Source organism: Hominimerdicola alba, assembly GCF_900112155.1.
GTDB lineage: Bacteria > Bacillota > Clostridia > Oscillospirales > Ruminococcaceae > Hominimerdicola > Hominimerdicola alba_D.
Genome location: NZ_FOKQ01000006.1, coordinates 57,672 through 115,342 on the forward strand (window position 1 = coordinate 57,672; position 57,671 = coordinate 115,342).

Genomic DNA, 57,671 nt, shown 5'->3' on the forward strand with positions numbered 1-57,671 from the left:
ACTTGCTTTCCGTTCTGATCTGCTTACGCTCAAATTTCAGCTCACGCTTTGTCTGCTTATATGCCTGCAATCGGCGTTTGTTCATCGCCTTGCGGAGCTTGTTGCCGTGTGCTGGCTTTATCTTCGCCCTATACTCAGCTTTCGCTTTTCTCAGGTCAGCCTTAGTCGCAGCCATTTTCGGCTTCTGCGTTTTAGCCTTATATAGCTTGTTATCGGCTTTCTTTAGCTGTAACTTCGCTTTTTCGAGCTTGTACTGCTTCTTTGTTTTCAGGTGATTGTGCGTACCCTTGACGGCATCGACCGCCGTGCGGCCCATGAGAAACACACCACGGTGATAATCGTCCACCGCTTCACGGGTGTATTTCTGTTTGAGCTTGTTGCGTACTTCACGCTGGGCGGTATCGGCGGTTTTGATACCGCCTGTTTCCGCTGCGAGAGCTGTATCGACTGCCGTCTGAGCTACATCATGTAACGCAAAATTCACAGCACGGGCGTTTGCCTTGAACAGCTTGCCCTTGAATGTCTTAGGCTGCCATGATTTTATCGTTCGGGTGACGGACGGTTTATCGCCAGTAATGCGGTATTTGGCATTAGCAAACTTGTGAATGATACCCCGACCGCCGTGGTGCATTTTCTCACCACGGACAATATGGGGACGGGTATGAAAGCGACCTCTGCTGTTTGCTTCACGGCGGAAGTCTATCTGAAACTGTTTCGACCGTCTGCTGACTCTATCGAAACGTGCCTGCGCTCTGCGGAGGTTATTCTCTTTTCTTTGTAAGCTCATAAATCCTCCAATCTACGCAGTTTACGCACTCTCAGTGGGCTTCGTGGTCATAAGTTTATACATTTCTGTATCAGTGGGAAAACGGTCAGTAAAGGGCAGTAAGACCTTATCATAGCGGATAAGCCCTTCGCCCGGACCGCTGTTCGTGACATACTTCATCTGTTCCTTTGAGATATGGAGTTTCTCAGCAAGAATGTCTCTGTCTCCGGCAGCCTGATTGAGCATATACACGAAGTCTGAGTTATCAAAGATGTTCTCGACCTCCTGAGAAGAAAGCAAGTCCTTGACATTTTGGGTGATACCTGTCGGCACACCGCCCCATTTACGGAAACGCTTCCAGATCTCAGCGGAATACTTCGCTGTCTGTTCTTCTTTCAGCAGAAGGTGGAACTCGTCGATATAGTAGCGAGTGATCTTTTTCTTCTCACGGTTCGCAGAAACTCTGTTCCACACGGTATCCTGCACGATCAGCATACCGACCTTTTTGAGCTGATTGCCAAGCTCCTTAATATCGAAGCAGATGATACGGTTTGTCATATCAATGTTGGTGCGGTGATTAAAGAGGTTCTGGCTGCCGTTTACGAACATTTCAAGGGAATTTGCCACACGCAGAGCGACTTCGCCTTCATTATGAAGCTCCTGCTGTAAATCGGAGAGAAGCGGCATCTTCTCAGGTGTCGGCTCATTCTCGATAAAATGCTTGTAGATACGCTGAACACACTTATCAATGACCGAGCGCTCCTCAGCGGAAAGACCGTAGCGACCGCCGACAATGATCTCACAAAGGGAAATCAGGAAGTCGGACTTATTCGCAATGACTTCCATAGGATTGCTGAACATATAGTCATCAATGGTAATGTCCATAGGGTTGATGTGCTGTTCAGAGTTGCTTGCAATTCGGATAAGCTGTCCGTGCAGAGCTGAAACAAGCGGAAAATACTCGCCTTCGGGATCACAGATGATAATATCGTCTACGGTAGTCAGAAAGCAGTCGAGAATCTCACGCTTAACGCTGAAGGATTTGCCCGCACCCGGTGTTCCGAGGATAAGTCCGTTCGGGTTCTTCAATCGGGAGCGATTAGCCCTAATCATGTTGCCCGAAAGCGTATTGATACCGTAGTAGGTAGCCTGTCCGTCCTGAAAAAGCTCCTTTGTGGTAAACGGCACGAAAATCGCAATGCCCGAAGTGTGCATTTCACGGCGGACGGGAATCTCGTTATATCCAAGCGGAAGTGTAGAAACGAGTGTCTGTTCCTGCCGATAGTCATAGGGGAACATAATGCAGTTATTCTTCTGGCACGTTCTTTTCAGCATCTCAGAAAGAAGTTTCAGCTCTTTCTTTGATTTTGCGTATGCCCTCAGCGAAATGCTGATATGGAAAAGTCGCTCATTCTTGCTGTTCAGGTCACCGAGGAGCTTTTCAATATCCTCGATATACATCTTGATCGCAGGCGGAAGAATGTCGGGATCATAACCGGACTGCGAAGCCTTTTTCTGTTCGTCGATCTTCATCTGCTCCACATTGGTGAGCTTTTTCTTGACGAATTTCAGGGCATCTATCTGGTCCAGCGGATCAACGTGGATATTCACGCAGAAAAGGTTCTGCATTTCAAGGAAGTCCTTGAGAATCTCATCGGGCAGCTCTCCGGCAAGGATATTCATACCCCATACAGCACCGTAGGCGTTGCCGATCTCAAAGTCAGCCTTATTGAATTTCAACGAGGACGGACATATAAAATCCTTTGTGTCCATTCCTGCATGAAGCATACTGTCCCAATCAAAGATGAATGGGGAATTTCTGTAAGGGTTCAGGGCATAATAGAGAGCTTCAAGGCGCTGTCTGCCGTCAAGCAGTTCAGCTTCGACTCCAAAGGCTTTGAAACCCTTGATTACGTCATTTTTAATGCTCATCAGCTTTGCCCTTGCTGCCTTATATGATGTGGATTCGATACCGAATGTAAGGAATTTTCTTGCCGACTGACCGTTAGAGCCTTTCATGAGCTTGTCAGTAAGCATTTCGCTGTACTCCTTACGGAGCGTATTGAAATCATCTTCCTGTTCGGGTATCTGCACAGTTTTTACGAGCTTTTCCTTTGACCTGTTCTGATTTTCAAAGGTAAGCTGGAATTTGATCGTATTGTCAAAGAGATTGATAACATCGCAATACTTAGAGAAGATATTGTTCTGTTCATCAAACTCAGAAATGGAGTAGTTGGCATCGAAAAACTGCACCGTCAGGGAAAAGAAGTTCTCGCTAACCTGACACACGCCGTCCTTATACATACACAGGAACGGGAGCGTGTTCTGCACAGTCGATTTGCCGCCGTTTGCACTCCTGATCTCCGCCATTCTTGCGGATAGTATCTTTTTCTCCTCTTTTGATAACTGAGAGGCAGGCTTGCCCATGATAACCTTTGCTTTGCTGCGGTTATCACTTTTCCTGGCATCTTTCTTTCTAAAGCCCATAGTGACCTCCGTTTATATTCCAAAGCGGAGACACCGAAAGTTACACTATTATATATGTGAAGCTGTTACTTCCTTTCGGCATCTCTCAGCTTCTTCTTGATTCTGTTATACTCGATCTGTCTCTCAACAGCATCGAAAATATTGGTTGACTTGTAATATCGCTTTCGTGGTCTTGTGAAGTATTCACGCATGAACTTCACCTGTTTCTCCAAGAACACGCCGTTTTTCTTGTAAATACCGCAGAGTATCGCAGGTGCAGCGACCGCACCCATAGCGAAGATAGCTCCCGACATTCCGATAGACGCTCTTGTGAGAAAGTACACAGGCGCACCAAGAACAAGACCGATACCGAAGCATATTACTTGTCTCTTTGTGAATCCCATGATGAACTTTTCCTTGATGTCGTTCAAATCTTTCGGGATCGGTACATAATGTGCCAAATAATAACCTCCGATCTTGTTCTCAGTGAGCGTTGAACACTGATTTGCTGATAGCTCCGGTACGGAGAATCGTGAAGATAAGTGCTGCGGTATAGCCGAGAAGCAGTCCCATTTGCAGGATCACGCCGTCTGTACTTGCGTTCAGGGCGACGATTGCATTGCTGAACAAAGTCTTGAAAATACCGAGTGCCACTACGATAAAGAACCCCTGGAAAGAAAGAGCGAGAAGCTGTTTGATCCAGTTCTTACCGATAGAAGCCCATTCACCGCTGTCCATCATGGTTGCCATAGGGATAGGTGCGATTGATAAGTACATGAACACCTCAATGATTCTTGAAGCGAGTGTAATAACAATAGCCACTATCAGTATCAGCACTCCAAGATGAACAATAAGGGATATAAACCACACCGTCATCAGTTCACCCAAGCTCAGACCGCTGAGTGCAGACGGATTGATCGAGAGCGTGGAGGATAGATAATCTCCGGTCCCGAATAGCGTGGCAAGTCCGTTGGAGCATACCGTTGTGCCAAACGAAAATAGTGCTGAAGCGATGTAATAAGTGTTGGCGACAAGTATTACACCGCATAAGGCTTTGATGATCCATTTAATGAAGATCGAATCATCGAAGTCCTTGAAATTGTTTCCCCGAAGCACCATCTGACATAGTTCATTCAGAAGAATGATAGTCAGTATGAAGCCACCGATAGGGACAACTACGTTATTGCATAGCGTTTCGATAGTTGACCAGATCGTAGTTCCGCCACTTCCGCCACCGGTAAAAGCGGACGGGTGCTGCGTTACGAAGTCATTGACAAGCCCACCGCTTCCGCCTGAACCCGTTGTTTGTGAAAACGTATCGGTCAGAAGGTCTGAAATGCCGTCAAACTGAGATTGAATGCCGTCCTTGAACAAGTCTTTACACCAATCTTCCAGTGCATCTATCGCATCGCTGATTACTCCCATTTATTCATCACCCCCATTTCAGGAGTTACTGAGATGATCGCTCATATACCCACCGCTGCCCACCGCATGAGCGACCTTTCACAATTCTATTGAATCGGCGTGATTTATATAGCGTTCAGCCGAGGTTTACGCTTGTCTCTTTCCTTGAATCTTCGTGTGTCAGATTACACTGCACCTGTCATCATGGTTTCGAGGACAGGAACGAGGATAACTGCAAGCAGGATCAGACCAAGACCAGCCATAAGCTGCTTCATGCCCTGAGACTTCGCACCGGGGTTATCATTACCGTAACCTTCAAGGAGGTTTACGACACCCCAAAGCGAAACACCGCCGCCGATCAGGCAGATAACGGACTTGAGAACGGTGCAGGCAGTAGTGATGAAGGACGAGGTATCGACCACGCCCGTACCTGCTGCGAATGCCTGAGTAGTACAGGTTGTTGCCATAACGCCTGCAATAGTGCAGAACATGGTTGCCTTCTTTGCACCACGGGTGAGCTTAGAAAGCCACTTGTGCTTCGGTGCAGAGGTGGTGGTTGCTGTCTCCATTGCGGTTGCATCGACCGCAGAAATATTCAGTTCGTTCATAGGTAAAAAGTCTCCCTCAAAAAATAAAGTAAAGATTGTCCGCAGCTTCAACCGATTCTCTTTTTATTCGGTTTCTTCGCTGTCTGAGTTAAAAGCCGACATATATCTCTTTTTCTTCGGTTTCCTCAGATATTACAGCATCAGCGTTATCTGTTTCTTTTGCTGGTGCCGTTGCAACTTCCTGTCCGGCGTTGGTCATATCAACACCAAATGCCGAAAAACTTTCTCCTTTGCGCAGTCTCAAACGCATCTCTTTTTGGTCACTCACATAGGTTTCGATGTTGAACTCCTGCGCAGGATTATCGTCTAACAGCATAGGGTACTGCTTATGACGGGTAATATCAAACTTGTCCGAGAAGAACGGACGCACTCCTCGCACTTGCAAGATACATTTACCGCCGTCCATGACCGCCAGTTCGTCCTGAGATTTCAGCTCTTTTCCGAGCTTCTGATAGTTCATTCCGTAGCTTTCCGATTGTCCACGATTGGTAGAGGTATTGAAACTGTCGATAGTTTCCTTACCGAGACTTTCGGATATTTCTTTCAGCGTGGACTTCTCCTTACCGCCCAAAAACAGCATCGTATCACAGTTGCCCTCAATCGTATCTGCATTATCTTTATAAATAGCCTTTAGCTGGCTCTTAGCTTGCAAGATGATCGACGCACTGATTTCACGGCTTCGGATAGTCGCTATGAGTTTCTCAAACTGCGGAATTTCGCCAATATTCGCAAACTCATCTAACAAACAGCGTACATGATAGGTTAGCTTTCCACCTGGGGAATTATCTGCTTTTGTGCAGAGCAGATTGAAAAGCTGAGAATACATGATAGCCACAAGGAAGTTAAATGTGGCATCTGTATCGGAGATGATTATGAAAAGCGCACTCAGCTCGTCACCGAGCTTGTCAAGGTGCAGCTCATCGTAGGAGGTGATCTCCAAGACCTCATCTATTGCAAAAGGCGCGAGTCGTGTCGAACAGCTAATTAAGATAGACTTAGCCGTTTTTCCGGCAGCGAGTTTATACGCCTTGAATTGTTTGAGTGCAAAAGCACCCAAGCGCCTTTGATCGGCATCGGGTTCAGCTTCAAAGACATCACCGTAATCAGCCATAACATCAGGATCATCGTGCTTTGTGCCGTTCAGCCAGCATTCTACGATCTCGAATTCAAGGTCAATACAGTTCTTGAACTCCTCATCGTCCTCACGGCATTCTGAATTGTTTATCATGTCGATCAGCGTTTCAAAATTCCACTGATCTTTGGGGTACATCGCAAAGATAAGGGCAATATACGCAGTATAAAGCAATTTCTCCGCTTTCACCCAAAAGTCATCGCCGGACGGCTGCTGAGAGGAAGAAGTGTTCTTGATTAGCACTTCCACGAATTTCAGTATGTCTTTTTCACGGTTCTTCTTGCTGATGTATGCAAACGGGTTATAGTGCATCGACTTCGCAAAATCTATGGTATTGAACACCTTGATTTTGTAAGGCTCATAGACAGGGATATATTTACCCTTTTCGTCCTTGATTAAATAGCCTTTATCGTCCTTGCGGTACACAATTTTCCCGTCTTTGTCACGTTTCAGGCGGCCCCGTTCAAGCATCTTTCCGCACTCCACAAGCACCGTGCCTTTCGGATCGGTGACTACATAGGAGGAGTGCATCTGCATCAGGTTCGGCTTTACGAAAAAACGTGTTTTACCGGAACCTGAGCCACCGATAACGAGAATGTTCTTGTTACGGGCGAATTTCGGTGCAGAGGGCTTACCCATTGTCAGAGATTCCGTCTTTGTGAGGATCACATTGTTTTCGGGGCAGGATAAGTCCATATACGGCTCAATATCCTTTTGCGTCCCCCATACGGCAGAGCCATACTCCTCACCCTGGCGAAATTTCTTCCTGTTTTTCGACTTGACATAGAGGACGAGCCTCATTACACCCGCAAGAACCAAGCCGAAAAGAAGATCAAACGGGTGTAAACTGGGAAAGATTCTTGCAAATGCCACACCGAGATTACTCATGAAGGGCAGGAGCTTTTCCTGAAAGCCGTTGCCCTCAGCGGTTCGGTACGCAAAGCCGATCAGGTTACCCACATAAGAGAAAGCTACATAGGGGATAGCCTTGATGATCAGCTTTTTGAGTTTTCTCGTGTCGATCTGCAATGTGCAGACCTTTCCTTTCTGTTGGTATCGGCATCAAAAACCGCCGTAAAAACATCATCGCCCCTTGCCCGTGGAACGGGTGCAGGCATGAAATAGCCGTAGATCATCGTCTTTGCTCCCTTGTTTTCTCTCTCTGTTTCTGTTTGCGAGGTTTGCTCCTGAGCTTCTGAGCCTGCTGCTGCATCTGCTCACGGGTGAACTCACCACGCTTCTTCGATTTGCCCTGTCCCTTGCCGACATACTCTGAAAACGCTCTCTTGAAATCCTCTGTTTTGGCAGCGGAAAAGAAAACATGATAGGTAGGCGGAGTGGTGCTTTTATCTCTTTTCAGGGCAAAATCCACATCATACTTCCTTGCGGTTTTCAGAAAATCTCCGATATTCCTGTCCGAAACCTCAATGCTGTCGAGCTTGGACGGTGACTTAGCCTGCAACTGCTTGTAGGTCATTCGCCCTTTTTTCTCTGCCTTGCCCGACATAAACTCCTGCAATGCTGATTTCAGCACATCAGCGGTCATTTTCTCCGCCTTGATCGAAATGTCGATAGTTTTCTTCGCACCGTTCTCATAGTCCGACGGCATTACGCATCACCGCCGGACTTGACCTCATAGACCGCATAGGCTTCCATTGCCAGCCAGTCATGAAGGTCTTTGAGTGCAGCTTCGGCTTCTTCAGGTGTCTTATAGTTGCCCATAGGAATCTGATTGCCGGAGGTATCCGTTCCGATCATCTCATAATCGGGAGTGATAATACCGTCCTCGTCCGGCTCGGCATCGTCCCAATTCATTTCGATACCGATCTTGACGAGATTATCGTAGTTCAGAAACTCGCCATACTGCGTAGCGATAGTCTTAGCCATGATCTTCACCTTCCTTTCCAAAAAGCTCATTTGCCGAATTTCAAGCGGTTGCGTCCGATTTCTTCACCGCACCCATAGCCACCACCTCCTCTCAGGACAATCAGCCACCATAACCGCCAAAATCTCTCTTGACAGCATACTCAGCCCATCGTCCCTCAGCATTTTCCTTGAAACGCTTTCCGTTGGCTTCGTTGAACAGAGTGCTGATAAGATAACTCTCATAGTTCCGCACATTGTCTGTACGCTTCATCTGCTCTATAGCGTTTTCAAGAACGTTTATATCAACCTTGAGCATAGCGGACTTAACAACCTCCCTGGGGAAGTCCTGTCCGCAGATACGCTCTGTTTTCTTTCGGGAGCATATCCGCCGAACGATCATCTGAACGATCTCCTCAGCTTCTTCCTCATCACCGAGCCATTCTGCAAAGTAAGGAAATTCGATGTTGGTTTTCACCACATCGGTATAAACTTCTTTTTCGCTGATATATCCGTCAATCAGTCCATCTGTCTGACTTTCAACATTTTCAACAGCTTTTTCGCTGTCGGAGGGGGATTGATTGATAGATACTTGATCACTCAGTATTTGATTTTTCTTTATTTTCTTCTTAGTATTTATTTGCCCCTGATTATCTACCGCTTGAATTTCTATGGGTAGAATTTCAAGGGGTAGATTTTCTATGCCTTGTTTTTCTGCCCCTTGCGGAGATTTTTTTACGGAGATTGTTGAAACATCTCCGTCCTCATCGTATGTATCATCATCGTTCTGGTCGGCATCAGGCGTATCCTTTTCGGAATACTCATAGAAGTCGTAGACATACTCGATTCGACCGCTGTTTGTTTCATTCGGCATCAGCTTCGTGACAACAAGATAGCCCCAATGCTTCAGCTCGTCCAATGCTGCCTTGATCGCTGTTTCTTTCTCTTTGCAGATAGCCGTCAGACCTGAGATTGAGTAATCCCAATTCTCCGGCAGAGAAAGAACCTTACTCAGAAGCCCGATTGCTTTCAGGCTGAGGTTCGTTGACCGCAGATGATAGTTGCTCATTACGGTATAGTTGGCGTTTTTATTGACACGGCACACCGATGAAGCTGTTGTTTTGTTCTTTTTCGATTTTTTAGCAGACATATCCATTTTCCTCCTGTTTGCAGCTCAGGCGAGCTTCATTTGCGTGATCCTAACCTTGTTGACGGCATAGGTGTTGCCGATACGCAGGAGGTAACCTTTGTCGGTCAGTTCACTTAAAGCCTTTTTGATTGTCCTCAGCGAGTCATTCTCACATACAGCACAGAGGTCAACTGCCTTGACATAATCCGTATCAGGATTATTGAGCATCTTGGAAAGAACTCCATTAGCTTCGAGAGAAAGCTCATTGTCATTCGGTTCAATCCTCAGATTTCGGGACATAGAAAATTCCTCCTTGTTTTGTTTGTTTTTTTACAATTTGCTTGACAACGTTTGTTTGCCATGATATAATGGTAGAAAGGTCAAATATGTCATTTGATCTTATTGTGAAACTAAATATTTTTTTCAGCTTAGAGGTTTGAAGATTATGCTGAGTGGCGATTATGTGCCTTGCGCATAGTGATTTTCTGATTTATAGGCAAAAAAATAGCGTCCCTCATTTCTGAGGAACGCTTAACACAGTATTCAGTTTTAGGCATAAAAATAGCGTATAGCGCTCCTGACATTCATCATAGAGCGATATACGCTGAGATGTTGATTTCCATTTTTCTACCGTGGTGAACCTCGTTTGATTTCTACCACGTTTCTACCAACCTTTTCTTTCTACCAGCCTTGATTCCATTACTTTCTACCACGCTTCTACCAAATCAACCATTTTTCCATTTTTCCTATTTTCCCGATTTTTCGTATGTTTGTATTCTGAGTGTTAGAAAAGCCCCGAAAACAGGGAATAATCTGCCGTAAACTGCAATGCTTTGCAACGATTTGCAAAGTTGCCTACAATTCTCAAAATCTGCCGGTAGCAATACCGTACCGGTTCAAGTCCGGTCAGCGGCATATAAAGAAAAAAACAGACCTTTTCGCGGGTCTGTTTTTTTGTTATATAGTAAAATGCGTCAAGATATTCCGTAACAGGGGATACATTTACGTGCGAATAAATTCAAAAAACGGCTGTACGAATTTACCAGTACAGCCGTTCTGTGATTATAAATAATTATAATGCGATGAATCTGAATGCTCTTTCATTGAGCTTGCTTATTTCCCACTTGCCGTTGACCTTTGCGCATATAACAAGCTTATATTCCGTGTCAGATTTGAGCTGTGGAGTGGTGATAGTGGTAGTATCGGCATCTGTGTAGCCCTGTACCTTCCACTTGCCGTTTATAAACACAGCAACGCCGTATTTCTCAGCACCGGGAACGCCCTCCCAGTCGATCTTTGCCTTATGAGTTTTACTGTTTATGTTAATATTACTTACCTTGGGATAAACAACGATCGGAGGATTCGGCGTAACGATGATTGATTTTGAATAATCCTCGAACCAATAATCGCCGAACATGGCAATTACTGCAACCTCATATTTCTTGCCTGCTGTAAGCCCTCTTACAGTGTAAGAGGTGTCGGTCGTCTCGTTGAACTTTGTCCATTCGCCGTTCACATTACCGTATACGGCGTACTTCTCAGCGCCGATAACTGCGTTCCATTCGAGGTTCGCACAGCCATTGCCGGGAGTGTAAGTGACATCTGGATTAACCGGATTCAATTCACATATGAATCCATGTCCATCAAGATTGTAAAAGGAACCAGCGTATCCTGCACCGCCGTCGGCTGCGTCATTCCAGGTACCTATAGGCTTATTACCATTGAACACATGAATGTAGATCTCGTTATTATTTCCGTAGTTATTTGGTTCGTTATATGCCCAATTATTATACTCAAAGTTTTCTCCGGTAACCCATTTCCAGGGTTCCCCAACAGCATCACGATATCCGCCTATCCAGTAATTGTTGCAGACTTTATCAAGATGTTCTTTTATTGCGGTTTGTTCATCTGCAGAAGTGATAGTAGCAAGATGTCCGCCCAGCTTCTCACACGCTTCCTTTGCTTCAGTCCATGTAAGACCACCGCTGTACAGCTGATATACATGACCGCCGAATGTGAAAGTATCGATAAGTACTTCTTTAGATTCAGTTTCTTCTGTCGCGCTTGCCGCATTATCTGCAGCACTTCCGATGATCGAGCCGCCGCATGAGAACGCAAGTGTAAGTGCAGCTATTCCGCACAAAGTATTTTTTAATAACATAATACCATTCCTTTCATTTTTATGTTAAAAATATTATACAATAAAAGCTGTACACGGTCAATGGCTAAATAATCCAAAGTGATATATAAGTATTAATATATTTATATATATATCAAATAAATAAATCGGCAAATAAATTTGCATAACGGAGCTCTTGTTTAGTATCTACGGAGCGTGGATTGACTTTTCGGCTGCTGTGAGTTAAAATATAGGCAGAGGTGAGGATAATGGATCAGATAAAAACAGGCGCACTGATAAGGCAGCTCAGGCTGGATGCGGGGCTTACCCAGAAGCAGTTGGCAGAAAAAGTTAACGTTAGCGATAAGGCGGTATCAAAATGGGAATGCGGCAACGGCGCGCCCGATGTATCTCTGCTTACCGCCCTTGCAGAGGTCTTCGGTACAGATGTGAACACATTGCTTTCGGGCAGTAAAGATATCAATGAAAGTGAGAAAGGCGATATGAAAAAAATAAGATTCTATGTTTGCAAGGATTGCGGCGGCATAATGACCTCCACCTCGGAGGCTGCTGTCAGCTGCTGCGGAAACAGACTCTCTCCGCTGGTGCCTAAAAAGGCTGAGGGCGAGGAACTATTAAAGACAGAAGTCATCGACGGTGAACTCTTCGTGACTTCAGACCATGAGATGACCAAGCAGCATTATATCTCATTTGCGGCATATGTTTGCGACAATACTATGATGATGTTCAGGCAGTATCCCGAATGGAAAATGCAGGCAAGGCTCCCACTTGTCCGCATGGGCAGGCTGATATGGTACTGCACCGAACACGGCGCGTTCTATCAGGATATACGATAACAGAACGACCCGCTCCCACGTAAGGGAACGGGTCTGTATTTTTATTTTACATATGAATATGCACCGACATCCCATTCGGGGCAGTCGTCTACAGATTGTGGAGGATAGGGGTATTTGCCGACGATATTGCTGTCTTCGCTTTCGCGCCAGAACACTTCAAACTGGGGATATTCATGATAAAGATCAGTGATCGTCACTCCGATAATACCGCTTATTTCGTAATCTTTGAGCATAGCTGCGGCTACATCGGCAGCCGACTGCTCGGTGACTTCTGAGAGTTCTCCCTTGGTTTCCATATCGCCAATATATACTTCTACTGCGCTATAAGCTTTTTTAGCATTTGTGATTGCGGTTTTCAGTTCAGGGTCAATTTTAGTGTGTTTTTCAGTTTCTTTTTTTGAGTTCTTCATTCGTGGTTTTCCCGAACACTTATACTCCGCGTCAACGTCCCATTCGGGGCATTCCTCCACAGATTGGGGAGGTTCGGGATATCTGCCGACGATTTCCGGATTTTTATCTGAATGCCAGAACACTTGAAAATTACATTCGTTCAGATCAATTAATTTTACTCCGACTATTCCACTATAACCATCGGAAGACAATTCTTCAGCTGCTTTTTTAGCAGCCTCGTCTGCGCTTGCTTCTGAAAGTTTTTCCATAAATTCCATATCGGCAAGATATTCAGCTACCGCATTATAAGCTGATTTAGCATTTCCATTTGCGGATTTCAGTTTTGTTTCCGCCACATAATCCTTAAATTCAGAAAGTGTTAAGCCATTAACTTTGCATGAAATATCGGTCTTTTCTGACCACTCGGGCATATCATCTAAGCTTTGAGCAGGGTCTGGGTACTGCCCGATAACAGAACTGTCTTCGTCGGCACGAAACTGCACCGTGAAACTGAACTCCTCATTATTATCGAAGCAAATGCCCACCGTACCGCCGGGGAATACGCGTTCGTAGTAGGTAAAAACCAATGCTAAATTCTCAGCTGCTTCCTGTTTAGTCTCCTCGGAAAGATTTTCCATCGATTCCATATCGGCAAGATATTCTGATGTCAAATTATATCCCATCTCTGCCGCTAGATTAACTTCTTTAAGAAGATCTTCCCGGGAAGTTTCACTGTTTTCATCCTGTGATTCAGCCACCGAAGATATGCTTTCCTGTTCATTTGTAGGTGATTTTTCCTTATCTATGCAGGCTGTTATGCTCAAAGCCATAATTACCGCAGCTGCAAATGCTGTGATCTTCTTCATTTTTGTTCCCTCCGTGATAGTTTTTATCAGTTCTGCGGATCATTGCCGCTCACATCATATATACGTTTCGGAGGGGGAGATTTTTCAGTGTGAATTTTCACAAATATGTGGAGCGTTATATGTGTGTGATGCACAAAAGTTCCAAGCAGAGGGCTTACAAAAACATTATCCGATGGTTGCGCGGTGTTGCTTTAAGTTCTAAACTCTGACTAACGGATCTATTATTCTGCCGTGTATGAAGCTTCGGCATTAGCTGCCCACGCAGGGATATCATCTACGCTTTGTGCAGGTTCGGGGTACTGCCCGATAACAGTGCTGTCCTCATCGGCACGGAACTGCACTGTGAAGTTGAGAAAGCCATAATCATCCGATCCATCGAACCTTACGCCGACCGTACCGCTGATGTTTCCGTTTGAACCTAGTTCCTTTATCGCAAAGTCGGCAGCTTCCTGTTCGGTCGCTTCGGAGATCCTGCCCTGTGTTTCCATATCTGCAAGATATTCTGCAACAGCGGTATAGCCTAACTTTGCATTGTTGTTAGCCGCTTTCAGCAGGTCTTCACGAACCTCTTCGCTGATACTGTTATCGCTGTTTTCATCATTTGCCGCCGCCGATTTGCTCGCCTGCTCCTTTTCGGCTGACTTTTCAGTGTCTCCGCAGGCTGTCATGCCTAAAGCCATAATTGCCGCAATTGTGAATGCTGTGATCTTTTTCATTGTAGTACCTCCAAAATAGAAAAATAATTATCAAACCTTAATGCCCTCTCTGCTGCCGTCCTCGTAAACAAGCTCGATCTCCTCTGCGCTTATCTGCCGTGCGGAATCGATCCATTCTGAGGATATCTCCCGCACAGCACCGTCTGCCGTATAGCAGACAACAGCTCCGCATCCGTAAACTACTGCGAAGCGTTCGTCATTGTCTATCAGAGCGCCCTCGGGGTCGCCGTACATCTCGCAGATCGGGGATTTTGTGCCCGCCGCTTTATCGACGAGCACAGCTCTTTCGTAACAGCCCCTTATCTCGAAATTCGGGCTCTCCGCCAGCAGAAAGTCTTCATGGGAAGACATATCCTATATCTCCTCAACGCTCAGACCTGTACCCTCAGCGGATTTGATCTTTTTGAAAACTATCTTGTCCATGTCAAGTCCGCCAAGACCGAAATGCAGTCTGAATATAGTATAGCGGGAGAACAGGGGCATTTCTTCCACTGCGAAGGTCACGGGCTTTCCGCCTGTGCCGTTCCATGTGAATGTGCCCCATGCAGTACCCATGCTGAATACCGTCACAGGCATCTGAGCCAGCTCGCTCTGTTCCGAACTTGCAGTCATTTCCATGCGGTACTGACCCAGCTGTGCCACATCCACAGTGAAGCTGAAATCGAGATTTCTCTCGGTTTTGACACTGCTCATATCTATGGTAAGTTCGCCGTCCAGCAGGAAAACTCTTTCGCCTGCGCCGTCATCAACTGTTTCGGCGGGTTTGTTGATAACTTCAACTGCCTCGTCCTCGCCCAGCTTTCTCGCCATAGCGTGAGTATCCATCATAAAGGCAAGAACATTTTTTGCCGACCTCTGAAGTTCGCCGCGGGTAAGTCTGCCGTCACCCAGCGCCGCTATAACATTGTCATTACCGCTGCCGCCGTCAGCGCATACCATATACACATCGTTCTGCGCACGTACCATCGCCGCGAAATTATTCTTGTCGGGGGCTTCGCCGCGGTCGTTGATGTTAGCCCACCAGTCTGTCATGGTGAAGCCGTCAAAGCCCCACTGCTTGCGGAGTATCATGGTGTTGAGGTCGAAGCTTCCCGCAGTCCACAGGTCATTAACCTTGCCGTAGGTGGTCATGACAGACCTTGCACCGCCATCCTTGACAGCCGTTTCAAAGCCGCGGAGATATATCTCCCTCAGGGCTCTTTCGCTCACAGCCGAATCAAGGAAATGTCTGTTGGTCTCCTGATTGTTTCCGCAGAAATGCTTGACAGTGCCTTCTACTACCTGGGAATGCAGACCTTTCAGCTCGGCAGCCGCCATATCTCCCGTGAGGACGGGGTCTTCGGAGAAATACTCGAAGTTTCTGCCATTTAGCGGGTGACGGTGAATGTTCATGCCTGGTCCCAGCAGACAATCTACCTTGTTAGCCCTCATCTCCAAGCCCAGATATGTGAAAAGCTCGGTGATAAGGGGCTTGTTGAATGTTGCCGCGATAAGAGTACCGTTAGGCAGGCTGAAAGCCTTTGTGCCCACATCAAGTCTCATGCCCGAAGGACCATCAGAACAGCAGCCCGCAGGTATGCCAAGTTCTTCAAGATGCTTTGCCACACCGCCGAAAGCCGCCGCAGTACCGGGAGTTACCTTAGGCGAGCACATACCCTCGCCGCGCACAAGGCAGTTCAGGTCATTGTCGTCAAGCTGTGCTATGAATTCATCAAGGGTGTTCCTGCCGTGGAAAACATCGGCGGTGCGTATGCCCTTGTCACCTGTGAAAGCTATCTCTTCGGGGAGATATTCAAGCCTGCGTGCGGCTTCATCCACCTTTGAAAGGGGAGTATCCTCATAGGAGAGCCCCTCGGCGGTGCGTACCATTCTCTTGAAAGGCATAACAGGGGCAAGAGCCTGCTCAAGCTGTTCTATGACCCTGGTATCATCCTGCACGAAGGAGAAGCACTCAGCTGCACTGCGCACATCACTGCCCGCATAGAACTTGTACTCGCCCGCTTCCGTTACCCACGCATAAGCGTGACCTGTAACTCCGCTGTCATCGTATGAAGCTATATCGCGGTCGCTGACTTCTATGGTCAGTATCTGCTCTTCGTTGGGGGCAAGGAGTTTTGTCTTTTCAAATCCGCAGAGAACTCTTGCAGCCTTGCCGAGTTTGCCGTTTGGGGCTTCAGCATAGACCTGAACTACTTCCTTGCCTGCGGTATTTCCAACATTCTTCACCTTAGCGGTGATAACTGCACCGCTGTCCGTTTTTTTACCCTCTGCGCTTATCTCGAACTGAGTATAGCTCATGCCGAAGCCAAAGGGGAATCTGACTTTGTCCTTGGCAAAGGTCTCAAAATATCTGTAGCCTACGTATATATCTTCAACATAGAAATTCCTGTCCCTGTTATGGAAATACTTGTCCGAGGGGTAGTCGGATATATCATATGCGATAGTATCGGGCAGTTTGCCACAGGGAGAAACCTCGCCCAGCAGTACCTCAGCCGAGCCTGTACCGCCTGTCATTCCGCCCTGCCATACGTACATCACCGCATCGGGGGAGAATTCGTCGATAAAGCCCATGTCGATAATATTGCCCACATTAAGCAGTACGACCATCTTCTTGAAATTGTCCCTGACCTTGCGGAGCATAGCCTTTTCACCGTCGGTCAGCAGATAAGAACCCGCCTTTACGCCGTTGTCCTGCTCTTCGCCCGCAGTACGTCCGATGATGCATACCGCCGTATCGGAGGTCTCAGCCGCCTTTTTAACCAGAGCGTCATCAAGTGGCATTTCTTCCTGACACCAGGGCTCACCGCCCCAGCCCTCGCCGTAGTCGTAGGGGTGTTCAGCCACATAGTCCCTGTAAGTTTTCAGCACTTCTTCGTTTAGCTTTGCACCCGCTTCAAGCAGACCGTCAACAATGCCTGTGACCTTGTCAACATTCACCATGCCCCCCGAGCCTGTGCCGCTTTTGTAATAATCCAGCTGTATACGTCCGAAAACAGCCGTTTCCGAGTTCTTGTCCAGCGGGAGAGCGCCATTGTTCACCAGCAGTACAGCGCCCTCTGCATTGACTTCTGCCGCTTTTGCAAGATATTCGTTCCAGTTTAGTGTAGCCATAGCCTACCTCCGTAAAGTATGTTTTATCGTTATTCCACCGATTTAAGGCTTTCCGCCATATTAATCTTTTCAAGCTTGTTTTCCATCACAAGGTTCACCGCGAGATTGAATACTATCGTCAGCCCGATGCTGTACAGATAGCTCTTCATGAGTATCCTTTCCTTGAAGCATACCATGTCCACCACTATGTAGGACATTACAAAGTGCAGCAGCAGATTGCCCAGCACAAGTCCTATGACGATGCCAAGTCCCGTAAGGAAAAGGTTCTCTCTCAGCACATAAGCCGAGGTCTCTTTCTTGAAGAATCCCAGCACCTTGATCGTTGCTATCTCGCGCTCTCTTTCGGTGATGTTGATGTTCGTGAGATTGTAAAGCACGATGAATGCCAGTGATGCCGCACAGATTATGATTAGCAGTACCACATAGTCAAGGCTAGCCATGGAATCTGTCAGACGCTTTTTAAGGTCTTCAAACAGGGTCAGGTTCTTCACGCATTTCAGCTTTGCAATGTCCGTCTGAGCTTTGTAAACGTCTGTATTTTTGGGGAAATTCACATAAGCCTCATTCAGTCCGACTTTCTCGCCAAGCTGTCTTTCAAGAGCCTCATATGGAATGAAAACATAGTTGTAAACGTGATTGCTGAACACAGCTTTCACCGTGAATTCCATCACACGCATATTCTCATCGCGGAGAGTTATCTTGTCGCCCTCTTTCACGCCGTACCTGTTCATCAGGCTGACGCTGACAAGGGCTTCATCGCCTGTGGGCATTTCAATTGCACTGCCGTCGGTCTTTGTGAAGTTCATACTGCCTTTAAGCTCACTGAAATCAACAGGAGCCATAAGGCTTATGCTCTTCACCGCGTCCTTGGTCACCAAGTCCCATGAGCCTGCATACAGGCAGGCGTGAGTGGCTCCCGTGTCGGCAAGTTTTTCTTCGAGTTCTTTGGGCATATTGCCGTTATCATCCGAAGAATAAGTGACCGAAGCATCCGCTGTGACTATCTCTTCATACTGCACTACCGCGAAATCTCCCACAGAATCGGACATTCCGAAGCCCGTCAGCAGAAGTGCCGTACAGCCGCTTATGCCCACTACCATCATGAAGAAACGCTTTTTGTATCTGAAAATATTACGTATAGATACCTTGTGCAGGAATTTCATTCTGTTCCATATGGAGGGGAAGTATTCCAGCAGAACTCTCTTGCCTGCCTTAGGCGATTTCGGACGCATTAGCTCAGCCGCTGTTTCGCTCAGCTCATATCTGCATGAGAGCCATGCCGCTCCCACGGAGCAGAGCAGAGATACCAGACCTGCCAGCAGAGCCAGTTTCCAGTCAAACAGGTATTTAACTTCCAGTTCAAGGTACATCAGCTTGTAGTTTACCCATATGACCTTAGGGAAGATGTAAGTGCCCAGCGCATATCCTATGGACCAGCCCAGCAGAGCCGCACTGCCCGCGTATATGGTGAACTTGCTCATTATCGACCACTCGGAGTAACCAAGGGCTTTCAGGGTGCCTATCTGTGTTCTGCGCTCTTCAACCATTCGGCTCATGGTAGTTATGCACACCAGTGCTGCCACAAGTATAAAAAACACAGGGAAGACTTTAGCTACTTTGCCGACTATTGAAGAATCGTTCTCAAAGCAGGCATAGCCGATGTTGGTATCTCTGTCCAGCAGGAAAACATCAGGCTTTTTCAGGTCGCGGAGCTCTTTTTCGCCGTCAGCAATCTCCTGCTCAGCCTTTGCTATCTCTTCATCAAATGAGGTCAGACCGTCTTCGTATTCAGCTTCGCCGTCCTCATACTCTTTCAGACCGTCTTCGTATTCGGCTTTTCCGTCCTCGTATTCTTTCTTGCCCTTTTCAAGGTCTTTTTTGCCGTCTTCAAGCTTTTTTACGCCGTCGTTGTACTCGTATCTGCCGCTGTCAAGCTTCGCCTTGCCCGACTGATATTCCGCCCAGGAAGCATTGTACTGCGCATATCCCTGAGCGTACTGTGCCTTGCCCGCTTCAAGCTGTTTTCTGCCCTCTGCGAGAGCTGCTTTCTGCACGTCCAGTTCAGCCTGTCCTGCCGAAAGCTCTTCCTGCTTCAAAAGAAGTTCGCTTTTAGCCGCGTCAAGCTGTGCAAAACCCGCATCTATCTGAGCCTTTGCCGCCGTCATCTGCTCTGCCTGCTCAGGTGGGAGCATATCCTCCATGCCTATGTACTGACCGAAGTTTTCCATAAACTGTTGGTTCTGCTCGTTCAGCGCCGCATACTGTGCTTCTATCTCTGCAAGACCCGCATTTATCTGCGCCGTACCCTCATCTATCTGAGCCTGTGCAGCCGCAAGTTCTTTTTCGCCGTCCGTGAGCTTTTTCTCGTTTGCATCTATCTCAGCCTTGCTTGCCATAAGCTTTGACCAGGCGCTGTCAAGCTGATATTTGCCGTTAGCAAGCTGTCGCTCGCTGTCGTCAAGGGTGATCTTCGCGTCTTTCAGCTTTTTCTCGTTATCCGCGATCTCTTTTTCGCCGTCAGCTATCTCTTTTTCCGCATCGCTGAGTTCCTTCGCCGCTTTTTCAAGCTCGGTCTTGGCATCATCGAGCTCCGCACGGGCATCATTAAGTTTCTGCTGACCTTCTTCGCGGGCATCTTCAAGCTTTTGCCTGCCCTCTGCAAGTTCGTCCTCTGCATCGGATACTATGCGGTCATATCTGTCATCAGCCGCATCCTCAGCCGCCTTTTCCCAGCTGTCTTCGCGCTTTGCCATGTAGTCTTCGTATTCGTCCGAATACACTTCAAGCTCGTGGTCGAGTTTGATATACAGCTCGGAATAGGCTTCCATATCGAAAGCGCCCTTGTTCATGTATATGAATCCGTTTATCGTGCCGTTCCCGAGGGTTGTAGTGCCTCGCTCAAAATGCACGTATGCAGGGGAATACACCAGTCCCACCACGGTAACTTCCCGGGGCTTGAACTTTTCAAGGGTGTCTTCCTCGTTCTCGCTATTCACATACAGCACATCGCCCACTTTGTAGGAGGTCTTGCCGTCCATGACACACTCGCTGTCATTTTCGGGGAGCCTGCCCTCCAGTATTTCGGGCACATTGACGTTCTCAGTCAGCGAATGTACTTTCATAACAGGGGCGTTGCCGTAATCGTCCTTGAACATTATGTCCAGAGAATACGCACCCTCCGCCGCACGGACATCATCCCGTCCGCGGAGAGTTTCCACATCTTTTTCTTCCCAGCCAAGTGTGGATACTATCCTGTAATCGAAAAGCTCATGGTCTTCCATAAAGCCGCCCAGAGTACGTATCATGGCAGGGGTGGTTATCCTGACACCCGAGAAAAATCCCACACCCAGCGCGATTATGGCAAGTATCGCAGCAAAACGTCCGAATGTGCTCTTTATGTCCCTTAACGTTGAAACTCTCAGTTTTGACTTCATGAGCATCACCACTCGATGTTTTCTACATCTACTATCTCCGTGTTAAGTCTCATACTTTCAACAGTGCCGCTCTTTACCGTGATTATTCTGTCAGCCATAGCCGCCAGCGCCGAGTTATGGGTGATGACCACAACCGTCATACCGCTTTTGCGGCAGGTATCCTGCAATAATTTCAGCACAGCCTTGCCCGTGTTGTAGTCCAGCGCACCGGTGGGCTCATCGCAAAGCAGAAGCTTCGGGTTCTTCGCCAGAGCCCTTGCGATTGCCACTCTCTGCTGTTCACCGCCCGAAAGCTGAGCAGGGAAGTTCTTCATTCTCTCGCTGAGCCCCACCTGTTTCAGCACTTCTTCAGCGTCAAGAGGGTCTTTGCATATCTGAGCCGCAAGCTCAACATTTTCCTTGGCTGTCAGGTTCTGCACCAGATTGTAGAACTGGAAAACAAAGCCGATATCGTACCGCCTGTAGGCTGTCAGCTCCTTTTTACCGAACTTCGATATCTCGCGACCGTCCAAAGTTACGCTGCCCGAGGTCAGGGTATCCATTCCACCGAGTATATTCAGTATCGTGGTCTTGCCTGCACCCGAAGCACCGACTATAACGCAGAATTCTCCTTTTTCGATCTCAAAGGTAGCATCCTTCAGCGCCTGTATCTCGACTTCGCCTGTTTTATAGGTCTTTTTTACGTTTTTGAATTCAACAAAAGCACTCATTCACATTCACCCTTATTGTAAGTTTTACACGAAAATAACTTTGTTTGATTATATCATATTTTTTGGAAAAAGTAAAGTCACGAAAGACCGCGAAATCGTTTTATACATAAAACTACAAAGTAAAGTTTTCACTGCGGTAAAAGACAAAAATTTCCATAGGCTGCCATGCAGGCAAAGCACCTACAGTGTAGGATTTGTCTTCCCGAGGACATAAAAACTCCCCTGTCAGATGACAGGGGAGAATAGTATACTTATTGCTGCTGTTCAAACTTCAGACAGTCTTCCAGATTGAGCTCATACATATTGTTATATGTAGGTGCAACAGCAGGCTGACCCAGCAGTCTGTAGAACTCGTCAGAACCGTACTTCTTGATGAAGTCAGTGGTGTGGCAGTTTACAGTCAGCTCTTCAAGAAGCTTCTTCATAACAGGGCTTTCAGCGCCGTAAGCAGCTTCCATGAATACGAACATATTCTTCAGACCTGACATGGACTGGCTGGTAACGTTCTTGGCACCGTTAAGCAGGTTGGTGAACGCATTCTGAATGATGATGGTACATCTCTGCTTGTTGTCACGGCCCTCGTTTGTACACTTATCCATGTAAGCCTCAAGGTTGTGGATTATCCAGTGCTGGATCTTCTTGTTGGAAGGCGAGATGATACGCGCCTTAACAGCCATATCCAGATTCTTTCTTGTAGTCATGATGTGCTCTGCGATGATCTGACGGCAGGAAAGACCCTCGTTGATCTTGATGAGTATATCTTCAAGCTTGGGGTGTATCTGTCTGATCATCTTCTCCATCTGGATAGTCGTTCTCATAGTGTAAGTAACGCCGTCCATCAGAAGGTTCATCAGAGCTACAGCTTCCTCAATGTCAGCCTTAGCAGCTCTGTCAACAGCAGCCTGAGTGATGTTGCCGTCCAGCAGATCATCAGGATCATATACCTCACGCAGCTCGTTGAATTTGCAGTAGAACTCGTAGAACATAGGAGCAACGTCGTGATCCTGCAGGTACTGACCTACAAGCTCCAGAGTAACTGCCATGCCTGCGCTCTCGTACAGCTGGATCATCTCGGAGAGATCCTCCCACGCACGTGCGGTGATGATCTTGTAGTTGTGTCTGTCGGTAGCGTCTATCTCATAGAACAGAGTGGGGTGGAGTTCGAGGAAAGCGATTATGCTGGGGTGAACACCGCCGTAGTAAGCGTATTCCTTCCAGCAGAGGAATTCAGCGTCGATCTCGACCTTCTTGAATCTGTCCCATGTAACTATATCGAATTCGTTAACGGACTTGTTGAACTGAGGGGGGTTACCTGCGGTAACGATTACCCATCCGGGAGGGATCTGGTGCAGACCGAAGATCTTGTACTGCAGGAACTGCAGCATGATAGGTGCAAGAGATTCGGATACGCAGTTGATCTCATCGAGGAACAGTATGCCCTCACGGATGTGAGTCTGCTCCATAGTATAATAAATGTTTGCAATGATCTCCGACATCGTGTACTCGGAAACCTTAACGTCAGCACCGACGAAGTTTCTCTCAACGATAACAGGCAGACCCATTGCAGATTCTCTGGTCTGGTGAGCCATCGAGTAGGATATCAGGTTAACACCTGTCTCCTGAGCTATCTGGTCCATGATAGCGGTCTTGCCGATACCGGGAGGTCCGAGCAGGAAGCAGGGTCTCTGATGCTCGATGCTTATCTTGTACTCACCAAACTCATCTTTTTCCAGATAAGCCTTGATAGAATCGAGCACTTGCTGTTTTGCGTCTTTTATGGTCATAAGCAAAAACTCCTTCTTGCACAGAATAGTCAAAAACTATTCCAAAAATTTTCACCTAATATTATACACTATCTCCAAATCGCTGTCAATAGGAAAAATAAATTTCGGAAATGTGACTTATTTTGTTTAATTAAATATATGCAATTTGGCAAGGTGGATATTTTTACCCTCGAAAAAAGGGGCATATGTGAAAAATAACGATAGGGCTCACGAATTAAATATTAACTAAAATCAAATAAAATTATCCGTATATTACAAAAATACCCATGACGCGGGGTGCGGTTTTAAAAAAAGTTCATATAAACATATTAAGAATATTAAAAAACGAAATCATCTGCTGTTGTGTAAGTAGAAAAACTCTGTGATATTTTGTGTAATATTTCCATAAGAATCGGCTTGAAAAATAACCGATATTGTGTTATTATATACATATAAAATTGACCGCCATGAGGGAAACATATAAAATAATGTATGGCGGGTATGTAAAACCGGGAAGAATGGTGAAGAAGCAATGAGAAAATATCAGGGTAATCCGACAGCTGACGATTTTGTGAAGAGCCTTGATAGAGGTATGCGCAAAAAGCGTATAACTCTGCTTATATTGCTGGGAATACTGGCTGTCGTAATAGTCGCAGTGGCTGTTGTCCTGACGAGCATCAGCCGAAGCAACAGGATAAATATAGCCAAAAATGCAATTTCACAGCTGGATATCCAGAGTACATATAAAGATCCCGAATTTCCCGAAAACGGTGACTGGGACGAGGACGGACTCGTTAATATATCGGAGACACAAGAGGGCACCAGTGTGCAGAGCAGCGATACCGACGGCGATGGGATCTCCGACGGCGATGAGATGAAGCTCGGCACAGACCCTCTCGATCGCGATACCGACGGCGACGATATGCTGGACGGCTATGAGGTGATCTCAGGTACCAGCCCCAGACTGGATATCACCGACGGTGTCACTCCTGACAAAAACAGAGTTGTGGTTGTCGAAAAGGAACTGGACGGCTGTAAGCTACACCTCAGCGGCAATCCGAATATAGCGGGTGCTTCTGTGGAAAAACTGGATCTTTTCGGTATATCATCGAATCCCAGTGTGGTCTCGGCGGCGTATGACTATTATTCCGAGTACCCCTGCATTGAAGCCACCATTAAAATAGACGTTGATAAAAACAGGATGAAAAAACTCGGATGTGATTACGGTGATCTGAAAGTGCTCCACTTTGATGTGGACAAACAGGAATATATCCCCATAGAATCCAAACCCGACAGCAAGAAAGGCTATGTTCAGGCGACCATCACTGATCCCGGCACCTATGTGGTGGGGTGTGATAAGTCAGTGAACGAGCCTGCGATAACAAGAGTTGCATTTCTTATCGATAACTCGGGCTCCATGTATCCCAAGGAGCTCTGTCCCACTTCTTCCGAGAACGACGTGGATTTCAAACGACTTGACTTTACCGAGTCGCTGATAGATAAGTTTGACAGCGATTTCCATATAGGCATAAGCAAGTTCACGGGAACATATACCAAGATGTGCGGTTTTACTGACGACAGATCAGAACTTTATGATGTCATCAGAAGGATAAGAACTGAAGATGAGGTCTTCGACGGTACTTTCAACCAGACGGCTCTGAAAAAGTGTATAAACGAATTTACTGCAACCGGTGACGGTAAGTATGTCAATATAATCGTTATGCTTTCCGACGGCGAATCCGATGAAGTCGGCGCCGAAACCATCGAGAGCCTTTCAAAGCTTGCAAATGAGAAATCGGTAATAGTGCTGACAGTTGGTCTCGGCAGAGATATCGACCGTGCTTGGCTTCAGGAAGTCGCTTATTCCACAGGCGGAAAGTACTACTCCGCATCTGACGCTTCCGCACTCGATGACGTTTATAAGCAGATAGTCACGACCCTCAACTACGATATAGTAACATATACCGATTCCAGCGACGAAATAACAGGCTATTCGCTTTACAACACAGGCTTTGACCCTGCAAGGAACGGATTCTCTTTCAAGAATTTCAGAACTACCACCAGCGCAAGTGTTGACTTCGGCATGGCGGTTATGGCAAGAGACTGGTATCTCGGAAATGTGCAGATGTCTCTGGGCGATATCTCGCCAGCAGACCCCTCTTCACAGAAGAACGATGCCGCAGGCTATGACCTCAATGATACGGTCACAGGCAAGGCTTATGAGGAAAGAAAGACCCTCAGCGCGGTCACAACTGATATATTCAGGCATCATTATTCCAAGGTCACGGAGTATATCGATTACAGATCAAAGGGCGATACCTTAATGGTAATGGATGAATACCGCAATGACTCAGAAAAAATGGGCTGGAAAATTGTCAAGCGCAAGATAGAAGCAGGCAATCTGCCATGGTCAAAGGTCGAGCTTTTATCGCTAGATGTGGCAGAGGGCGTGGATAAGATAGCCAAAGGCTATAACTCGGACGATGCACAGCTCTGTGCGGCACTGTACAGGCTCAATGCCCTCAGGTGGGATGATGAAGCCGATGAATATAACCTTACCAGCGGTGATGAAGGCTTTGATACCCTTTGCAGACAGCTGAGCCTGGGCGTGCCCGTGGTTACTACCATAGACGATACCCACACCGTCAATACCATAGGTCTGATAAGGGATTCAAACTGCCACAGAAAGTATATCCTCAGGATCTACGATAATAACTATCCCGAAAAGATCAAGGAGCTCTATCTCGAAAAGAGACCTATCGCAAGTCTCGATATAGATGTTGAGGGCAATGTTAAAGTCATGGATCAAAGCTTCGCATACGTTGCAACGTATGAAGGCAAGACCGTCGGCGTTTCTTTCTCAGGCGTTGCAGAACACTGATAAATACATATCGGCGCGGGCATTCCTGTGCCGATATTTTTTGGTTTAATGGAGCTTCAATAGTTTCTGTAAACGATTTCCATGCATATTGCACAAATACATTGTGAAAACTTTGTGATAGATTCTGTAACCGTTTTGAGATTTTTTGTTCTAAAATACTTGACAATCTTTATAAAAGTTGCTATACTGAACACTAGGAACCAAGTATTTCAGGATTCCTGAATAAAAATAACGAAATTTGGAGGAGATCATAATGAAAATTTCCAAGATTCTTGCAGGTATGTCCGCACTGGCTATCGCAGCTGCTACAGCTATCCCTGCATTCGCAGAGAAGACATTTATTGATGAGGTTGGTCTCGATTATGTTACTGCTGACGGTAATATGGTCAAGGTAAGCCTGGGTGCAAGCCCTTATGATCCTACAACTGTAACCGCAGTTAAGCTGACTTTCAATGTTGATGATACTGAAGGCTTCGGTGGCGGAATCATGCTCAACAGCAATAAGAGCGGTTGGGATCAGAGAGACGGCGAATGGGATTGGGGCGATCCTAATTCTGAAAAGAACTTCCTTGCTGAGGGTTCTGACGGCAGCTACACTTTGATATTCACTTTCGATGCAAAGGACGCAGAGTACTGGGGTACACCTTCTGATGAACAGTATTGGGCTGAGGTATGCTTCCAGTCATGGTGGGGCGCAGATATCACCTTAACAGGTGTTGAGATTACCGGCGATGAGAAGTCTGAAGATGCTTCTTCTGCTGCTGACGTAGAGTCTTCTGCTGCTGATACTGAGTCCAGCAAGGCTGAAGAGTCCAGCAATTCTGAGGCTTCCAGCACAGCTGACAGCTCTTCTTCTTCCAAGGCTGCTACAACAAACAATAACAACACCAAGAATACTACAACAGGTACAACTGCTGCATCTTCCGCAGCTGCTGCATCTGACAACACCAACCAGGCTACAGGTGCTACCGCAGGTCTGGCACTGGCAGGTCTTGCACTGGCAGGCGCTGTTGCTGTAGTTTCCAAGAGAAAGTAATTTTCTTAAAATATGAAACTATCATTGACCCTCGCTTAAAGCGGGGGTCTTTTTTTGTTCACACTGTAATCGTTATCAGTGCAAAAATACTGTAAAAGCCTTTGAATATTGTGAAAAACTCATATTGCAAAGCTTCGTGAAAAGTGATATAATAAAAATGTAATTTGTGAGACCCGGGCAAAGTTCACGGGTATATGATATGGAGGGTATTAAAAAATGAAAAAGATACTTGCAATGACTCTTGCACTTACTATGACAGCGCTGATGTTTGCTTCGTGCGGTGATAAGAGTGAGAAGAGCGAGTCCAAGGCAGAGACTACCACTACCGCTGCTGAGACTGAGGCTCCCGCTGAGGAGACCACTCCTACTGAGGACGAAACTCCTGCTGAAACAACTCCCGAGGAGGACACAGCTAACGAAGTTGATAATTCCAACTGGAAGCCACTGGCCGCTATTGCAGATTCTCTGGAGTGCTATGACAACGCATCTCTCACTTTTGCGGCGGACAGCGATATCACAGGCATTTTCACAACTTTCTACGAGGGTTCTGACGAAGCAAAGCCCGGCGATGAAGGCTATAGCGGCGACGAAGCTAAGGTGAATTTCTCCGTACAGGAAGTCGCAGGCGTACCTATGCTCAAGTGCGATGAGGAGATCTACGATACCGAGGATACCGCGAACAACGGCCACAAGGTGCTGAAGATCAAGGCAGATATGAACAAGCTCTTTGCTTCTCAGCCCGAGCTTATGGACAATATCTTCAATATCAAGGTGGAACTGGTAGCTGTCGCTCGCGAGCAGGCTGTTTATGACGATGGACTCGGACCTGTTACTGTAGCATGGTACGGTGGAGCTATGGGCACCAATAACAACGGCGAGTGGAACGGAAATACCGCTACTATCGAAATGGCTTCCGATTCGGGCGAGGGCTGGTGCAACCAGTGGGCTCACACCGTTACTTCCGCAAGGATAGGTATCAAGGAGAATGCCAAGTTCAACCACGAGTACGAGACCAACTACACTACCGTTATGGCATGGGTGGTAAAGAGCGACATCGACCTCTACATCGCTGATATTGTATTTGAAGACGATGCAGGCAACGTTATCAAGGTTCCCGAGGGCGCTATCCCCGGCGGCGCTTCCTACGAAAAGGAAGAGCTTACTGACGCTGACTCCGATGGCATCATCGAGTATGCAGAAGACGGCACTGTTGTCCTTGAAAAATAATAACACAAGTACAAAGGCACTTCTTTCGGGAAGTGCCTTTTTGTTATCCGCGCTTTTACCTGAAACGTACTGTCAGCGCTCTTTCGACCTCCAGCTCCGTCAGTTCTCCGTTTCTGACCTTTGCTGCAAACTTCTGTCCTGCTGTTTCGCCTGTTTCTACGGTATGATCTCCTTTGTCGGTACAGCTTACGTCCCTGCCCTCTATGAGGGTCTCCAATGCGCCCGCAAGAAGTGGCATAAGCCCGTATTCGGGAAGTGCCACACTATCGCATTGGTATTCCAGATCATCCAGCTCCATGCGGCAGCTTTCGCTGTTATAAGTCATTTTCAGCCCCGCAAGGCTTTCGGGCTCCGTGAAACCGAATTCCCATATGCCTTCGCCACCCCGCCTGAGCTCTGCTTTGTACTCTCTGCCGAAATACGTTATCTCCGCTGACTTGTGGATATCCCCGCTGAGTTTCTCGGGCTTCACGGAAGCCCTCTCAGCACCGCACCCTGCTAAAATTGTCACTGCCGCCACTATCGGCAAAACTATCATCTTCATAGCTATCCCTCCAAAAAAAGCGGCTCTCCGTGAAGAAGAGCCGCCTGTGTTATTGGCATATATCAGTCCTCGCCGCCTTCGAGATGTTTCAGGAAGAATGGCAGATAAGCAAGGATATCCCTTGTAAGTATACCACGCTCGGAGCGCTTTGTGCTCAGCACCTCTGCCGCCCTGCCCATGACCATGCAGGCAAGTATGCAGTTTATCAGCGATGAACGCTTTGTCTGAGCTGTCAGCGAAGCTATAAGTCCCGCAAGCATATCCCCGGAGCCGCCCTTTGACAGCGTGGTGTTTCCGGCTGTGATGACCTCTGTTCTGTCAGCACAGCAGACGATTGTCTCCGAAGACTTTGCTACCACGGTAACACCGTATTTCTTTGAAAGGTCGTAGGTATATTTCAGCCTGTCTGCAAGTACTTCATCCTGAGATACTCCGCAGAGCCTTGCAAGCTCCCCGGGGTGAGGAGTGAGTATCACCGTTGACTGTTTCTTCAACAGTACATCTATATTCGGGACAAGGGAATTTATTCCGTCCGCATCAAGTATAACGGGTACGGGAGATTTTTCTATAAGCTCAGCCACCAGCTTCTCGGTCTCGGGAGTATGTCCCAGACCGCAGCCCAACAGCAGCGCCTTGGCATCTGCAAGACTTTCCAGTATGGCAGGAACGTTCTCCGAGGTCATGTAGCCCTCAGCGTCGGCTTTCATCTCGTTGAATGTACACTCGTACAGATTTGCTGCAAGGGAATCTATGACCTTGCCTGTAGAGCATACCTCCACCAGTCCGACACCCATTCTCATGGCAGCCGTGGCGGATATGCCCGCGGCACCTATGTACCTTCTGCAGCCGCATACGCATACCAGCTTGCCGAAGGTGCCCTTGTGAGCCCAGGGCTTGCGGGATGTGAGGAACTTCTTGCCCAGCTGAAGATCGTCCAGCATACTTGCCTTGGCGTATATCTCGTTTGCCATTATCGGGTCGTCGGACATAGCCGCCGCAGGTATACCAATATCCTCAACTCTTATATATCCGCAGAAATACTTTCCGGGAGAAAGCAGCATACCCAGCTTTTTGGCGTGCATAGTAACTGTAACGTCAGCCTGCACCGCCAGTACACCCGCCTGACCGCTCCTTGCGTCTACACCCGAGGGTATATCGCAGGCGATAACGCGCTTGGCGTAGGTGTTCAGCTTGATGAACAGCGGCTGAAGATCTCTCTCTATCTCGCCTGTAAAGCCTGTACCGAAGATAGCGTCAACGATGATAGTCGCATTGTCGATGGCCTCAGCCCAGGGGTGAGTGTTGTCGCCGTCGTAGAACATCACATCGATATCCTTGTTCAGCGAATCGAAAGCCTTAACGGCAGCGGGTGTAGTGGGCTTTCCGCAGCAAAGCACGATCTTTGTGCTGATACCCGATCTGTGCAGATGGTTTGCAGCCACCAGACCGTCACCGCCGTTGTTGCCCTTGCCCGCCAGTATAAGTACTTCGGGGGTGTCGGGCTGACCGTCAGCCATGGTTTCATGCATTACATGGGAAGCCAGCTTTTCACCAGCAGTTGCCATCAGCTGTGAAGCGGGAACGCCCAGTTCTTCCGAACGTCTTTCGCAGGCCTTCATCTGTTCAACTGTAAGTATCCTGTCCTTTATCATATCCATTCCTCCTTAAAAGCGGTATTTCCGCAAAATTTTTATATGTATGCTCCGCGTGTTCAGTCCTCTTTGGGAAAAGCTATCACTACAGCCGAAGCATAATCTTTCGTGTGAGTTATGGAGAGGGAAAAATCCAGACCCCTCTCTCTGGCTATTTCCTCAGCCTTGCCCGTAAGTTCAAGATGAGGGCAGCCCAGCTCGTCCCTGACTACTGCTGCCTCTGTCAGCTCAAACCCCCTGACACCTGTACCAAGGCTCTTTGAGAACGCCTCTTTAGCTGCCCATGCCCCTGCCATGCTCTCAGCAGGGTCGCGAAATTTCTTGAAGTACTCTTTCTCAACTTCCGCATATACCCTGTTCACAAAGCTCTCACGCTGACAGCTCTTTCGTATACGATCCACTTCCACAAGATCTGTGCCCACCGTGAAAGCAGCCATTATTCAAAGTCCTCCGACTTTTCGGATACGGTCACCTTTGAACGTATGGTGCGGGGCAGATGAGTCTTTATCACCCTCAGCATATCATCATCCGGGGTGAATATAAGTCTTACATCGCCGAGGTCGGGGTGCTTAACGTCCATGAACCAGTCGGTTATCTCGGGGTTCATAGCCGAAGCCATTATGACTGTTCTGTTGCCGTTGTCACCGCCGTTGTATTCACCGATATCTGTGGTGTCATTGACTTTTATCGTTGCCAGATGCTTTCTGCTTCTCGCTGCAATGACTTTGTCGATATCAAGGTCGCCGTTGGTGAAGATGTACTCATATTCCAGATTGAGATTCTGCATGAGATAAACACCGCCGTATACGATAACACCCGATATAAACACCGCCAGCGGCAGAAATCCGTTCAGCATCATCGTAAACATTATCACCGCAAAGCACAGTGCAACGCAGGCAAATGTTATCAAAAAGCGTAATGTACTGTCTTTTTGTGTGTTTTCTTTTCTGATTATCTGTTCCTTGAAACTGTCCATTGATACTTTCCTCCGCCCCGTGAACATCATGCCGTCGCAATTTTTGGCGGTTACTGACAAATGTTCACAGATGTAATTTACTATACTATCAAATTATACCACATTTTTTCAGTTTATGCAAGCTGATTTGTGTGATATATGTATGAAAATACCGAAAGTTCTGTGACTTTACTTGAATGAGGGCGCTTAGTGTGCTATAATAGGGGCTGTAATGTCTGAAAATTACGGAGGTGATAACTCTGACGATAGATTTCCATGTGCACTGTTTTGCACCAAAAATTGCCGAAAAAGCTATAACTCAGCTGAAAGACCGCGCAGAGATCGAACCGCTGACCGATGGTCTTATCGAGACCACTGTTGCCCGTTTCGATGAATGGGGCATCGACAGGGGAGTGCTTCTTTCGGTGGCTACCCGCCCCACTCAGGTCAAAGTTATAAACGACTGGTGTGCTGAAAATAACGGCGGAAGATTCATAAGCTTCGGTACTATACACCCGGACTATGAAGATATCCCTGCCGAGCTTGACAGGCTTGTATCCCTTGGACTACACGGTGTAAAGCTCCATCCCGATTATCAGGATTTCATGGTGGATGAGGACAGGATAGACTTACTTTATGATGAGATAGAACGCCGCGGTCTCCCCGTGATACTTCACGCAGGCTTTGATGTTTTCTCGCCCGAGCTTGTACACTGCCCGCCAGAACGTGCTATGCGCATGATAAAAAAACACCCTCACCTTAAAGTCATCCTCGCCCATCTTGGCGGAAATGACAGTCACCAGCAGGTCTGCGATATCCTTGCAGGTGTTGATGGCGAGGTGTATTTCGATACTGCATTCACAGGCAGGTTCCTCACTGATGCTCTGATGGAAAAGATAATAAGAAAACACGGCGCCGACAGGATACTTTTTGCCAGCGACTGCCCCTGGGACAGTCCCGCAGAGATAAAGAAAAAAATACTGCGGTTAGGTATTTCCGATGATGATAAGGAGAAAATATTCTCACAGAATGCCCTGCGTCTGCTGGGCAATGTATAGAATAAGCAGACTTCTTGTTTGAAAGGACAGATAAAAATGTGTAAAAATTTCAGGATAGTAATAATGACAGCCTTCGCAGCAGCATCACTGGCTGGCTGCGGTCATGTGGGCGAAGGCAAGGGCTCGGATACTGAGCCTATATTTACTTCGACCTCAGCTTTGGAAAAGCGCTCCGCACATACTACAAAGACAGCGGCTTTTGCTGTGGGTGATGTTGATGCGGATGACGAAGATGCCAACGGCGGATATACCACGACTACAACGGTGATAGGTTCACTGGAAAACGACCAGCTGTTCGATTCGGATGACGAGGTTGATGAAGATATACGTGCAACACAGCGTACCGAGGCTAAGACTTACTACTCCGTCCCCGAGCATAACGGCACTACCGGTGCGATAATGACAGTAAGCGCCGAAAAGACCACCACAACTGCCAACGGCACCATAAGTATCGAAGACCCGACGTCACGTCCAACCACAAAAGTTACCACCAAGACCACCACAACAGCTGCCACCACAAAGATAGTGCCCAATAAGCTGTTCCGTATGGAGTCTGCCATGGAGTACGATTCAAAAAGAAAATACACCGTCACATCTGATACTACGTACCTCAATCTGAGATACGGCCCCTCAAAGGAGTATGATATCAGAACTACCATACCTGATGGTTCTGCTATCACAGGCTACGGTGAAACAGTCGGCCCCGACGGAAATGTATGGGTGGCTACACTGTATAACGGCACCTCAGGATGGGTCATGAGAGAGCTGCTCAGCTACTGACAGCCGCTTTGACAGTCAAATGCAATAGAGTAAGGAAAAATGTCGAATTTTTGGCGTTAAGGGATTGACAAAATCTGCTTTATGCTGTATACTTATATAGTGTGTTATTATATTGATCTGCGACCCGCAGATCTGTACGATATTATTAGAGAATCAGGTAGGTGTTGTAAATAATGGAACAACAGAAAGAGATGAGTATACAGGAATTATTGGGTATCCTGCTGGGTCATCTGAGAATGATAATCGTTGTAACTATAATTGCAGGTATAGCAGGTTACAGCTACGCTAAGTTCGTGCTGCCTCTCCAGTATACTTCAAGTATCAAGATCTATGTTACGAACAATAATATGTCTGATGCAAATGATATCAATCAGATCAATGCGCAGGATCTTAATACAGCACGAAGCCTCGCAACGACTTATATCGTTATCCTGGATGACGCTATGATGTATGAGGCTATATCTGACAGACTTCTGAAAGACTATAATCAGGAAGACCTAAAGAATTACTTTACTATCGCTGTTGATGAAGACGGCAATGAGTATATCCCTTCAAATCAGATCAAGAGACTTATAAACATTTCCGCGGTAAACAATACCGAGGTGCTTCAGGTAACGGTTACCAGCCAGGTGCCAAAGTTCTCGGCTGATATCTGCACCTATATATCCAAGCTTGCGCCTGAGATAATCAAACGTACAACCAAGGCAGGTTCCGTTGAAACTGTTTCACCTGCAAAGGTGCCTACAGCTCCCAGCGGCCCCAATATCCCCAGATATCTGCTTCTCGGCATGGTAGCAGGCTTCGCGGTAGCAGTAGGTATCGCAATTATCTCAAGCTTCCTCGATAATACCGTTAAGAGCGGTGAAGAACTGAGAGATCGTTTCGGTGTTCCTGTTCTTGCAGAGATACCTGATATTTTCATGGACAGTAAGGGAGGTTCGAGCAAGTATGGCAAGTATTAACAGAAATCGCGGTATAGGCGGCAGAAATACTGTAAGAAGAACTCTTCTCGATAAAGAAGTTGCTTTCCCTGTAACTGAAGCCTATAAGACTCTCAGAACGAATATATCCTTTGCTCTCTCTACCAAGAAGAACAAGATATTTGCAGTATCCAGTGCTCTTGCTTCCGAGGGTAAGTCCACAGTTGCGGCGAATATTGCCATTACCCTTGCCCAGAACAATGACCATGTTCTGCTGATAGACGGCGACCTCAGAAAGCCCGTTCAGCACAGAGTATTCACCCTGAAAAACGAAGTGGGCCTCAGCACACTGATAAGCGGCAGCAACACCTTCAAGGAGATAGTTCACCACGAAGTCATCGAGAATCTCGATGTTGTTCCCTGCGGTCCTATCCCTCCCAACCCCTCTGAGATGCTGGGTTCGGATAACATGAAGATGCTTCTGGAACAGCTTTCTGCTCACTATGACTATATTGTCGTTGATACACCCCCGATAAATATCGTTACCGACGCACTGACACTTCTGGATTCCATAGCAGGTGTGCTTCTTGTTGCAAACCACGGCAAGTCCACCTACGATGCTCTTGAAGAATCCATTCAGGCTATCAAGATGGCAGATGGTTCGCTGCTTGGTATAGTTGTAAACAACGTTTCTGTATCGGGCGGTAAATACGGCGGTAAGTACAGCTATAAGTATAAGTATGGCTATAAGTACGGCTACGGTTACGGCAATTACGGCGATAATACCACAAAGCCCTTAGGGGAAAATAAAGATTAATAAAATAGCAGCCCTCAGCGGCTGCTTTTTTATTATGCTGCTTTTTTACTATAGTAACGCAGGAGGGAATTATGTTTGAAACAGAAAGAATGATATATTGCTCGCAGATAGGTGAGGGCGGAAAAGTCCGCAACAGCGGTCTTGTGGATATACTCCAGGATACCTCTGATCTACATTTGATGAACCACCCTGTTCTCGCTCCGTTTTTCAAGGAAACAGGCAGTGTTATGTTCCTTACTCACCGTCAGGTGGATATAATAAGGCGCCCTGAATACGGTGAACATATCTCTACAAAGACCTGGACTTATGAACTCAACAGAATGTACGGTTCAAGAAATACCATAGTGCTGGGAGAAAAAGGCGATGTGTGCATAAAGTCCATCGCAGGCGGTGCTTTCATGGATATCAGAACAGGCAGACCTATACGCGTTTCCGCAGACCTCATTGCTCAGGTGAAAAGCTACGAGAAACTGGAAATGGAGTACCTTCCGCGTAAAATAGCCGTCCCTGATACCGACCCCGTCATAACCTGCCAGATGGTCATAAGAAGAAGCGATATCGATATGAACGATCATGTCAATAACGCACGCTATTTCGACATAACCGATGAACTCTTCCACGAGTGCTATAACGCAAAACGCCTTCGCGCCGAGTATAAATTCCCGATAAAGCGCGGCGATGCAGTCTTTGCTGACAGATATGATACCACATCGGGCTGCATCATTTCTCTCCGTGATGATTCGGGCAAAGTCTTCTGCAATGTAGAGTATACTCTCTGACTTACGATAAGACTTTTATCTGTTCTTCCTCGGTACTTGACAAATGACAAAAAATCGGTTATAATTAAATCATACATCAACAATAGGATTACTAAAGCAATTTTCAATAAAGCAGTCAGGAGGGGCGGCTATGAAGATCTCCACAAAAGGAAGATATGCACTCAGACTTATGACAGATCTCGCAAAGCACAAGGAAGACGGTTATGTACCCATCAAGGTGATAGCAGAAAGGCAGAACATCAGCGATAAATATCTGGAGCAGATAATCTCTATACTCAGCCGTGCGGGCTATGTGAGAAGCATACGCGGTGCAGGCGGCGGATATACTCTCGCTTATCCTGCTGAAAAATATACAGTAGGTATGATACTCAGGCTGACTGAGGGCAGTCTTGCACCTGTTGCCTGTCTGGAGACTGAGGAGAACCTCTGTGAGCGTGCTGAAGCCTGCCCCACCTTATTTATATGGGAGAAGCTGTACGCGGCTATAAATGATGTTGTAGACGGCATCACCATTGCAGATATCGTAGAAAGAGATATCAACGGCGCTGACCTGTACAGCATCTGATACTTTAAATAGTGTAAAAAATTCGGGGGATATCCGTACTTTTAAAGCGCGGTCATCCCCTTTATGTTTGCTCATTCAATATATACTTATCAAATATCAAAAACGCCATAGCACTTCTGAATGGTGTATCAGAAACACTACGGCTGAGATCGTACTATTATTGAAGAAATTTTTCAACGTCCCTTATCCACACATCGGTCCGTCGGATCGCTTTGTAAACATGAGGGTCGCCCTTGTAGCAGAGGATCTTGATATCGGGATAAAGTTCTTTCAGTCTTGCGGCAGATTTCATGCTGATGACCTCGTTGAACAGCGTCCCGTGGATATAAAGCATCCTGCTGTGATATTTCATTTTGTCGGTGATACTGTTGCTGCAAACACTGTGCATCACGTTCCTGACAGTTTCTTCGTCCATGTTATCGGCGACTTTCAGAAAATCATCCATGTATTTTTGTGGCAGAAAATGCTCTTCGCACTTTGTCAGTGTCTTTTTGTCGCGAAGTTTTGTTTTTTTCAAAATCGAGAGGTAATTCAGCGTCATGATCTTTTCGCATGGCTTCGATACAGGCATGAGCGGTGCTCCGTCAAGGATAAGATCATCTATACCTATCCTGCCCTTTGCCATTATCTCAAAGGCTATCGCCCCGCCAAGGGACATACCGCACAGCACCCTGACTTTGTCTATATCCATGTCATGCAGTGCCTTGATGATATTATCCGCTTCCTCTTCGATGGAGATGAACCGTGTAGGTCTATCCTCGGTGTGACCGCTGAGTTCGGGCACGATGACATGGTAGTTTCGGCTGAAATATTCTATCTGATCTTTCCAAACCTGCCATGGCGTCATCATACCGTGTATCAGCACCATAGAAGGGGAGTTCTTGCTGCCGAAGCTGTGTATCATGTTCACGATCTCCTGTATTTGTCGTTGTCTTTCTTTTGTCTACGGCGTCTTTTTGTTTATTCGCCGCTGCGGATGATCGAAGAAACAGCAGGTGGTTTTTTATTTTTTTCTTCCCCGCTATTTCTTTGATGACCCTTTGTTGTTTCCTTGGTTAATATTATAGCTCAAAAAATTCAGCGGGTCAAGCAACCTTTGCGGGCAGTTGCGCAACAGAAGTTGGCAATTTTGCAGATCAATGCTTTAAAACGTAAAGTCATATCCCAACCGCAGACTAATTAATGTACGCAGCAGGGGAGAATTTACTGTTTGTTCATAAATGATATCGAATGGTGTGGTATAATATATGTGTTCACCACAACCTTAAAATTAAGGAAAGACGGAGGATAAGTAAGATGAATATAAAAGTACTGGCTGCCCTTGCAGCGGCGGCAGTTATGGCTGCAAGCGTTACTGCCTGCGGCAAGAAGACAGACGATAAGGATAAGACTTCCGAAAGCAAGGCTGAATCTTCAGTGGCTGAAAAGGACACTGAAAGCACCCCCGAGGAGGACAGCGCGGCTGAATCTTCTGAGGCACCCACAGAATCAAAGCCCGAGGAAGAGGAAGAAAAATTCAATTACATAGGCGAAAAGGACGCCAAGAAAGCTGATTATTCCGTTAAGCTGACAAACGGCACTGAGCATGAGATAATTGGATTTGCCATAAACTACGGCGATGGCGAGTACAGCGAAAATCTGATACCTGATGGTGAGGATTTCGAGATAGACGAAGTAAGGCTGTTCAACTGGTCTCACACTGTATCCGGCGATGTTATGATGCTGGGCGATTTCAATGTTGAGATAACTCTCGATGACGGTCAAAGATTCGAGCTCCACGGTTTCCCCTTGACAGATATGCTCTCTGCCGAGATAAGACTGATGGACGAATACGCTTTCCTTGTTTACACAAACAAGATAGGCGACGTAAAGGATACCATGAAGAAAGAGGCTGACATCGTGGAAGACGAAAAGGAGAAGGAGGCTGCCAAGACCTCTACCACCACTGAAGCTCCCATACCCGAGCCGGAGCCCGAGACTGATACTGAGCCTGTGACCGAGCCTGAACCTCAGCCCGAGCCACAGACTGATACCCAGGCAGAAAATTCTCAGGCTGAACAGCCACAGGTTACCGATCAGCAGAATGTTGATGAGCAGACCTGGTAAAATATGATGATATCGGAGATCGCCCTGCGGCGGTCTCCTTTTTTTGCATAAAAAGAGGGACAGTCATGCTAAAAAAGTATAGCTGTCCCCGATATTTTATTCAATTGTTTTTCAACGTCAGACCTGTTCAAAGATGATGCTTTCAAACTTTCCGCCAGTGACCTTTACAAGGTCTTTCGGGTCAAGGAATATCTGCGAGCCCAGCCTGCCGCCGCTTATGATTATCTCGCTGAAATTTTCAGCCGAGCTGTCAACCACGGTGGGGTACTGCTTTTTCATGCCAAGGGGCGTACAGCCGCCTCGGATATAGCCTGTCACCTTGTTGATATCCTTCACGTGTATCAGCTCCACGGATTTTTCACCCACTGACTTGGCGGCCTTTTTCATATCCAGCTCCTCGTCTATCGGTATCGCGAAAACATAATATCCGCCGCTTTTTCCCTGAGCCACCAGCGTTTTGAAAGTGCTGTCATGGGGCTGACCCAGCATATCCGCGATGTGTACCCCGTCAATGAACTCCTCGCATTCATAGGTGTTCACCTTGTATGCCACCTTGTTCCTGTCCAGTATCCTCATCGCATTGGTCTTAACGTCCTTGTCCTTTGCCATTTTTAACTAGATGCCTCCACTGTGTGGGCGATTATGTCAGCACACATATCATAGCCCAGCGCGCCGCTGTCCAGACAAAGATCATAGCTGAACTTTGTGCCCCACTTTTTATTGGTATTTGAGTTGTAGTAATCTCCGCGCTTCTTGTCGTACTTTTTCAGGCGTGTCTCCACCTCGTCCGCAGGAATATTGTGAGGTTCGCTCATTGCCGTCTGCATACGCTTGTCAAGAGAGGAGTATATGAAAACGTCCAGGGTCTTGACCTTGTTTTTTAGTATGAAATCCGCGCATCTGCCAACGATAACGCAGGGACCTTTCTCAACCAGATCATAAACGACCTCAGTTTCAGCCGCAAAGATCTTTTCGCATATATCCACCGAATTGCCGAAGATATTTATCGGCTTTTTCATAGGATTGAGAACGCTCTCCTCAAATTTTTTGATCTCTGCCATTGAGATGCCGCTCTTTTCAGCTGCCATCTCGACTATCTCTCTGTCGTAGCAGGGAACACCCAGTTTTTCAGCAACTTTCTTTCCTATGGAACTGCCGCCGGAACAGTACAGTCTGCCTATTGTCACTACCTTGATTTTACTCATAATTTTTCTCTCCTTTCGATACATCATTATCCCAAACACATCAGAGTTTGGGTGCCGGATTTTAAATTTATAATAATTATTATAAATTTATTATAGAACTTTGTCTGCGATTTGTCAATTACATATTTATTACAGTATTTTCGGTACATTTTAGCGTACAGCGGGGGAGTACAAAAAATTGAACGAATATAGAAATCTGCATTTCGAAATGCCGATTCTTCTTAGAAAATGGACAAGACACCATTGGATTTATAAGTGTAGGAGCTTGATCGGAAAAGTGCTTGGATTTAACGATCTTAACATCTTTACTACGGCTCGGGAAAGAATATCGGGCAAACTATAAGCATATTTCACGACAAAAATATGCAAAGCGAAAAATTTACTGTAGTAGGTTAAATAAATGAAAAACGGAGAAAAATTCAAAAAACTATTCCGCATAATAAAGAAACGAATACTGCTATATCTGCAATATTGCAAGTAGCGTCAGGGTATTTTTCAGGGAGGGTCTTTTCTTGTTTTTTAATTCGATAATAATATGAAATAAACTTAGCTCATTACTTTATTCATCGAAAAATCAATAAGAGGGCTGAAAATGGGAGAAAAACACCATGTCTTGAGGTGGGTCAGAAAGATAGTTTATATCTGCGTAATATCGGCACTATAAAGTGTTTTATCTATCTGAAAAAATTAAACAGTTTAAATAAATTTGTGCATTATGACAACACGCGACTATTGTCGTTCGCAGACCCTGCGAAAATCTTTAACAAACTGTACGATTGAACTATTAAACGTTTGAAATTAACTTAAATAATAAAGCAGATTATACAAAAAAGTATTACCCTTACACGGGGATTGTATTGTCATATTTACTTGCAGTGACGGGTTAAATTTGTGCAATCATACGAAGTTTTTCTTTAATTTCTCAATTAAGTGCACAGACTATTGACTTTTTGTTGGTCAAGGTATACAATAAATACACACGAAAGGTCTGTTCCTGTTTTTGGAAGTAACAGACAGACGAGATGAAAGGTGGTTTGAATATATGACGTTTGAAGCCATTTACAACATTGCGCTGGAGGTTGCGAATGCCCGCGCTCAAAGCGGAGAGTATATCGCACCCGATGAAACTATATGTGTCATCTGTTCACGTACAGGCAGGGTGTATAACGGAGTAAGTCATATGGAAATGATGAACGGAGCTCCGATGAGTGTTCATGCAGAGATCGAGGCTATGCGTAATATGCAGACTTACGGAAATGAAGTTGCAGTAGATTCGATGGTGCTGATAGATACCATCAACCGCAGCCCGATGATACCCTGTACAGGATGTGTGAACTACATACTGTCCATGAGTCCTGAAAATTCAATGGCTCGTGTGATAATGCCTGACAGAATGATAGCACTGCCGGAGTTGCTCGGCATGGGAGGTGCATATCCGCAAAACAGCGCATTCAGTGGGATGCCAAACGGTATGCCCGCAGCAGCACCCGTACAGTCAGGATATATGTCAGGACAGTTTGTACAGTCGGTGCAGTATGGTTCGGCAGCACCGGTGCCATCCTCACCGCTGACATCATCTATGACTTCATCACAGTATGAAGGCGGCAACGGCGGTACAGCCAAGAGTGACCTGCTGAAGAACCGTGTCAGCAGTCTTATGAGCGCAGCGGAGAACGATGACGAAGAAGATGCTGAATTCCTTGAAGAACTCGGCGTCGGCAAAAAGAAGAAAGGTCTGTTCGGACTGTTTGGTTAGTAGACATCCGGATAATATAAAGACTAAAATTATTAATCGGGTCTTCGTGTACCCGAGAAGAGAAAGGGTAGTTAGAATATGGCAAAATCAAAAAAGAAGAAAGAGAAGAAAAAGTTCAAGATATCACTTAACCTGGTACTTATCATTCAGCTCGCGATCATGCTCGGTGTATCGATTTTTATTACAAACACCGTAAGCAGCCGAACAAAACAGAGTGCGGATGCGCATATGGCTATGACGTCTGAAGAGCGTGCACAGGTGGTACTGAACTACGTTGAACTGTCAGAACGTCAGCTGACAGACTTTTCTAAGGCAAGACAGGTAACAGACCTGCTCAACAGAGTATATAACGAAGCCAATGGTCTTAGTGATGATAATCTTACCGCTGATGTTAAGGATATGACCACTGATGAACTCAAGAGTATCGCACAGGGATACACAGTAAGCTTCGGTTCAGAAATACCTTCATGTGAGGGTGTGTGGATAGGTACATGGGATACTATCGTACTTACACACAGCGAATCACCTGAGTCAATAGGTATGCAGACCAGAAAAGATGCTGATAAGCTTAAGGAACTTCAGGATAAGCTGTTAGCAAAAGGAACCGGTGTTTACAACGCAGGTATCATCCAATCACCTGCAACAGGTGCGCAGATAGTTTCGATGTACAAGGCTATCTACAATAATAATGGTAAGCCCATCGGTCTGGTAGGCATGGGTATCACAACCAAGGGTCTGATCACAACTCTGGATAGGATCTCCGGCGCCAACAAGGACATGAATAACGAAAAGAATAAGGAAAAGTATGGCAATTCTGAGCTTAAAGATGCAAATTACCTCATGCTTCACTCGAATTCCGCTACTTATCTTTTCGTTCCTGATGAAGATAAGATAAATACTGAAGTTGAAGTTCCCGAACTTAAGGAGCTTTGTGGAGAATATAACAACAGCAACAAAGATGATGAGGGTAAAGTTGAATACAAGGTAAACGGCACCGAATATGTTGCATCTTATATCTACATACCAAAGTATAAATGGCTGTTCCTCGTTTCGGCAGAACAGAAGGATGTTTACGCTCTGTCAAACGCCATGAGAATGTTCCTGATCGTATTCGGTTACATCCTGCTCGCTCTGACAATCGTATTCTTCCTGATCAGTAAGAGACAGGAAAAGATCAACCAGAAGCTGATATCTACCATAGCAAAGAACTCTCAGACAAGACAGTCGCTGAACACCGCGATGTTCAAGGACGTGCTGACAAACGCAAACAACCGTGTATCCTTCTCAATGGATATGGAAAATGCTGACGTAAGTGCTCAGAAGCCTTGCTACTTCATGATGTTCAATATCCTCGGATTCAGTGAGATCAACACCAGATTCGGTAACGACGCAGGCGACCGTCTGCTTGTAAGAACTGTTGAGACACTTACCGAAGTATTCCCCGGTAAGACCGTATATCGTACAGGTTCGGACGAATTCGTTGTTATGGTCCCCTCCGAGGGTGGTCAGCCCGCTCCCGATCAGGTAATGAATGATGTTAATACAGCATTCAGACAGCTGATGGTTCCCGAGAAGATCGAGAATCAGGGTGCTATCTATCCTAAGTACAAGATCGCTGTCATCAGAAGAAGCGGTCCCGCAGATACTTCCGTAGTTTCTGCACTGAAGGAAATGACTAACGTTAGAGGCGAAGCTACATACGGTATGATCGATTACCGCGAGATGTAATACGTCATAATGTTGAGTTTAAGGACCTCTTTCGCATAAGCGGAAGAGGTCCTTTTGTAACGAAAGGAGAGTTAATGATGATAGATAAGCTGACCGTCAACGAACACAGCAGTATACGTATCGGCGCTGATAAAGTGATATATTTCGATCCCTTTCACCTTAACAAGGCAGATCACGATGCGGATATCATTTTTATCACCCACGATCACTATGACCACTTTTCACCCGAGGATATCGAAAAGTGCGCCAACAGCGATACGCGCTTCGTTGCACCCTATACCATGGCAAAGGCATTCTCGAAAGCCAGGATAAACGAGGAAAGCGTAACTTTCATGCACGCAGGCTACAGTGCCGAAGTACTGGGTGTCCCTGTCGATGCAATCGCGGCATATAATATGATAAAACCATTCCACCCGAAGAAAAGCGGCTGGCTGGGTTATGTGGTCACCTTAGAGGGCAAGCGCATCTACGTCTGCGGCGATACTGATGCTACCCTCGAGGCTAAAGATGTCACCTGTGATATCATCTGTGTTCCCATCGGAGGAACATTTACCATCGGCGCAAAACAGGCTGCGGAACTTGTAAACCAGATAAAGCCTGAAATTGCTGTTCCGATACACTACGGCAGCATAGTAGGCAAACCATCCGAAGCTGATAACTTTGCAGCTTGCGTAAATCCGCCAATACAAGTCATCAAAAAAATCTGACGGCACAGCCATAGGATAACAGAAATAGATGCGGGGGACAGCCGTACTATCAAAGTACTGCTATCCCCCGCATTTTGTTATTCTTAGTTATATCTGCATTTCTTGGCTTTGCCGTCAGCGTGCTGTTTTGTGTGAGAGATGCTGTTTGAACTTCATTTTGTCAAGCGCAGTGCCGACTAATATGTAAATAGCCGCGCCGATGGCTGTCTGCACGCAGTATGCAGGCACCTGTGCGAATGCAGTCGCGAAAGCGGTCTTGGATACTCCGCCCAACATGAAAATCGCCTGATACAGGCTGTAACCCACAGCGCAGAGAACAAGTGCGGGCAGCAGTGCCAGAAGATTTCTCTTGTTGATGATAGTTTCCTTTTTAGAAGTAAAGCACAGCGCTGCCAGTGCCTTTATCACCAGTGTAGCAGGCAGCCATACTACGAATCCGCTGAGACCGTCAGCCAGACCCGCACCTATTGCCGCCGCCGCAGCAGCGTAAGGCGCAGGAAGAAGACAAGCCGCCAGAAAAACCGCGCTGTCACCTGCGTGAGTATATCCAGCCCCTGTAGGGACTTTTACAAAGGCAGTCAGCAGATATATCATCGCAGCGAAGACACCCGCAAGCGTCAGATATAACACTTTCTCCTTGTCTGTTCTTTTGCTTTGTGCAGCATTTGTTGCTGTCATATTCATCACTCCTTTGCTGAAGATATCATACCATATCGATGGGATAAATGCAAATTTCGAAAAATCAGAAAAATCCGCACCTCTTTGTTGCATAATGCACTAAAGGAGCACGGATATTTTTTATGTTAAGTTGTTGATGCACAAAGCTTTTGCGCGAAGATTTCAGGTTGAAAAAACCTCACTGACAAACTGCACAGCAAAACTGTTCAGTACAGCCGTCTCAGATGTGCATTAGGTAGAATCATTCCGAGAGCCCTGCAACAAAATTCTCCACCAGCGCCCCGAATTTTTCAGCCGCCTTGTCAGCGGCTTCCTTGACTTCCTCGTGAGAAAGGGGTACTTCCGAAATGCCCGCCGCCATGTTGGTTATCAGCGATATGCCGCATACACGCACGCCCATGTGCCGCGCCGCGATAGCTTCCACCGCTGTTGACATTCCCACAGCATCAGCACCCAGTACCGAGAGCATTTTTATCTCCGCAGGAGTTTCGTATGAGGGTCCTGTCAGCTGACAGTAAACTCCCTCTTTCAGCTCTGTACCAAGGTTTGCGGCGCAAGATTTGATATTGCTGCTGAGTTCACGGTCATATACCTCGCTCATATCGGGGAATCTCGTTCCAAGCTCGGAAAGATTTTTACCGATCAGCGGATTGGGCACAAAGCAGGATATGTGATCTCTTATAAGCATAAGGTCACCTGCCTTGAAGTCTTTGTTCACGCCCCCTGCCGCATTTGTCAGCAGAAGAGTCTTTATCCCCATAAGCCCCATTATCCTGGCGGGCATGATGACGTCTTCCATTGGATAACCTTCGTAGTAATGCACACGACCCTGCATTATCACCCCAGGGGTATTACCGATCTTTCCGAAAACGAAGCGACCTTTGTGCCCCTCAACGGTGGAACGTGGAAAACCAGGGATATCCTCATAGGGTATCTCCGAAACTATCTCCGCTCTTTCCGCAAAATCTCCAAGCCCCGAACCGAGAACGATGCCGACTTCGGGTACTATGCCCGCACGTCCGCAGACGTATTCTCTAGCCTTTTCCAGTCTTTCAGAGATATCACACATAAGTCAGTCCTCCTTGCTATTATTTTTGTTATCGTCTTTCATAGCCATTATCTCGGCAAGTATATCCGCTGAACTAGCCTGCTTCATGTGGGCTTTGTGCTTTCTGCAGGCACTGACAAACGCCAGTATCAGTCCGCCCAAGACCGCGATAACTATCAGTATTATAGCTTTCGCTAAAACGTGTCCGTCTATTCTGCCTTCGTTTACACCTTTAGCAAGCACTGCGATAACTGTCATCACCAGCGTGAAAATAAGCAGTACCACCAGCATCAGGCTGAGCTGTTTGAATCCTTTCATCTTATTGTCCTCGCATTACTTAACAATATTTTCCAGACCATTCATATCTATATAATAGTTTGAATAGTCCACACGGTTAGCTATCACCAAGATCTTTGCATCAAACAGATAAGGTGTAGGGTCAGCGGCAAAGGGCGGTGTGCTGAACACGAATTTTCTCCCTGTTTCGGGTGAAGTGTAAAAGCAGTCGATAACATACCCTTTCTTGTAACCGTCATAACGAACTTCCAGCCGCTCCGGAGTTATGCGTATATTGTCATTAGCTAGACGAAGCCTGTCTCTCGCCTCAAACCTGGGCAGAATGAAAAGCTTGATGACCGTCACACTGATACCCATAAACAGAGCGCCTATCAGCGCTATTGCAAGACCCACCGTCGAAAACAGCAGTATTCCGGCTCCAAATATCGCAACTATACAAATGAGCGCAAATAACATAAATGTTCTCCTTTCAAGCAAACCTGAATCTGTTTTATCCCACCCCTGCCAAAAAGAAATGAAAGTCTTTGGAATGGGTTCCCGCATGACTTCGTGATGCTTGGGAATAACCTTTCTTCAGAAAGGTTTTCCCGGCAGCGCCTGCATTTTGTATGATAGAATATCGCTTTAGGCAGGAGCCGGGGTATAACAGCTGAGCCTCCCGCAAGGCTTGACCTTACGACGGGAGGCTCATTTGCTTATCATATGATCTCTTTCTCGCAATTGCGGGTGTTGCCCCGCTCTCTCCAATTTTCATCAGGCACAGAGTGTACTGCGCCATGAAAGCTTACTTGTAGCTTTCGGATATCTCCTCCAGATATTCCTTAGCCTGCTCGATAACGTTATCGGGCGCAAGGATCTTAGCCTTCTTGCCGAACTGGAAGAACCAGCCCCAGAAAGTTGGCGCGATCTGAACATCTGCTGTAAGGCAGAAAGTGGTGTCGGAATTTCTGTGGGGGTGACAGTTCATGCCGAATTTGTCGATAACGACATTAGCCAGTGAATTATCGAACTGCATAGTAACGCTTTCCAGCTTACCGCCGAACATACCGTAAAGCGACTGCATATTGCTTACTTCAGCTCTCTCATCATCTGTGAGTTTTCTGGCGTTTTCTTCGGTCACATCGACGTTTATCATTCTGTCAACCCTGTAGCGGCAGATCTTCTCGTGCTTGTTGCACCAGCAAACGAGGTAGTAATTCTCGTTCTCCCATACCAGGGAATAGGGTGATACATTGTAGAAATCACCGCCGTGCTTGAGTATCTGCTTTTTGTCGGGGTTGAATTCGGTGTACCTGAAACGTATTTCCTTCTCCTCGAAAATACCCTCCTGTATCTTGTTTACGGAGTAGTAGATCTGCTCGTTGAAGTTTTTAGCGCGGTTATCAACGTGTATCTGTCTGCGCAGCTGCTTGCCTTTGTATTCGCTGGTAAGGGACTGCAGCTTCTTGATAAGCTCCTGCGACTTCTTTTTGGTAAGAAATCTGCTGGAAGCGATCGCGTCAGCCAGCACGAAAAGCTCTTCCTGCTGGAAGGTTCTTTCGCCCAGGTAGTAAGCATTGGAATGTCCGTCCTTGACGGTCACGATGTCCATTCCGCTGTCACAGAGCGTTTTTATATCATCATAGATGGTCTTGCGCTCTGCCTTGATGCCGATCTCACCGAGTATCTCGATGAGCTTGGCGCCCGTAAATGAATGATTCTCGTCTGTCTTAGCCTCGAACAGCTTTTTCATCGTAAGAAGCTTCTGCTTCTGTCTTGACTGTACTGCCACTTTATTTATCCTCCCCGCTACGCTTCATATCCTTTACCTTGACCATGGAACCGTCGGGCTCCTTTATCACAGTATGCTCCAGCGTATCAGTGAAATTCGCTGTTACACTGCGCCTGTATTCCATCCTAAGTGCCTCGCGTTCGGATTTCTCCTCATCGGTCAGCTCCCTCTGTCTGGAAATGGCTGTCAGCTCAGATATTCTGTCAAGCTTTTTTTTCTCCATAAATCTTTACACTGCTCCTTTGCCGCTATACTTTGTTTGAATTGTAACTTTTGTAATCTATTTGTAACCAAACAGAGCATAAACGACCCATAATGATAGGTGCATTCGGGCTTACACAATACCCGATCTCCGCATGGGCTTACACAACACCCTCACGAAGTTTTCACAGTCCACGATATTTGTTCAGACATTTGTTGTGAATTTTATATATCTTATATGTCCGATAAAATTCCCCGAACCGTTATTGCAAGACCTATTATAGCACACCTTTCAACAAAAATCAAGCACAATTTGCACAAACAGTCCGATATTTTTCACTCAATTTGACTAAATTTTTTTAAAATTGCGTTCACTATTGACTTCGACCACAATATATGGTATACTAAAAATAGGAACAAACATTCGAGTTTGAAAATTTACAATTTGGTTACAAATTGATTTCAAAGGAAATACAGGAGGTTTCAGCTATCTTGACCAAAAAAAGACTCTCATATGATATCGGTGCAGAGTACCTGCCAACGGGTGACGGCTTTGAGGACGAAATGTTCAAAAAAGAGAAAAAAGATGATGATGAAGCCCGCAGCGAGTATACAAAAGCACTCTATAAAATGCTTGAAAACAATTTGACGAAAAAGCAAAAATGTTATATAATATTATACTATAAAGATAAGCTGACCGTCAATGAAATAGCCGAAAAATTCGGGGTTGACAAGTCTACCGTATCGCGGACGATAAACCGCGGCAGAAAAAGAATAGTCGGCAACGCGGGGCGCGCTGCCATGAGCAGACTTTTTTCAAAAAACTGAGGTGTCTGTAAAAATACCCCCGTTGGGGCACCCCTGTCGGACTATCCGTTTTTTGACCCATCCGCCTTTTCAGCCTATCCGAATTTGCGGTCAGCCTTGTTTGGCGGTACTGTTTTTTGGTCGGGCAGGCTGTACGCTTTTTTGAACGGCGTTCCTTTTATATAAGGTATGCCCGTCCGCGTGTTGCCGCTGACAAGCAGTTTTACAGTGATATCCATTTATTTACATCATGGGATATCTGTGTTTCAGAAATAATCTTCCAATCTTACTATTGACGTTTTCCGACCGTTCCGCCAAAACCGAAAATCACACTTTTTTATGAAAGGACAAAGCCATGTCTGCACCCATATACGAATTTGCCAAAAACTACGCTGAAAGCTGCGTTTCACGCTTTCATATGCCGGGTCATAAGGGCAAGCCGCTCCACGGGCTTGAACCCCTCGACCTCACCGAGATACACGGCGCCGATTATCTCTTCGGTGCCGAGGGCATAATCGCCGCAAGCGAAGCCCGCACCGCTGACCTCTACGGCACGGCGAAGACCCTCTATTCCACCGAGGGTTCAAGCCTTTGCATAAAGACCATGCTCGCCATCGCCGACCATTGCCGCACCGACAGACAGCACCGTATGCTGGTGATAGCCCCCCGCAACGTCCACAAGGCTTTCATCAATGCCTGCATACTGCTGGATATCGATGTAAAATGGGTCTATCCCGCTGTCAAGAGCCGTTCTCTCTGCTCTTCGGCTGTAACCGCCGATGATATCTCAGCCGCTATAGATTCATGTCCGCGCACCCCCGATGCGGTCTATATAACCTCACCTGACTACTTGGGCTTTATCGCTGATATCCCCGCCATATCCGCCCTTTGCCGAAATCACGGTTTGCCTTTGATAGTTGATAACGCCCACGGCGCTTACCTTAAATTTCTCGATACTGACACCCACCCCATCACCCTCGGTGCTGATATGTGCTGTGATTCCGCCCACAAGACTTTGCCATGCTACACAGGCGGTGCAATGCTGCATATTTCCAAGTCTGCCCCCGCAGGATTTGTGGAGTGTTCCAAGCTGATGATGTCGCTTTTTGCATCAACCAGCCCATCTTACCTCATCATGCAAAGCCTTGATCTTTGCTCAGAATATCTTGCAGGAGATTATCCCGCCGCCCTCGCTGAAACAGCACAGCGCACCGAACTCTGCAAGCGCCGTCTTAATGATATGGGCTGGCGCACCATCGGGGACGAAAAATGCAAGATAACCATAGCTTCGGCTGAAGGCGGCATAAGCGGCGATTTTCTGGGAGATATCCTGCGCCGAAATAAAATAGAGCCCGAGTACACCGACCCCGACCTTGTGGTGCTGATGACTTCACCTTTCAACACCGAAGAAGACTTCATCCGCCTTGAATCTGCCATGTCGGAGATACCTGTTTCACAAGGCAATGACCTGGAATTTGACGGCATACCCGAAGCGGTGGTTCGTCTGCCTATACGCCAAGCCGCATTTGCACTCCAGCAGGAAATTCCCGCAGATGAAGCCGCAGGAAGGATATGCGGCATGACGGTCACAAGCTGTCAGCCCTCGGTGCCCATAGCCGTCAGCGGCGAGGAGATAACCCCCGAGATAATCTCCATCCTCAAAAGATACGGCATATCCGATATAAGCGTTTTAAGGTAAAACGCTCTTTACTTTTCGGGTTTAAAATGATATAATAATATAATAGTATAATATCCGCCCTATCTTTAGGCGGAAAATTCAGGAGGTACTCCGATGAAACTTGTATATGCGATAGTTAATAATGATGACACCTACGCTGTAAATAAAGGTCTGCAAAAGGCAGGCATACGCGCCACAAAGCTGTCTTCCACAGGCGGATTTCTCATGGCGGGAAATACCACTTTCATGATATGCTGTGAAGATGCACAGGTGGATATGGTGATCGAAGTTCTTAAAGAACATTCCCGCAAGCGTAAGCAGTTCGTGCCCTCGTCTGTTGTTACCGAACCTATCAACGAAAAATCCGTGCCTGTTGAAGTTGCCATCGGCGGCGCGACTATCTTCGTTACCGATATCGAGCGTTTTGAACAGGTATAACAGATGAAGATATACGGCAATCAGACCCTGCTGAAACAGACCGCACGCATGGTCAGCGCAGGGCGTGAACCACATTCCATGATAATTCACGGCGAAAAAGGGCTTGGCAAAAAGGAGATAGCTAAGTATATCGCGGCACAGCTGATGTGCGAAGCCCATACAGGCGAGCCCTGCGGCACCTGCCGAAGCTGTCGGCTTATCGAAAAAGGTGTCCACCCCGACCTTATCTTTGCACAGCCCAACGATAAGGGCAACTATTATGTTGAGGATATCCGTGATACCATCGTGGCAGATGCCCCTGTTGCCCCCAATGAGGGTGAGATAAAGGTCTACGTCATACCCGACCTTGACCTATCGTTGCAGACCACTGTGCAGGTGCAGAATATCCTGCTGAAACTGATAGAAGAGCCACCCGACCATACCGCGCTGATACTCACAGCCCGCAGCAGGGAGACTTTTCTTTCAACGATAATCTCCCGATGCGTAAGCCTTGCAGCCGCCCCTGTGACGATGCAGGAAAGCGGCGAGTATTTGCAGGCGAATTACCCCGACCGCGATATCACCGAGATACGCGAAGCCCTTGAAGCGGGCAAAGGCAATATCGGAAGATGCCGCGCTTATATGGAAAAGGAGCAGTATTATAATTCCGTGGCTCTGGCGAAAAACCTAGCCGCCGCCTACTCCGAGGGCAGCGAGTACGGTGTGCTGAAAGCCCTTGCCGCCGCAGACGGCAAAAAAGCCCTGCTGCGTGAGGGTGTGTATCTCTTCTCCGAGATAGTCCGCGATTCCTGCGCACTGTTGACAGATGGCGAGGTAATAGGCTGTGACACCCGCGCCGCCGAAGCGCTCTCCCGAAAGCTTACTCTATCCGCAGGTGCTGAACTATACGATATCCTGACAGCCGCAGTACGCAGGATAGATGCGAATTGCAGTTTGTCATTGGTATGCAATAGTTTGTGCGCGGAGTTGTTTTGAACTGCCTATTCTATCCTAATGATTATTTATGGGGCTTATATGTATGAAAAAAATAATTCTAATCTGTATTATAGCTGTTATTTCGTGTACAGGTGTATGGTTTTTCAAAGATAAAACGCTGTTACGCACTTTATCGGGCTGGAAACTTTATTCTACTGACTGTAGAGAATTGCTGGATGATAACGGCGAACTTGATACTAGGATATATTCCTCGTTTGGTTTAGGCAGAATGAAAAAACTTACGAGGCTTGAGGTAGAATCACAGGATAAATATGATTTTCTTGAGAAACTCAAGAATCTTGAAGTGTTAAATGTAAATATAAACGAAGATCATACCATTGATATTTCAAAATTTCCTGAAGTCAGATCACTGAAAGAATTGGTGATTTTTGACTGCGACTTTACCGAAATTTGTACAGAGGATATATCGGACAAAATGCCAGAGTTAGAATCCCTTTCGTTCTATTCGTGTCACATTACTGATGATAATATCAGGGATATCAGCAAATGCAATAAAATAAAAAGAATACAGATTTATGGCACTGATGAAAAATTATATGATCTGTATCCACTTACTAAAATGGACAATTTAGAAGAGTTGTATCTTGAAGCATATTTTCCTGACTTTGACCTTTCTCCAATAGCTGAGATGTCGAAACTTAAAGTGTTGGAATGTGCAGTATATAATGATGAAGATCTCAAAATCACAACCCACCTGTCCTCGGTGCAAAAACTGATAATATACAGTAACAGTTTTTTCCCTAATTGCGGTGATGATAAGCCGGAACTTCCTGAAAATTATTTCGATGAATTAGAGTCATTGGAAGAATTTTCTGCTTATAGTTTTACAATAGGTGATAAAATAGATATTTCATCACTTCCTTCAAATCTGAAAGAAATGACCTTTATCGACTGCAATATCAGTGAAAATGTAAAAAACAAAATAGCTGAATCAGGTATAAGAATAAAAGTCAAAGACAGCGCTTAGTATTTTTGATAATTTTTCTGATATCAGACTAAACTTTTTTAGAGCCTTTCCGAAGGCTCTTTTTGGTTCATATATCATAAAAGGAGAATACACCGATGAAATTGATCCTGCGATAATAAATGAGTTTATCGTCGGTTTTTACCCTTTATCTTTATCCAAACCGACGCAGTCGCTGTTATCCGATGGCTCGACCCGTCAGGGGCGAAACGTCCACCGCAGTCCTCACATAAAACCGTCAAACTCCCCAAACTAACACCCCACCCTATGTGCAAACAAATGATTTTAAATTTAACACGGACATATTTCTGCAAGAGTTGTACAAAAACGTACAACTTTTCAGCATTTTACGCTGATGGTAAGAAAGAAGATCCAGTCTGTTTGCTGCACAGAGCGTGCTGTGAATGAGCGTTTACATAAAAAGTCCGTGCGCACGATGGCAGGCAGCCGACCGCTGTAACTACGGTACAAAGGACGGCGTGTTATACTGTACGGACTCGGCAGCTTGAAAACTGAATATTAATCGGACATATTGTAATAAAAAAATCCTCTCTGCATCTTTACTTTTTTGGTGATATGTGCTATAATTATAAAGTTGAAAATACTTCCATAAGGAGGAAAAACAAATGCAGATAACAGAAACTCAGCTGGCACAGGTCAATGACCGTATACGTGCGCTGATAGCATCAAACAGCTTCTACGGCAAAAAGCTGGAAGAAGCAGGCATAACCGAAGTACACACTCCCGAAGAATTCGCAAAGCTCCCTTTCTCCGAAAAGAAAGATCTTCGTGACGCTTACCCTCTGGGACTTATGACTGCTCCCGAGGAGGAGATAGTTCGTATACATTCCTCATCGGGAACAACAGGTACTCCCGTAATTATCCCCTATACCGCCAAGGACGTTGACGACTGGGGCGAAATGTTCAAGCGTTGCTATGAGGTGGCAGGCATCACCAATAAGGACAGGATCCAGATAACTCCCGGCTACGGTCTGTGGACAGCAGGTATCGGTTTCCAGAACGGCTGTGAAAAGCTGGGCGCAATGGCAGTTCCTATGGGTCCCGGCAATACTGAGAAACAGCTTGAAATGATGCAGGCACTTGAAACAACCGTCCTCTGCTCCACTTCTTCCTATGCACTTCTTCTTGCAGAAGAGATACAGAAGCGCGGAATCAAGGATAAGATACATCTTAAAAAGGGCGTTATCGGCTCCGAAAGATGGTCGGATAAGATGCGTGAGCGCATCTCAAACGAACTGGGCATCGAGCTTTATGATATCTACGGTCTTACCGAGATATACGGCCCCGGCATCGGCATAAACTGCGAACACAACACAGGTATGCACATCTGGGACGACTATCTCTATCTCGAAATAATCGACCCCAAGACAGGCGAGAATGTTCCCGACGGCGAGTGGGGCGAGATCGTCATCACTACTCTTGTTAAAGAGGGCGCACCCCTTATCCGTTACAGAACCCATGACCTCTCCCGTATCATTCCGGGCGAGTGTCCCTGCGGAAGAAAATATCCCCGCATAGATACCATCAGGGGCAGAACAGATGATATGATGAAGATCAAGGGCGTTAACGTGTTCCCCAGCCAGATAGAGGAAGTGCTTGCGGAATTCGATGAGATATCCAGCGAGTACCAGATTCGTATCTCCCATCTTGATGGCAAGGATACCATGCGTATCTATGTTGAAACTAACGGAAGCGTTGATTTTGCCGAGCTTGCAAAGCACATAGCTGAGCGCGTAAAGAGCAAGATAGGCTTCACACCCATAGTAAAGGTAGTCGAGATAGGCGTTCTTCCCAGAAGCATGAAGAAGACCGCTCGTGTTATCGACGAAAGATTTGACTGATATCATTATATTAAACATTTTATGACCCGACGTTCAAATGCTGTCGGGTCTTTTCATGGGTCGTATTTTACCTTTTTATACGAATTGACGAGTTTTATGCAAAAATATTAAATCACCGTAAAATTCTTCGTGTGTACCCCTGACCACTTGAAATAATAGCAGAATCATGCTATAATAAACCAAGCGCCGCGATGAAAGGGCGCTCGTTAAGGGTAAATGACAGGAGTATTTTATGACAAAGAAAAAGTTTATGCTGCTCTGCGCACTGGTGCTCAGCATTTTTGCATCAGGCTGCGGCAAGGATAACAGCTCAGAAAAAGACAGCTCATCAAGCAGTCAGGTAACGGAGGAAAAGGGTATGAAGGGTACAAGGCTCACGGAAGAAAACGCAAAGCTCATAGGCAGAACTTATCTCAACGATGAGGGCACCCTTTGGTGCGCACTCAGCGGTTCGGGTGTTGAATTTGAATTTACAGGCAAGAATCTCGATATCCTGATCGAGAGCGATAAGGTGACTTCCACAGGTCCCAGAGAGCATTATTCAAGGCTGGCGATATATGTGGACGGCGAGCGTGTTGTGGATGATATGCTCAATGACAACATCAAAAAGTATTCTCCCATACAGGGCGATACCGAGGTCACAAAGACGGTGCAGATAATCAAGCTTTCCGAAACTGCCATGTCCTGCTTTGGTATACTGCCCATAAATCTTGAGGATGGCGCATCCATCAAGCCTACTGAAGCCAAGCCGCATAAGATAGAATTCATAGGCGATTCCATAACCTGCGGCTACGGCGTTGATGACGAAGAACCGACACATACCTTTGCAACATCCACCGAGGACGTCACCAAGGCATATGCCTATAAAACTGCACAGGCTCTGGGTGCGGATTACAGTATGTTCTCCATCAGCGGCTGGGGCATAATCTCGGGCTGGTCGGGTGACGGCAAACAGCACCCCGAACAGCAGATACCTCTTTATTATGAAAAGCAGGCATTCTCCTACGGCGGTTTTAACAATGTTGAAGCGCAGTGCGTTGACTGGGATTTCGGACGCTATCAGCCCGAACTTGTGGTGATAAATCTCGGTACCAACGATGAAAGCTACTGCAAGACCGATGAAGAAAAGCGTGCAGCTTATGTTGCAGGCTATGTTGAGTTCCTGAAGACCGTCCGCAAAAACAATCCCGATTCAAGGATACTCTGTGTGCTGGGCATAATGGGCGATGCGCTCTATCCCTGTGTTGAACAGGCAGTTGCTGATTACAGCGCTGAAACAGGGGATACTAATATCTCCGCATTCCACCTTGAACCCCAGAAGCCCGAGGACGGACTTGCGGCGGATTACCACCCCACCGAGACCACCCATACCAAGGCGGCAGATGCGCTTACTGCTGAGATAAAGAGCGTAATGGGCTGGTAAGATGACCGCTCGCTGATAAATACCTTTTCGCAGACGGCGAAGGGCGGAAATGTTTACATTTATTATCCGTGCATTGTGGTTATCATCGCAGTGTCGGTTTGGGTAGCTTATGATAAGAAGAAGGTGTCGGAAAAGCAATAAATGTTGAATGCTGATGACGTGCATTCAGGGTAAAAGGAGGATATTATGGGTATTTTGAGAACGGCGGCAATGCTGATGATGACAGTAGCCGCGATGTCGCTGACGGCTTGTGCGGCTTCGGCGAAAAATGAAAGCGGCGCTCCCGAAAAGGAGAGCAGTGAACTCACTGAAAGTAAGGTACAGCAGGATACAGCGCCTGCGGAAACGGAAGTGACCCCAAAAGTGACGAGTTTTAAAGCACCCGAGGAGTATGGCAAGGTCATTGCACTGACTTTTGACGATGGTCCCGATAGTGTATCTACCAACATGATACTTGATATTTTTGAGGAAAACGGCGCTAAGGCGAGCTTTTTCCTGATAGGCGACAATATAAACGACAGCACCGTTGATACTGTCAAAAGGGAAGCGGAGCTTGGTTTTGAGATAAACAGCCATTCGCGTACACATTCCTATATGAACAAGATGTCCGCCGAGGAGATAAAGGCGGAGATGGATTATACCGATGAAAAGATATCCGAACTGACAGGCACTGTGCCGAGATTCTTCCGTCCGCCGTACATTGCTGTGAACGATATCATGTATGAAACGATAGACAAGCCCTTCATCAACGGGCTGGGCTGTAATGACTGGGACAAGAGCGTATCGGCTGAAAAGATAGCTGAAAGCGTGCTGGCACAGGCTGAAGACGGCGCGATAATACTTCTGCATGACGGCGGCAGAAACACCCGCACAGCAGAAGCTTTGAAGACCATCGTGCCCGAATTGCAGGCTCAGGGATATGAGCTTGTTACGGTCTCGGAACTTTTCCATGCCAAGGGCGTAGAGCCGCAGGAAGACGGTATACTGTATTCGAGAGCGGAACAGGATACGGCGTACTGAGCTGATACTGAAAGCGAACAGCCTCATATATCAGAAATAAAAGAACAGATATACATCTAATAAGGAAGTGACATTATGAACAAACTGCTTGAAGCGGGAAAGATAGTATCAGTCTTCGGACTGAAAGGCGAGGTCAAGGTACAGCCCTGGTGCGATACCCCCGATTTTCTCTGCGAGTTCGATACGCTGTATTACAAGAGCGGTACTCCCGTTGAAGTTGAGCGTGCGAGAGTTCAGAAGAATATAGTTGTTATGAAGATAAAGGGCGTGGATTCTGTGGAAGAAGCCCAGAAGATACGCAACCGCGTGCTTTATCTTGACAGGGAAGATGTTGAGCTGGGTGAGGATACTTATTTCGTGCAGGACTTGATAGGTCTGAAAGTTATCGACCTGAACAGCGGCAGGGAATACGGTGTGCTTACGGAAGTCAGCGAGACA

The 57,671-nt window shown here is 46.5% G+C and carries 56 protein-coding genes (2 of these 56 cut by a window edge); 23 read left to right on the plus strand and 33 right to left on the minus strand.

Features of this window, described 5'->3' with window-relative positions; translation table 11 throughout:
- From BM265_RS05010 to BM265_RS05060, 12 genes are all read right to left on the minus strand, one after another.
- A protein-coding gene (locus BM265_RS05010; protein WP_074960475.1) for a hypothetical protein crosses the window boundary here: on the minus strand, positions 1-787 show its beginning. Its footprint begins 1,997 nt before the window's first position; the window shows 787 of its 2,784 coding nt (coding positions 1-787); the start codon lies at positions 785-787; its stop codon lies beyond the left edge, outside the window.
- A gap of 21 nt (positions 788-808) precedes the next feature.
- Positions 809-3,253, minus strand: a complete 2,445-nt coding sequence (locus BM265_RS05015; protein ID WP_074960476.1) for a VirB4-like conjugal transfer ATPase, CD1110 family — start codon at positions 3,251-3,253, stop codon at positions 809-811.
- Positions 3,254-3,318: 65 nt separating this feature from the next.
- The gene (locus tag BM265_RS05020; RefSeq protein WP_074960477.1) at positions 3,319-3,693 is read right to left on the minus strand and encodes a PrgI family protein; all 375 of its coding nucleotides are present in this window, start codon (positions 3,691-3,693) and stop codon (positions 3,319-3,321) included.
- 22 nt (positions 3,694-3,715) lie between these two features.
- The gene (locus BM265_RS05025) at positions 3,716-4,657 is read right to left on the minus strand and encodes a VirB6/TrbL-like conjugal transfer protein, CD1112 family (RefSeq protein ID WP_074960478.1); all 942 of its coding nucleotides are present in this window, start codon (positions 4,655-4,657) and stop codon (positions 3,716-3,718) included.
- Between the two features lie 164 nt (positions 4,658-4,821).
- Entirely contained in the window at positions 4,822-5,058 is a 237-nt protein-coding gene (locus BM265_RS20565) for a Maff2 family mobile element protein (RefSeq protein WP_242940782.1), read from the minus strand.
- Between the two features lie 274 nt (positions 5,059-5,332).
- Positions 5,333-7,399, minus strand: coding sequence for a VirD4-like conjugal transfer protein, CD1115 family (locus BM265_RS05035; RefSeq protein ID WP_347500810.1), 2,067 nt, complete (start codon positions 7,397-7,399; stop codon positions 5,333-5,335).
- Positions 7,372-7,512, minus strand: coding sequence for a hypothetical protein (locus BM265_RS19975; protein WP_177219540.1), 141 nt, complete (start codon positions 7,510-7,512; stop codon positions 7,372-7,374). Before BM265_RS19975 ends, BM265_RS05035 begins: the two co-directional genes overlap by 28 nt.
- Entirely contained in the window at positions 7,509-7,985 is a 477-nt protein-coding gene (locus BM265_RS05040) for a PcfB family protein (RefSeq protein WP_074960480.1), read from the minus strand. The genes BM265_RS19975 and BM265_RS05040 overlap by 4 nt, the downstream gene beginning before the upstream one ends.
- Positions 7,985-8,263, minus strand: coding sequence for a hypothetical protein (locus BM265_RS05045; RefSeq protein WP_074960481.1), 279 nt, complete (start codon positions 8,261-8,263; stop codon positions 7,985-7,987). Before BM265_RS05045 ends, BM265_RS05040 begins: the two co-directional genes overlap by 1 nt.
- A 100-nt stretch (positions 8,264-8,363) precedes the next feature.
- Positions 8,364-9,389, minus strand: a complete 1,026-nt coding sequence (locus BM265_RS05050; protein ID WP_074960482.1) for a DUF6017 domain-containing protein — start codon at positions 9,387-9,389, stop codon at positions 8,364-8,366.
- A 24-nt stretch (positions 9,390-9,413) separates the two neighbouring features.
- Entirely contained in the window at positions 9,414-9,668 is a 255-nt protein-coding gene (locus tag BM265_RS05055) for a hypothetical protein (RefSeq protein ID WP_074960483.1), read from the minus strand.
- Between the two features lie 772 nt (positions 9,669-10,440).
- Positions 10,441-11,529, minus strand: coding sequence for a C-type lectin domain-containing protein (locus BM265_RS05060; RefSeq protein ID WP_074960484.1), 1,089 nt, complete (start codon positions 11,527-11,529; stop codon positions 10,441-10,443).
- A gap of 227 nt (positions 11,530-11,756) precedes the next feature.
- Between BM265_RS05060 and BM265_RS05065 the strand changes: the two genes are divergently transcribed.
- Positions 11,757-12,344: a helix-turn-helix domain-containing protein gene (locus BM265_RS05065; protein ID WP_074960485.1), complete on the plus strand. Its 588-nt coding sequence runs from the start codon at positions 11,757-11,759 to the stop codon at positions 12,342-12,344.
- A gap of 41 nt (positions 12,345-12,385) precedes the next feature.
- Here the strand turns inward: BM265_RS05065 and BM265_RS05070 are convergent, their stop codons facing one another.
- The 7 genes from BM265_RS05070 to BM265_RS05100 all read right to left on the minus strand — a co-directional run bounded on the left by BM265_RS05070 (position 12,386) and on the right by BM265_RS05100 (position 23,355).
- Entirely contained in the window at positions 12,386-13,600 is a 1,215-nt protein-coding gene (locus BM265_RS05070; protein ID WP_074960486.1) for a hypothetical protein, read from the minus strand.
- A gap of 221 nt (positions 13,601-13,821) precedes the next feature.
- Positions 13,822-14,316 carry a hypothetical protein gene (locus BM265_RS05075; RefSeq protein WP_074960487.1) on the minus strand — a complete coding sequence of 165 codons (495 nt, stop codon included), beginning with the start codon at positions 14,314-14,316 and terminating at the stop codon, positions 13,822-13,824.
- Between the two features lie 30 nt (positions 14,317-14,346).
- Positions 14,347-14,667, minus strand: coding sequence for a hypothetical protein (locus BM265_RS05080; protein ID WP_074960488.1), 321 nt, complete (start codon positions 14,665-14,667; stop codon positions 14,347-14,349).
- A gap of 3 nt (positions 14,668-14,670) precedes the next feature.
- Entirely contained in the window at positions 14,671-17,427 is a 2,757-nt protein-coding gene (locus tag BM265_RS05085; RefSeq protein WP_074960489.1) for a glycoside hydrolase family 3 protein, read from the minus strand.
- A 29-nt stretch (positions 17,428-17,456) separates the two neighbouring features.
- Entirely contained in the window at positions 17,457-20,867 is a 3,411-nt protein-coding gene (locus BM265_RS05090) for an FtsX-like permease family protein (RefSeq protein ID WP_242940780.1), read from the minus strand.
- Complete coding sequence (locus tag BM265_RS05095) at positions 20,867-21,571, minus strand: ABC transporter ATP-binding protein (RefSeq protein ID WP_074960490.1); 705 nt, start codon at positions 21,569-21,571, stop codon at positions 20,867-20,869. Before BM265_RS05095 ends, BM265_RS05090 begins: the two co-directional genes overlap by 1 nt.
- A gap of 251 nt (positions 21,572-21,822) precedes the next feature.
- Positions 21,823-23,355, minus strand: a complete 1,533-nt coding sequence (locus tag BM265_RS05100) for an ATP-binding protein (protein ID WP_074960491.1) — start codon at positions 23,353-23,355, stop codon at positions 21,823-21,825.
- A 511-nt stretch (positions 23,356-23,866) separates the two neighbouring features.
- On the opposite strand from BM265_RS05100, the gene BM265_RS05105 reads away from it, so the two are divergent.
- The 3 genes from BM265_RS05105 to BM265_RS05115 all read left to right on the plus strand — a co-directional run bounded on the left by BM265_RS05105 (position 23,867) and on the right by BM265_RS05115 (position 28,478).
- The gene (locus BM265_RS05105) at positions 23,867-26,215 is read left to right on the plus strand and encodes a vWA domain-containing protein (protein WP_074960492.1); all 2,349 of its coding nucleotides are present in this window, start codon (positions 23,867-23,869) and stop codon (positions 26,213-26,215) included.
- 253 nt (positions 26,216-26,468) lie between these two features.
- Positions 26,469-27,251: an NPXTG-anchored protein gene (locus BM265_RS05110; protein WP_074960493.1), complete on the plus strand. Its 783-nt coding sequence runs from the start codon at positions 26,469-26,471 to the stop codon at positions 27,249-27,251.
- A gap of 216 nt (positions 27,252-27,467) precedes the next feature.
- Positions 27,468-28,478, plus strand: a complete 1,011-nt coding sequence (locus BM265_RS05115; RefSeq protein WP_074960494.1) for a hypothetical protein — start codon at positions 27,468-27,470, stop codon at positions 28,476-28,478.
- Between the two features lie 55 nt (positions 28,479-28,533).
- Here BM265_RS05115 and BM265_RS05120 read toward each other — a convergent pair whose 3' ends face one another.
- The 4 genes from BM265_RS05120 to BM265_RS05135 all read right to left on the minus strand — a co-directional run bounded on the left by BM265_RS05120 (position 28,534) and on the right by BM265_RS05135 (position 31,650).
- A complete protein-coding gene (locus BM265_RS05120; RefSeq protein WP_074960495.1) occupies positions 28,534-29,022 on the minus strand; it encodes a hypothetical protein in 489 nt (162 codons plus the stop codon).
- Between the two features lie 62 nt (positions 29,023-29,084).
- Positions 29,085-30,674 carry an NAD(P)H-hydrate dehydratase gene (locus tag BM265_RS05125; protein ID WP_074960496.1) on the minus strand — a complete coding sequence of 530 codons (1,590 nt, stop codon included), beginning with the start codon at positions 30,672-30,674 and terminating at the stop codon, positions 29,085-29,087.
- Positions 30,675-30,733: 59 nt separating this feature from the next.
- Positions 30,734-31,111 carry a holo-ACP synthase gene (acpS, locus tag BM265_RS05130; protein WP_074960497.1) on the minus strand — a complete coding sequence of 126 codons (378 nt, stop codon included), beginning with the start codon at positions 31,109-31,111 and terminating at the stop codon, positions 30,734-30,736.
- A complete protein-coding gene (locus tag BM265_RS05135) occupies positions 31,111-31,650 on the minus strand; it encodes a DUF6106 family protein (RefSeq protein ID WP_074960498.1) in 540 nt (179 codons plus the stop codon). Before BM265_RS05135 ends, acpS begins: the two co-directional genes overlap by 1 nt.
- 230 nt (positions 31,651-31,880) lie before the next feature.
- Here BM265_RS05135 and BM265_RS05140 point away from each other — a divergent pair, with 230 nt between their 5' ends.
- The 6 genes from BM265_RS05140 (at position 31,881) to BM265_RS05165 (ending at position 36,548) form a co-directional block, all read left to right on the plus strand.
- Positions 31,881-32,687, plus strand: a complete 807-nt coding sequence (locus BM265_RS05140; RefSeq protein ID WP_242940781.1) for an amidohydrolase family protein — start codon at positions 31,881-31,883, stop codon at positions 32,685-32,687.
- Positions 32,688-32,723: 36 nt separating this feature from the next.
- Positions 32,724-33,467, plus strand: coding sequence for an SH3 domain-containing protein (locus tag BM265_RS05145; RefSeq protein WP_074960499.1), 744 nt, complete (start codon positions 32,724-32,726; stop codon positions 33,465-33,467).
- 173 nt (positions 33,468-33,640) lie between these two features.
- Positions 33,641-34,429: a YveK family protein gene (locus tag BM265_RS05150; protein ID WP_074960500.1), complete on the plus strand. Its 789-nt coding sequence runs from the start codon at positions 33,641-33,643 to the stop codon at positions 34,427-34,429.
- Positions 34,416-35,204 carry a CpsD/CapB family tyrosine-protein kinase gene (locus tag BM265_RS05155; RefSeq protein ID WP_074960501.1) on the plus strand — a complete coding sequence of 263 codons (789 nt, stop codon included), beginning with the start codon at positions 34,416-34,418 and terminating at the stop codon, positions 35,202-35,204. The genes BM265_RS05150 and BM265_RS05155 overlap by 14 nt, the downstream gene beginning before the upstream one ends.
- A gap of 71 nt (positions 35,205-35,275) precedes the next feature.
- Positions 35,276-35,983 carry an acyl-[acyl-carrier-protein] thioesterase gene (locus tag BM265_RS05160; protein ID WP_074960502.1) on the plus strand — a complete coding sequence of 236 codons (708 nt, stop codon included), beginning with the start codon at positions 35,276-35,278 and terminating at the stop codon, positions 35,981-35,983.
- A gap of 130 nt (positions 35,984-36,113) precedes the next feature.
- Positions 36,114-36,548 (plus strand): RrF2 family transcriptional regulator, encoded by a 435-nt coding sequence (locus BM265_RS05165; protein ID WP_074960503.1) that lies wholly within the window; start codon positions 36,114-36,116, stop codon positions 36,546-36,548.
- A gap of 157 nt (positions 36,549-36,705) precedes the next feature.
- Here the strand turns inward: BM265_RS05165 and BM265_RS05170 are convergent, their stop codons facing one another.
- A complete protein-coding gene (locus BM265_RS05170; protein ID WP_074960504.1) occupies positions 36,706-37,452 on the minus strand; it encodes an alpha/beta fold hydrolase in 747 nt (248 codons plus the stop codon).
- Positions 37,453-37,844: 392 nt separating this feature from the next.
- Here BM265_RS05170 and BM265_RS05175 point away from each other — a divergent pair, with 392 nt between their 5' ends.
- Positions 37,845-38,654, plus strand: a complete 810-nt coding sequence (locus tag BM265_RS05175; RefSeq protein WP_074960505.1) for a hypothetical protein — start codon at positions 37,845-37,847, stop codon at positions 38,652-38,654.
- 117 nt (positions 38,655-38,771) lie between these two features.
- On the opposite strand, the gene ybaK is transcribed toward BM265_RS05175, so the two are convergent.
- Both ybaK and BM265_RS05185 read right to left on the minus strand, forming a co-directional pair.
- Complete coding sequence (gene ybaK / locus BM265_RS05180) at positions 38,772-39,263, minus strand: Cys-tRNA(Pro) deacylase (RefSeq protein ID WP_074835945.1); 492 nt, start codon at positions 39,261-39,263, stop codon at positions 38,772-38,774.
- Between the two features lie 2 nt (positions 39,264-39,265).
- Positions 39,266-39,859: a cytidylate kinase-like family protein gene (locus BM265_RS05185; protein WP_074960506.1), complete on the minus strand. Its 594-nt coding sequence runs from the start codon at positions 39,857-39,859 to the stop codon at positions 39,266-39,268.
- Between the two features lie 1,042 nt (positions 39,860-40,901).
- On the opposite strand from BM265_RS05185, the gene BM265_RS05190 reads away from it, so the two are divergent.
- The 3 genes from BM265_RS05190 (at position 40,902) to BM265_RS05200 (ending at position 44,050) form a co-directional block, all read left to right on the plus strand.
- The gene (locus tag BM265_RS05190; protein WP_074960507.1) at positions 40,902-41,615 is read left to right on the plus strand and encodes a hypothetical protein; all 714 of its coding nucleotides are present in this window, start codon (positions 40,902-40,904) and stop codon (positions 41,613-41,615) included.
- Between the two features lie 78 nt (positions 41,616-41,693).
- A complete protein-coding gene (locus BM265_RS05195) occupies positions 41,694-43,343 on the plus strand; it encodes a sensor domain-containing diguanylate cyclase (RefSeq protein WP_074960508.1) in 1,650 nt (549 codons plus the stop codon).
- 77 nt (positions 43,344-43,420) lie between these two features.
- A complete protein-coding gene (locus BM265_RS05200) occupies positions 43,421-44,050 on the plus strand; it encodes an MBL fold metallo-hydrolase (protein WP_074960509.1) in 630 nt (209 codons plus the stop codon).
- A 114-nt stretch (positions 44,051-44,164) separates the two neighbouring features.
- Here BM265_RS05200 and BM265_RS05205 read toward each other — a convergent pair whose 3' ends face one another.
- The 6 genes from BM265_RS05205 to BM265_RS05230 all read right to left on the minus strand — a co-directional run bounded on the left by BM265_RS05205 (position 44,165) and on the right by BM265_RS05230 (position 48,067).
- Positions 44,165-44,728 carry a TIGR04002 family protein gene (locus BM265_RS05205; RefSeq protein WP_074960510.1) on the minus strand — a complete coding sequence of 188 codons (564 nt, stop codon included), beginning with the start codon at positions 44,726-44,728 and terminating at the stop codon, positions 44,165-44,167.
- A 241-nt stretch (positions 44,729-44,969) separates the two neighbouring features.
- Positions 44,970-45,797 carry a purine-nucleoside phosphorylase gene (locus BM265_RS05210; protein WP_074960511.1) on the minus strand — a complete coding sequence of 276 codons (828 nt, stop codon included), beginning with the start codon at positions 45,795-45,797 and terminating at the stop codon, positions 44,970-44,972.
- A 3-nt stretch (positions 45,798-45,800) separates the two neighbouring features.
- Positions 45,801-46,094 carry a hypothetical protein gene (locus BM265_RS05215; RefSeq protein ID WP_074960512.1) on the minus strand — a complete coding sequence of 98 codons (294 nt, stop codon included), beginning with the start codon at positions 46,092-46,094 and terminating at the stop codon, positions 45,801-45,803.
- 15 nt (positions 46,095-46,109) lie between these two features.
- Entirely contained in the window at positions 46,110-46,529 is a 420-nt protein-coding gene (locus BM265_RS05220) for a hypothetical protein (RefSeq protein ID WP_074960513.1), read from the minus strand.
- Between the two features lie 328 nt (positions 46,530-46,857).
- Positions 46,858-47,844, minus strand: a complete 987-nt coding sequence (locus tag BM265_RS05225) for a helix-turn-helix transcriptional regulator (protein ID WP_074960514.1) — start codon at positions 47,842-47,844, stop codon at positions 46,858-46,860.
- A 1-nt stretch (position 47,845) separates the two neighbouring features.
- The gene (locus BM265_RS05230; protein WP_013499345.1) at positions 47,846-48,067 is read right to left on the minus strand and encodes a DUF896 domain-containing protein; all 222 of its coding nucleotides are present in this window, start codon (positions 48,065-48,067) and stop codon (positions 47,846-47,848) included.
- 470 nt (positions 48,068-48,537) lie between these two features.
- Here BM265_RS05230 and BM265_RS05235 point away from each other — a divergent pair, with 470 nt between their 5' ends.
- Positions 48,538-48,873, plus strand: coding sequence for an RNA polymerase sigma factor (locus BM265_RS05235; RefSeq protein ID WP_074960515.1), 336 nt, complete (start codon positions 48,538-48,540; stop codon positions 48,871-48,873).
- Between the two features lie 74 nt (positions 48,874-48,947).
- Here BM265_RS05235 and BM265_RS19980 read toward each other — a convergent pair whose 3' ends face one another.
- Entirely contained in the window at positions 48,948-49,091 is a 144-nt protein-coding gene (locus BM265_RS19980; RefSeq protein WP_177219544.1) for a hypothetical protein, read from the minus strand.
- Positions 49,092-49,207: 116 nt separating this feature from the next.
- Here BM265_RS19980 and BM265_RS05240 point away from each other — a divergent pair, with 116 nt between their 5' ends.
- The 8 genes from BM265_RS05240 to rimM form a co-directional block, all read left to right on the plus strand.
- The gene (locus BM265_RS05240) at positions 49,208-50,551 is read left to right on the plus strand and encodes a DegT/DnrJ/EryC1/StrS family aminotransferase (RefSeq protein WP_074960516.1); all 1,344 of its coding nucleotides are present in this window, start codon (positions 49,208-49,210) and stop codon (positions 50,549-50,551) included.
- Positions 50,552-50,644: 93 nt separating this feature from the next.
- Positions 50,645-50,968 carry a cyclic-di-AMP receptor gene (locus BM265_RS05245; RefSeq protein WP_074835905.1) on the plus strand — a complete coding sequence of 108 codons (324 nt, stop codon included), beginning with the start codon at positions 50,645-50,647 and terminating at the stop codon, positions 50,966-50,968.
- 3 nt (positions 50,969-50,971) lie between these two features.
- Complete coding sequence (locus tag BM265_RS05250; protein WP_074960517.1) at positions 50,972-51,943, plus strand: DNA polymerase III subunit; 972 nt, start codon at positions 50,972-50,974, stop codon at positions 51,941-51,943.
- A gap of 229 nt (positions 51,944-52,172) precedes the next feature.
- Entirely contained in the window at positions 52,173-52,931 is a 759-nt protein-coding gene (locus BM265_RS05255; protein ID WP_207646953.1) for a leucine-rich repeat domain-containing protein, read from the plus strand.
- A 623-nt stretch (positions 52,932-53,554) separates the two neighbouring features.
- Positions 53,555-54,790, plus strand: a complete 1,236-nt coding sequence (locus BM265_RS05260) for a phenylacetate--CoA ligase family protein (protein WP_074835897.1) — start codon at positions 53,555-53,557, stop codon at positions 54,788-54,790.
- A gap of 232 nt (positions 54,791-55,022) precedes the next feature.
- Positions 55,023-56,213 (plus strand): SGNH/GDSL hydrolase family protein, encoded by a 1,191-nt coding sequence (locus tag BM265_RS05265; protein ID WP_081358367.1) that lies wholly within the window; start codon positions 55,023-55,025, stop codon positions 56,211-56,213.
- Between the two features lie 186 nt (positions 56,214-56,399).
- Positions 56,400-57,233: a polysaccharide deacetylase family protein gene (locus BM265_RS05270; RefSeq protein WP_081358368.1), complete on the plus strand. Its 834-nt coding sequence runs from the start codon at positions 56,400-56,402 to the stop codon at positions 57,231-57,233.
- A gap of 75 nt (positions 57,234-57,308) precedes the next feature.
- On the plus strand, positions 57,309-57,671 hold the 5' portion of the coding sequence (rimM, locus tag BM265_RS05275; RefSeq protein WP_043537889.1) for a ribosome maturation factor RimM. Its footprint extends 156 nt past the window's final position; 363 of the gene's 519 nt are visible here — the first part of the coding sequence; it begins with the start codon at positions 57,309-57,311; the stop codon falls past the right edge of the window.

Bases quoted from the DNA above. Each gene is read 5' to 3' on its own strand.
- BM265_RS05175 (WP_074960505.1), top strand. From the start codon at position 37,845: ATGAATATAAAAGTACTGGCTGCCCTTGCAGCGGCGGCAGTTATGGCT.
- BM265_RS05250 (WP_074960517.1), top strand. From the start codon at position 50,972: ATGAAGATATACGGCAATCAGACCCTGCTGAAACAGACCGCACGCATG.
- BM265_RS05045 (WP_074960481.1), bottom strand. From the start codon at position 8,263: ATGGCTAAGACTATCGCTACGCAGTATGGCGAGTTTCTGAACTACGAT.
- BM265_RS05090 (WP_242940780.1), bottom strand. From the start codon at position 20,867: ATGCTCATGAAGTCAAAACTGAGAGTTTCAACGTTAAGGGACATAAAG.
- BM265_RS05115 (WP_074960494.1), top strand. From the start codon at position 27,468: ATGAAAAAGATACTTGCAATGACTCTTGCACTTACTATGACAGCGCTG.
- BM265_RS05265 (WP_081358367.1), top strand. From the start codon at position 55,023: ATGACAAAGAAAAAGTTTATGCTGCTCTGCGCACTGGTGCTCAGCATT.
- BM265_RS05095 (WP_074960490.1), bottom strand. From the start codon at position 21,571: ATGAGTGCTTTTGTTGAATTCAAAAACGTAAAAAAGACCTATAAAACA.
- BM265_RS05150 (WP_074960500.1), top strand. From the start codon at position 33,641: ATGGAACAACAGAAAGAGATGAGTATACAGGAATTATTGGGTATCCTG.
- BM265_RS05050 (WP_074960482.1), bottom strand. From the start codon at position 9,389: ATGTCTGCTAAAAAATCGAAAAAGAACAAAACAACAGCTTCATCGGTG.
- BM265_RS05060 (WP_074960484.1), bottom strand. From the start codon at position 11,529: ATGTTATTAAAAAATACTTTGTGCGGAATAGCTGCACTTACACTTGCG.
- BM265_RS05255 (WP_207646953.1), top strand. From the start codon at position 52,173: ATGAAAAAACTTACGAGGCTTGAGGTAGAATCACAGGATAAATATGAT.
- BM265_RS05185 (WP_074960506.1), bottom strand. From the start codon at position 39,859: ATGAGTAAAATCAAGGTAGTGACAATAGGCAGACTGTACTGTTCCGGC.
- BM265_RS05075 (WP_074960487.1), bottom strand. From the start codon at position 14,316: ATGAAAAAGATCACAGCATTCACAATTGCGGCAATTATGGCTTTAGGC.
- BM265_RS05145 (WP_074960499.1), top strand. From the start codon at position 32,724: ATGTGTAAAAATTTCAGGATAGTAATAATGACAGCCTTCGCAGCAGCA.
- BM265_RS05105 (WP_074960492.1), top strand. From the start codon at position 23,867: ATGAGAAAATATCAGGGTAATCCGACAGCTGACGATTTTGTGAAGAGC.
- BM265_RS05065 (WP_074960485.1), top strand. From the start codon at position 11,757: ATGGATCAGATAAAAACAGGCGCACTGATAAGGCAGCTCAGGCTGGAT.
- ybaK (WP_074835945.1), bottom strand. From the start codon at position 39,263: ATGGCAAAGGACAAGGACGTTAAGACCAATGCGATGAGGATACTGGAC.
- BM265_RS05025 (WP_074960478.1), bottom strand. From the start codon at position 4,657: ATGGGAGTAATCAGCGATGCGATAGATGCACTGGAAGATTGGTGTAAA.
- BM265_RS05070 (WP_074960486.1), bottom strand. From the start codon at position 13,600: ATGAAGAAGATCACAGCATTTGCAGCTGCGGTAATTATGGCTTTGAGC.
- BM265_RS05080 (WP_074960488.1), bottom strand. From the start codon at position 14,667: ATGTCTTCCCATGAAGACTTTCTGCTGGCGGAGAGCCCGAATTTCGAG.
- BM265_RS05015 (WP_074960476.1), bottom strand. From the start codon at position 3,253: ATGGGCTTTAGAAAGAAAGATGCCAGGAAAAGTGATAACCGCAGCAAA.
- BM265_RS05055 (WP_074960483.1), bottom strand. From the start codon at position 9,668: ATGTCCCGAAATCTGAGGATTGAACCGAATGACAATGAGCTTTCTCTC.
- BM265_RS19980 (WP_177219544.1), bottom strand. From the start codon at position 49,091: ATGGATATCACTGTAAAACTGCTTGTCAGCGGCAACACGCGGACGGGC.
- BM265_RS05125 (WP_074960496.1), bottom strand. From the start codon at position 30,674: ATGATAAAGGACAGGATACTTACAGTTGAACAGATGAAGGCCTGCGAA.
- BM265_RS05245 (WP_074835905.1), top strand. From the start codon at position 50,645: ATGAAACTTGTATATGCGATAGTTAATAATGATGACACCTACGCTGTA.
- BM265_RS05210 (WP_074960511.1), bottom strand. From the start codon at position 45,797: ATGTGTGATATCTCTGAAAGACTGGAAAAGGCTAGAGAATACGTCTGC.
- BM265_RS05110 (WP_074960493.1), top strand. From the start codon at position 26,469: ATGAAAATTTCCAAGATTCTTGCAGGTATGTCCGCACTGGCTATCGCA.
- BM265_RS05200 (WP_074960509.1), top strand. From the start codon at position 43,421: ATGATAGATAAGCTGACCGTCAACGAACACAGCAGTATACGTATCGGC.
- BM265_RS05190 (WP_074960507.1), top strand. From the start codon at position 40,902: ATGACGTTTGAAGCCATTTACAACATTGCGCTGGAGGTTGCGAATGCC.
- BM265_RS05155 (WP_074960501.1), top strand. From the start codon at position 34,416: ATGGCAAGTATTAACAGAAATCGCGGTATAGGCGGCAGAAATACTGTA.
- BM265_RS05205 (WP_074960510.1), bottom strand. From the start codon at position 44,728: ATGACAGCAACAAATGCTGCACAAAGCAAAAGAACAGACAAGGAGAAA.
- BM265_RS05270 (WP_081358368.1), top strand. From the start codon at position 56,400: ATGGGTATTTTGAGAACGGCGGCAATGCTGATGATGACAGTAGCCGCG.
- BM265_RS05195 (WP_074960508.1), top strand. From the start codon at position 41,694: ATGGCAAAATCAAAAAAGAAGAAAGAGAAGAAAAAGTTCAAGATATCA.
- BM265_RS19975 (WP_177219540.1), bottom strand. From the start codon at position 7,512: ATGATCTACGGCTATTTCATGCCTGCACCCGTTCCACGGGCAAGGGGC.
- BM265_RS05040 (WP_074960480.1), bottom strand. From the start codon at position 7,985: ATGCCGTCGGACTATGAGAACGGTGCGAAGAAAACTATCGACATTTCG.
- BM265_RS05165 (WP_074960503.1), top strand. From the start codon at position 36,114: ATGAAGATCTCCACAAAAGGAAGATATGCACTCAGACTTATGACAGAT.
- BM265_RS05215 (WP_074960512.1), bottom strand. From the start codon at position 46,094: ATGAAAGGATTCAAACAGCTCAGCCTGATGCTGGTGGTACTGCTTATT.
- BM265_RS05135 (WP_074960498.1), bottom strand. From the start codon at position 31,650: ATGGACAGTTTCAAGGAACAGATAATCAGAAAAGAAAACACACAAAAA.
- BM265_RS05160 (WP_074960502.1), top strand. From the start codon at position 35,276: ATGTTTGAAACAGAAAGAATGATATATTGCTCGCAGATAGGTGAGGGC.
- BM265_RS05085 (WP_074960489.1), bottom strand. From the start codon at position 17,427: ATGGCTACACTAAACTGGAACGAATATCTTGCAAAAGCGGCAGAAGTC.
- acpS (WP_074960497.1), bottom strand. From the start codon at position 31,111: ATGGCTGCTTTCACGGTGGGCACAGATCTTGTGGAAGTGGATCGTATA.
- BM265_RS05170 (WP_074960504.1), bottom strand. From the start codon at position 37,452: ATGATACACAGCTTCGGCAGCAAGAACTCCCCTTCTATGGTGCTGATA.
- BM265_RS05230 (WP_013499345.1), bottom strand. From the start codon at position 48,067: ATGGAGAAAAAAAAGCTTGACAGAATATCTGAGCTGACAGCCATTTCC.
- BM265_RS05120 (WP_074960495.1), bottom strand. From the start codon at position 29,022: ATGAAGATGATAGTTTTGCCGATAGTGGCGGCAGTGACAATTTTAGCA.
- BM265_RS05220 (WP_074960513.1), bottom strand. From the start codon at position 46,529: ATGTTATTTGCGCTCATTTGTATAGTTGCGATATTTGGAGCCGGAATA.
- BM265_RS05240 (WP_074960516.1), top strand. From the start codon at position 49,208: ATGTCTGCACCCATATACGAATTTGCCAAAAACTACGCTGAAAGCTGC.
- BM265_RS05260 (WP_074835897.1), top strand. From the start codon at position 53,555: ATGCAGATAACAGAAACTCAGCTGGCACAGGTCAATGACCGTATACGT.
- BM265_RS05100 (WP_074960491.1), bottom strand. From the start codon at position 23,355: ATGACCATAAAAGACGCAAAACAGCAAGTGCTCGATTCTATCAAGGCT.